Annotated in this window: 55 protein-coding genes (1 of these 55 cut by a window edge); 18 read left to right on the top strand and 37 right to left on the bottom strand. The window is 72.4% G+C overall.

The features are described from left to right. Positions 1–53: 53 nt before the first annotated feature. The 17 genes from dapF to FB462_RS06465 all read right to left on the bottom strand — a co-directional run bounded on the left by dapF (position 54) and on the right by FB462_RS06465 (position 18167). The gene (dapF, locus tag FB462_RS06545) at positions 54–944 is read right to left on the bottom strand and encodes a diaminopimelate epimerase (RefSeq protein ID WP_141860828.1); all 891 of its coding nucleotides are present in this window, start codon (positions 942–944) and stop codon (positions 54–56) included. Further along, complete coding sequence (gene miaA, locus FB462_RS06540; protein ID WP_244289132.1) at positions 941–1906, bottom strand: tRNA (adenosine(37)-N6)-dimethylallyltransferase MiaA; 966 nt, start codon at positions 1904–1906, stop codon at positions 941–943. Before miaA ends, dapF begins: the two co-directional genes overlap by 4 nt. A 7-nt stretch (positions 1907–1913) precedes the next feature. Further along, positions 1914–3413 carry a tRNA (N6-isopentenyl adenosine(37)-C2)-methylthiotransferase MiaB gene (gene miaB, locus FB462_RS06535; RefSeq protein WP_141860826.1) on the bottom strand — a complete coding sequence of 500 codons (1500 nt, stop codon included), beginning with the start codon at positions 3411–3413 and terminating at the stop codon, positions 1914–1916. A 28-nt stretch (positions 3414–3441) separates the two neighbouring features. Next, positions 3442–4410 carry a regulatory protein RecX gene (locus tag FB462_RS06530; RefSeq protein ID WP_141860824.1) on the bottom strand — a complete coding sequence of 323 codons (969 nt, stop codon included), beginning with the start codon at positions 4408–4410 and terminating at the stop codon, positions 3442–3444. Continuing rightward, the gene (gene recA, locus FB462_RS06525; RefSeq protein ID WP_114849117.1) at positions 4407–5474 is read right to left on the bottom strand and encodes a recombinase RecA; all 1068 of its coding nucleotides are present in this window, start codon (positions 5472–5474) and stop codon (positions 4407–4409) included. Before recA ends, FB462_RS06530 begins: the two co-directional genes overlap by 4 nt. 264 nt (positions 5475–5738) lie before the next feature. Beyond that, positions 5739–5963, bottom strand: coding sequence for a DUF3046 domain-containing protein (locus tag FB462_RS06520; RefSeq protein ID WP_114849116.1), 225 nt, complete (start codon positions 5961–5963; stop codon positions 5739–5741). A 79-nt stretch (positions 5964–6042) separates the two neighbouring features. Continuing rightward, the gene (locus tag FB462_RS06515; protein WP_058742950.1) at positions 6043–6351 is read right to left on the bottom strand and encodes a helix-turn-helix domain-containing protein; all 309 of its coding nucleotides are present in this window, start codon (positions 6349–6351) and stop codon (positions 6043–6045) included. A 154-nt stretch (positions 6352–6505) separates the two neighbouring features. Continuing rightward, complete coding sequence (locus FB462_RS06510; protein WP_114849115.1) at positions 6506–6994, bottom strand: CinA family protein; 489 nt, start codon at positions 6992–6994, stop codon at positions 6506–6508. Continuing rightward, positions 6991–7629 carry a CDP-diacylglycerol--glycerol-3-phosphate 3-phosphatidyltransferase gene (gene pgsA / locus FB462_RS06505; protein WP_114849114.1) on the bottom strand — a complete coding sequence of 213 codons (639 nt, stop codon included), beginning with the start codon at positions 7627–7629 and terminating at the stop codon, positions 6991–6993. Before pgsA ends, FB462_RS06510 begins: the two co-directional genes overlap by 4 nt. 4 nt (positions 7630–7633) lie before the next feature. Next, positions 7634–10612, bottom strand: coding sequence for an FtsK/SpoIIIE family DNA translocase (locus FB462_RS06500; RefSeq protein WP_141860822.1), 2979 nt, complete (start codon positions 10610–10612; stop codon positions 7634–7636). 48 nt (positions 10613–10660) lie between these two features. Beyond that, positions 10661–11914 (bottom strand): ABC transporter permease, encoded by a 1254-nt coding sequence (locus FB462_RS06495; RefSeq protein WP_141860820.1) that lies wholly within the window; start codon positions 11912–11914, stop codon positions 10661–10663. Continuing rightward, positions 11911–12684 (bottom strand): ABC transporter ATP-binding protein, encoded by a 774-nt coding sequence (locus FB462_RS06490; RefSeq protein WP_141860818.1) that lies wholly within the window; start codon positions 12682–12684, stop codon positions 11911–11913. Before FB462_RS06490 ends, FB462_RS06495 begins: the two co-directional genes overlap by 4 nt. Further along, entirely contained in the window at positions 12681–13721 is a 1041-nt protein-coding gene (locus tag FB462_RS06485; RefSeq protein WP_114849110.1) for a permuted SH3 domain-containing protein, read from the bottom strand. Before FB462_RS06485 ends, FB462_RS06490 begins: the two co-directional genes overlap by 4 nt. Positions 13722–13930: 209 nt before the next feature. Further along, the gene (locus tag FB462_RS06480) at positions 13931–15607 is read right to left on the bottom strand and encodes a ribonuclease J (protein ID WP_141860816.1); all 1677 of its coding nucleotides are present in this window, start codon (positions 15605–15607) and stop codon (positions 13931–13933) included. A 47-nt stretch (positions 15608–15654) separates the two neighbouring features. After that, a complete protein-coding gene (dapA, locus tag FB462_RS06475; protein WP_141860814.1) occupies positions 15655–16632 on the bottom strand; it encodes a 4-hydroxy-tetrahydrodipicolinate synthase in 978 nt (325 codons plus the stop codon). Positions 16633–16830: 198 nt separating this feature from the next. Beyond that, entirely contained in the window at positions 16831–17343 is a 513-nt protein-coding gene (locus FB462_RS06470; RefSeq protein WP_114849108.1) for a dihydrofolate reductase, read from the bottom strand. Then, positions 17343–18167, bottom strand: coding sequence for a thymidylate synthase (locus tag FB462_RS06465; RefSeq protein WP_114849107.1), 825 nt, complete (start codon positions 18165–18167; stop codon positions 17343–17345). Before FB462_RS06465 ends, FB462_RS06470 begins: the two co-directional genes overlap by 1 nt. A gap of 59 nt (positions 18168–18226) precedes the next feature. Between FB462_RS06465 and FB462_RS06460 the strand changes: the two genes are divergently transcribed. Beyond that, on the top strand, positions 18227–19138 hold the full coding sequence (locus tag FB462_RS06460; RefSeq protein ID WP_229666831.1) for a TIGR01777 family oxidoreductase: 912 nt from the start codon (positions 18227–18229) through the stop codon (positions 19136–19138). Positions 19139–19225: 87 nt separating this feature from the next. On the opposite strand, the gene FB462_RS06455 is transcribed toward FB462_RS06460, so the two are convergent. Continuing rightward, on the bottom strand, positions 19226–19651 hold the full coding sequence (locus tag FB462_RS06455; RefSeq protein WP_141863277.1) for a tetratricopeptide repeat protein: 426 nt from the start codon (positions 19649–19651) through the stop codon (positions 19226–19228). A 52-nt stretch (positions 19652–19703) separates the two neighbouring features. Next, the gene (locus tag FB462_RS06450; RefSeq protein WP_141860810.1) at positions 19704–20450 is read right to left on the bottom strand and encodes a 4-hydroxy-tetrahydrodipicolinate reductase; all 747 of its coding nucleotides are present in this window, start codon (positions 20448–20450) and stop codon (positions 19704–19706) included. Between the two features lie 23 nt (positions 20451–20473). Between FB462_RS06450 and FB462_RS06445 the strand changes: the two genes are divergently transcribed. Further along, the gene (locus FB462_RS06445; RefSeq protein ID WP_141860808.1) at positions 20474–20950 is read left to right on the top strand and encodes a GNAT family N-acetyltransferase; all 477 of its coding nucleotides are present in this window, start codon (positions 20474–20476) and stop codon (positions 20948–20950) included. Between the two features lie 53 nt (positions 20951–21003). Here FB462_RS06445 and FB462_RS06440 read toward each other — a convergent pair whose 3' ends face one another. Together FB462_RS06440 and FB462_RS06435 are read right to left on the bottom strand one after the other, a co-directional pair. Beyond that, positions 21004–21606, bottom strand: a complete 603-nt coding sequence (locus FB462_RS06440) for a histidine phosphatase family protein (RefSeq protein ID WP_114849207.1) — start codon at positions 21604–21606, stop codon at positions 21004–21006. Between the two features lie 5 nt (positions 21607–21611). Next, entirely contained in the window at positions 21612–22946 is a 1335-nt protein-coding gene (locus tag FB462_RS06435; protein ID WP_114849103.1) for a M16 family metallopeptidase, read from the bottom strand. 246 nt (positions 22947–23192) lie between these two features. On the opposite strand from FB462_RS06435, the gene FB462_RS06430 reads away from it, so the two are divergent. Then, positions 23193–23840, top strand: a complete 648-nt coding sequence (locus FB462_RS06430) for a TetR/AcrR family transcriptional regulator (protein WP_181819166.1) — start codon at positions 23193–23195, stop codon at positions 23838–23840. Between the two features lie 112 nt (positions 23841–23952). Further along, a complete protein-coding gene (locus FB462_RS06425; RefSeq protein WP_114849101.1) occupies positions 23953–24480 on the top strand; it encodes a YbhB/YbcL family Raf kinase inhibitor-like protein in 528 nt (175 codons plus the stop codon). Positions 24481–24552: 72 nt separating this feature from the next. Here FB462_RS06425 and FB462_RS06420 read toward each other — a convergent pair whose 3' ends face one another. Further along, positions 24553–26826 (bottom strand): polyribonucleotide nucleotidyltransferase, encoded by a 2274-nt coding sequence (locus FB462_RS06420; protein WP_114849100.1) that lies wholly within the window; start codon positions 26824–26826, stop codon positions 24553–24555. 290 nt (positions 26827–27116) lie between these two features. Here FB462_RS06420 and FB462_RS06415 point away from each other — a divergent pair, with 290 nt between their 5' ends. Further along, entirely contained in the window at positions 27117–28313 is a 1197-nt protein-coding gene (locus FB462_RS06415) for a coiled-coil domain-containing protein (RefSeq protein WP_114849099.1), read from the top strand. Between the two features lie 42 nt (positions 28314–28355). On the opposite strand, the gene FB462_RS06410 is transcribed toward FB462_RS06415, so the two are convergent. The 5 genes from FB462_RS06410 to FB462_RS17250 all read right to left on the bottom strand — a co-directional run bounded on the left by FB462_RS06410 (position 28356) and on the right by FB462_RS17250 (position 31346). Continuing rightward, a complete protein-coding gene (locus FB462_RS06410) occupies positions 28356–29306 on the bottom strand; it encodes an FAD:protein FMN transferase (RefSeq protein WP_208738896.1) in 951 nt (316 codons plus the stop codon). Continuing rightward, entirely contained in the window at positions 29303–29647 is a 345-nt protein-coding gene (locus tag FB462_RS17255) for a hypothetical protein (RefSeq protein ID WP_167509946.1), read from the bottom strand. The genes FB462_RS06410 and FB462_RS17255 overlap by 4 nt, the downstream gene beginning before the upstream one ends. Positions 29648–29752: 105 nt before the next feature. Then, positions 29753–30376, bottom strand: coding sequence for a CE1759 family FMN reductase (locus tag FB462_RS06405; protein ID WP_114849098.1), 624 nt, complete (start codon positions 30374–30376; stop codon positions 29753–29755). A 153-nt stretch (positions 30377–30529) separates the two neighbouring features. Next, positions 30530–30799, bottom strand: a complete 270-nt coding sequence (gene rpsO, locus FB462_RS06400) for a 30S ribosomal protein S15 (protein WP_058742593.1) — start codon at positions 30797–30799, stop codon at positions 30530–30532. Positions 30800–30899: 100 nt separating this feature from the next. Beyond that, positions 30900–31346 carry a VanZ family protein gene (locus FB462_RS17250; RefSeq protein WP_167510032.1) on the bottom strand — a complete coding sequence of 149 codons (447 nt, stop codon included), beginning with the start codon at positions 31344–31346 and terminating at the stop codon, positions 30900–30902. Positions 31347–31449: 103 nt separating this feature from the next. On the opposite strand from FB462_RS17250, the gene FB462_RS06390 reads away from it, so the two are divergent. Genes FB462_RS06390 through FB462_RS06380 form a run of 3 tightly spaced genes read left to right on the top strand, consistent with a single transcriptional unit; the run spans position 31450 to position 33882 of the window. Continuing rightward, entirely contained in the window at positions 31450–32493 is a 1044-nt protein-coding gene (locus FB462_RS06390) for a glycoside hydrolase family 6 protein (RefSeq protein WP_141860804.1), read from the top strand. Positions 32494–32536: 43 nt separating this feature from the next. After that, positions 32537–33592 carry a M4 family metallopeptidase gene (locus tag FB462_RS06385; protein WP_141860802.1) on the top strand — a complete coding sequence of 352 codons (1056 nt, stop codon included), beginning with the start codon at positions 32537–32539 and terminating at the stop codon, positions 33590–33592. Between the two features lie 17 nt (positions 33593–33609). Next, the gene (locus tag FB462_RS06380) at positions 33610–33882 is read left to right on the top strand and encodes a protealysin inhibitor emfourin (RefSeq protein ID WP_141860800.1); all 273 of its coding nucleotides are present in this window, start codon (positions 33610–33612) and stop codon (positions 33880–33882) included. A gap of 60 nt (positions 33883–33942) precedes the next feature. On the opposite strand, the gene FB462_RS06375 is transcribed toward FB462_RS06380, so the two are convergent. From FB462_RS06375 to FB462_RS06365, 3 genes are all read right to left on the bottom strand, one after another. Further along, complete coding sequence (locus tag FB462_RS06375) at positions 33943–36189, bottom strand: HelD family protein (protein WP_141860798.1); 2247 nt, start codon at positions 36187–36189, stop codon at positions 33943–33945. A gap of 144 nt (positions 36190–36333) precedes the next feature. Then, a complete protein-coding gene (locus FB462_RS06370; RefSeq protein WP_114849092.1) occupies positions 36334–37170 on the bottom strand; it encodes an aldo/keto reductase in 837 nt (278 codons plus the stop codon). Next, positions 37170–37541 (bottom strand): FKBP-type peptidyl-prolyl cis-trans isomerase, encoded by a 372-nt coding sequence (locus FB462_RS06365; RefSeq protein WP_175326216.1) that lies wholly within the window; start codon positions 37539–37541, stop codon positions 37170–37172. The genes FB462_RS06370 and FB462_RS06365 overlap by 1 nt, the downstream gene beginning before the upstream one ends. 68 nt (positions 37542–37609) lie before the next feature. Between FB462_RS06365 and FB462_RS06360 the strand changes: the two genes are divergently transcribed. Continuing rightward, positions 37610–38926, top strand: coding sequence for an MFS transporter (locus FB462_RS06360; RefSeq protein ID WP_141860796.1), 1317 nt, complete (start codon positions 37610–37612; stop codon positions 38924–38926). Between the two features lie 98 nt (positions 38927–39024). Beyond that, the gene (locus FB462_RS06355) at positions 39025–40110 is read left to right on the top strand and encodes a YihY/virulence factor BrkB family protein (protein WP_141860794.1); all 1086 of its coding nucleotides are present in this window, start codon (positions 39025–39027) and stop codon (positions 40108–40110) included. Positions 40111–40268: 158 nt separating this feature from the next. Here the strand turns inward: FB462_RS06355 and FB462_RS06350 are convergent, their stop codons facing one another. The 3 genes from FB462_RS06350 to FB462_RS06340 form a co-directional block, all read right to left on the bottom strand. After that, positions 40269–41753 (bottom strand): aspartate ammonia-lyase, encoded by a 1485-nt coding sequence (locus FB462_RS06350; protein ID WP_141860792.1) that lies wholly within the window; start codon positions 41751–41753, stop codon positions 40269–40271. Positions 41754–41978: 225 nt separating this feature from the next. After that, positions 41979–42275 carry a hypothetical protein gene (locus FB462_RS06345; protein WP_058742585.1) on the bottom strand — a complete coding sequence of 99 codons (297 nt, stop codon included), beginning with the start codon at positions 42273–42275 and terminating at the stop codon, positions 41979–41981. Further along, entirely contained in the window at positions 42275–43444 is a 1170-nt protein-coding gene (locus FB462_RS06340) for an inorganic phosphate transporter (protein ID WP_229666832.1), read from the bottom strand. Before FB462_RS06340 ends, FB462_RS06345 begins: the two co-directional genes overlap by 1 nt. Before the next feature lie 116 nt (positions 43445–43560). On the opposite strand from FB462_RS06340, the gene FB462_RS06335 reads away from it, so the two are divergent. The 3 genes from FB462_RS06335 to FB462_RS06325 all read left to right on the top strand — a co-directional run bounded on the left by FB462_RS06335 (position 43561) and on the right by FB462_RS06325 (position 47248). After that, positions 43561–45249, top strand: a complete 1689-nt coding sequence (locus FB462_RS06335) for a cation:proton antiporter (RefSeq protein WP_141860790.1) — start codon at positions 43561–43563, stop codon at positions 45247–45249. 124 nt (positions 45250–45373) lie between these two features. Beyond that, positions 45374–46930 carry an ABC transporter permease gene (locus FB462_RS06330; RefSeq protein WP_141860777.1) on the top strand — a complete coding sequence of 519 codons (1557 nt, stop codon included), beginning with the start codon at positions 45374–45376 and terminating at the stop codon, positions 46928–46930. 30 nt (positions 46931–46960) lie between these two features. Further along, entirely contained in the window at positions 46961–47248 is a 288-nt protein-coding gene (locus tag FB462_RS06325; protein ID WP_058742582.1) for a hypothetical protein, read from the top strand. Between the two features lie 21 nt (positions 47249–47269). Here FB462_RS06325 and FB462_RS06320 read toward each other — a convergent pair whose 3' ends face one another. Then, complete coding sequence (locus tag FB462_RS06320) at positions 47270–47776, bottom strand: 8-oxo-dGTP diphosphatase (protein ID WP_058742581.1); 507 nt, start codon at positions 47774–47776, stop codon at positions 47270–47272. Positions 47777–47840: 64 nt separating this feature from the next. Here FB462_RS06320 and FB462_RS06315 point away from each other — a divergent pair, with 64 nt between their 5' ends. Both FB462_RS06315 and FB462_RS06310 read left to right on the top strand, forming a co-directional pair. After that, a complete protein-coding gene (locus FB462_RS06315) occupies positions 47841–48191 on the top strand; it encodes a tryptophan synthase subunit alpha (RefSeq protein ID WP_141860772.1) in 351 nt (116 codons plus the stop codon). 40 nt (positions 48192–48231) lie between these two features. Further along, positions 48232–49122, top strand: coding sequence for an aminodeoxychorismate lyase (locus FB462_RS06310; RefSeq protein ID WP_058742579.1), 891 nt, complete (start codon positions 48232–48234; stop codon positions 49120–49122). A gap of 162 nt (positions 49123–49284) precedes the next feature. Here the strand turns inward: FB462_RS06310 and FB462_RS06305 are convergent, their stop codons facing one another. Beyond that, positions 49285–50484: an amidohydrolase gene (locus FB462_RS06305; RefSeq protein ID WP_141860770.1), complete on the bottom strand. Its 1200-nt coding sequence runs from the start codon at positions 50482–50484 to the stop codon at positions 49285–49287. Between the two features lie 276 nt (positions 50485–50760). On the opposite strand from FB462_RS06305, the gene FB462_RS06300 reads away from it, so the two are divergent. Beyond that, the gene (locus tag FB462_RS06300) at positions 50761–51891 is read left to right on the top strand and encodes a Fic family protein (protein WP_141860768.1); all 1131 of its coding nucleotides are present in this window, start codon (positions 50761–50763) and stop codon (positions 51889–51891) included. Between the two features lie 9 nt (positions 51892–51900). Beyond that, positions 51901–54075 carry a S9 family peptidase gene (locus FB462_RS06295; RefSeq protein ID WP_141860766.1) on the top strand — a complete coding sequence of 725 codons (2175 nt, stop codon included), beginning with the start codon at positions 51901–51903 and terminating at the stop codon, positions 54073–54075. Between the two features lie 93 nt (positions 54076–54168). Here FB462_RS06295 and FB462_RS06290 read toward each other — a convergent pair whose 3' ends face one another. Further along, the gene (locus FB462_RS06290; protein WP_167510031.1) at positions 54169–55701 is read right to left on the bottom strand and encodes a CYTH domain-containing protein; all 1533 of its coding nucleotides are present in this window, start codon (positions 55699–55701) and stop codon (positions 54169–54171) included. 59 nt (positions 55702–55760) lie between these two features. On the opposite strand from FB462_RS06290, the gene FB462_RS06285 reads away from it, so the two are divergent. Next, complete coding sequence (locus FB462_RS06285; protein ID WP_141860762.1) at positions 55761–56033, top strand: mycoredoxin; 273 nt, start codon at positions 55761–55763, stop codon at positions 56031–56033. 99 nt (positions 56034–56132) lie between these two features. Here the strand turns inward: FB462_RS06285 and FB462_RS06280 are convergent, their stop codons facing one another. Next, positions 56133–56273, bottom strand: partial view of a DEAD/DEAH box helicase gene (locus tag FB462_RS06280; RefSeq protein ID WP_167510030.1) — the end only. Its footprint extends 1977 nt past the window's final position; the window shows 141 of its 2118 coding nt (coding positions 1978–2118); the start codon falls outside the window, past its right edge; its stop codon occupies positions 56133–56135.

The following is a 56273-nucleotide window of genomic DNA, read 5'->3' as shown; positions in this document are numbered from 1 at the left end:
CGAGCCCCAGCCCGCCCCGCGCCGCGCCGCGCCCGACCACGGCGCCGACAGCCTCAGACCGTCAAGTCCCCCGAGAACACCAGTTCCGCCGGCCCCGCGAGCGCCACGTGCTCCCCGTCCTCGGCCGCGAACATCCGCACCGTGACGATCCCGCCCGGGACCCGTACGCGCCACGTGTCCGGCGCCGAGGGCCCCGCCCAGTACCGGGTCGCCAGCGCTGCCGCGACCGCACCGGTCCCGCACGACAGCGTCTCGCCGCTCCCGCGCTCGTGCACCCGCATCGTGATCTCGCCGACGCCGTCCTTGACCAGCGGGTCGCCGGGCAGCACGAACTCGACGTTCGCCCCGGCCGCCGGTGCCGGGTCGAGCACGGGGATCCAGGTCAGGTCGAGTCCGGCGAGCTCGTCCTCGGTCGCGACCGCGACGACGACGTGCGGGTTCCCCACGTCGATGCCGAGGCCGGGTCGTGCGCCGTCGAGCTCCCGCGCCCGGACCATGACGTCGTTCGCGCCGCCGCCCTCGATGCCGAGCCCCCACCGGCCCAGGTCCGCCGAGAACCCGTTCGTGGTCCGCTGGATGTCGACCAGGCCCTTGCGGCTGCCGACGGTCAGCGTCTCCCCCGGTGCGAGGTCGACGAGCCCCGACTCGGTCAGGTACCGCGCGAACACCCGGATGCCGTTGCCGCACATCTCCGCGACCGAGCCGTCGGCGTTGTGGTAGTCCATGAACCAGGTCGCCTCGGGCGCGACCGCGACGAGCGCCCGTCCCTCCGGCAGCGCCTCGGACCGGACGGCCCGGATCACGCCGTCGCCGCCGACGCCGAACCGACGGTCCGCGATGGCCCGGATCCGCTCGGGGGTCAGGTCGACCGTCGCGTCGGGGTCGGCGAACAGGACGAAGTCGTTGCCGGTGCCCTGGCCCTTGGTGAAGTGCAGTTCGGTCACGGGACGATCCTACGGGCCGCCTCCCGCAGGCCCGCGAGGTCCGTCCCGGTCACGTCGAGCACCTCGGCGTCGGCGTACCGCTTGAACCACGAGACCTGCCGCCGGGCGTACTTGCGGGTCGCCACCGCGGTTGCCTCGACGGCGTCGTCCCGAGTCGCCCGCCCGTGCAGCACGTCGAGCGCCTGCGCGTACCCGATCGCGGCGCGGGCGGTCTTCCCCTGCTCCAACCCGTGGTCGCGGAGCGCCGCGACCTCGTCGACGAGCCCCCGGTCGAACATCCGCGCGGCACGCTCGTGCAGTGACGCGACGAGTCCGGTGCGTTCGCGGTGCAGGTGTAGGATCCGGGCGGGTCGCCAGGCGCGGGGCGCGGACGGGAGGCTCGGGGTCACGACCTCGGATCGGCTCGCGATCTCGAGTGCGCGGATCAGGCGCCGCGGGTTGCGTTGGTCGACGCCGGCTGCAGCGGCGGGGTCGAGCGCCCGGAGCCGCTCGACGAGGACACCGGGTCCGAGTTCGGCGTGCTCGCGCTCGAGCCGTGCGCGCAGTTCGGGGTCCGTGCCCGGGAACGCGAGGTCGAAGAGCACCGACGACACGTAGAGCCCGCTGCCGCCGACGAGGAGCGCGACGGCACCGGAGCCCGTGATCCGTTCGACGTCGACACGCGCGTCGCCCTGGTACGTCGCGACGCTCGCCTCGTCGGTCACGTCGAGCACGTCGAGCTGGTGGTGCGGGACCCCTCGGCGTTCCGCGACGCTGAGCTTCGCCGTGCCGATGTCCATGCCGCGGTAGAGCTGCATCGCGTCGGCGTTGACGATCTCCGCCGCACGACCCGAACGGGCGAGCTGTTCGGCGATCGCCAGGGCGAACTCGGACTTGCCGGTCCCCGTCGCGCCGACGACCGCGATCAGGTCGACCGCGGCAGGGTCTGACGACCGGTCGTCGATCGCCAGGCCCTCGGGCAAGAGGGGATCAGCGCCCGACACGGAGCGACGGCAGACCGAGCGAGACCGGACGCGGTCCCGCGGCCGCACCTGCGGGCGCCGGGGTCGGGACGCCGCAGCTCTCCGCCTGCGCGCGGTCCCAGGCGTCGCCCGCGCGGGTGCGACGGATCTGCAGGGGTCCGTCGTTGTCGGCGATCAGGAAGTGCGGGGCCGCACGCGTGACCTCGACCGTGACCACGTCACCGGGACGCGGCACGGCGGAGTCGGCCGGGACCGAGAAGTGCACGAGCCGCGAGTCCTCCGCGCGCCCGGACAGCCGGTGGGTGGCGTCGTCCTTCTTGCCCTCACCCGTGGCGACGAGCACCTGCACGGTGCGACCGACCTGCTTCGCGTGTTCCTCGGCGGTGATCCGGTCCTGCAGCGCGATCAGCCGCTCGTAGCGTTCCTGCACGACCGCCTTCGGCAGCTGGTCCGGCATCGTCGCCGCCGGGGTACCGGGACGGATCGAGTACTGGAAGGTGAAGGCCGATGCGAACCGGGACTGCTCGACCACGCGCAGGGTGTCCGCGAAGTCCTCCTCGGTCTCGCCCGGGAACCCGACGATGATGTCCGTGGAGATCGCCGCGTTCGGGATCTTCACCCGGACGCGGTCCAGGATCCCGAGGAAGCGCTCGCTCCGGTAGCTCCGACGCATCGCCTTGAGCACGCGGTCGGAACCGGACTGCAGCGGCATGTGCAGCTGCGGCATGACGTTCGGCGTCTCGGCCATCGCGTCGATGACGTCGTCGGTGAACGCCGCCGGGTGCGGGCTCGTGAAGCGGATCCGCTCGAGCTCCTCGATCGCACCGGCGGCACGGAGGAGCTTGCTGAACGCCTGGCGGTCCCCGAACTCGACGCCGTACGAGTTGACGTTCTGCCCGAGGAGCGTGACCTCGATCGCGCCGTCGTCGACCAGCGCCTGGATCTCGGCGAGGACGTCCCCGGGTCGACGGTCCTTCTCCTTGCCGCGGAGCGAGGGCACGATGCAGAACGTGCAGGTGTTGTTGCAGCCGACGGAGATCGACACCCACCCGCTGTAGGTCGAGTCGCGCTTCGTCGGCAGCGTCGACGGGAACACGTCGAGCGACTCGAGGATCTCGATCTGCGCCTCGTCGTTGTGCCGTGCGCGCTCGAGCAGGGTCGGGAGCGACCCCATGTTGTGCGTCCCGAACACGACGTCGACCCACGGCGCCTTCTCGAGGATGACGTTCTTGTCCTTCTGCGCCAGGCACCCGCCGACGGCGATCTGCATGCCGGGGTGCTCACGCTTCACACCCGCCAGGTGCCCGAGGTTGCCGTAGAGCCGATTGTCCGCGTTCTCGCGCACCGCGCAGGTGTTGATCACGACGACGTCGGCCTGCTCGCCGTCGGCGGCGACGTACCCGGCCGACTGCAGCGAACCGCTGAGGCGCTCGGAGTCGTGCACGTTCATCTGGCACCCGTAGGTGCGGACTTCGTAGGTGCGGGGGCGGGCGTCGACGGTGGCCATGATCGTCCCAGTGTAGGTCGGTGCGGGACTACTCGAAACGGACGGACCCGCCCCCGGAGGGTGGTCGCCGTCCGCCGCCGTCGAGGGCGCGCTCGACCGCGATCCGCACCACGCCGGAGCCGTAGCCCTTGCGCATGAGGAACCCGCTGAGACGTCGCTCGGCGGTCGCGCGGTCGAGCCCACGGAGCTGCCCGGCCCGCTTCTGAGCGAGCTCGATCGCGCGGACGAACTCGTCGTCCGCGTCGTCCGCCGCCGCCTCGAGCGCAGCGTCGATCGCCGTCTGGTCGATCCCGCGCCGACGGAGCTCCGCGACGACCCCCTGGCGCCCGAGGCCCTTCCGCTCGTGGAGCCGGTCGACCAGGTCCGTCGCCAGTGCCACGTCGTCGAGCAGTCCGACCCGGACGAGCCGTGCGACCTCGTGTTCGACGACGTCCGGGTCGAGGTCCTGCTTGGTCAGCACCTGACGCATCTCGGACTCGCTGACGCCCTTGCGCCCGAGCGCCCGCATGCTCACCCGTTCGGCATCAGCACGCTGCTCGTCGAGCGGTCGCGGAACCTCGTCGGGTTCGAGCTCCTGTCCCCCGCGGATCGAGAACACCAACGCCGCCGCAGCGTCCGCGGTCTCGGTGTCGTACCCGCGCTGAGCCTCGTACCCGGTCCGCTCCGACCGTGCACTCCGGCCGCTGCCGTCTCCGACGACGGGTGACAGCCACTCCGCCTGCGGACGAGCACCGTGCAGCGGCACCGGCGCATCGACGTCTGCCGCACCCGGGAACGCCGTCTCGGACGCCGTCTCCGCGCCGACCCCGGTCTCGTGCTCAGGTTCGGACTCGGGTTCGGGCTCGTACCAGCGCTCGTCGTCACCGGACGGCGCACCGGCGCGCGGGAGACCGTCGTGCCGCCCGACCGGCGGAACCGAGCGACCACGACGCGACCGCGCACCGAACAGGTCGGTCACCGGCGCGAGGTCTGCGTCGTGGTCGTGGTCGTCCGTCACGCGCCCTTGCGCTCCGCGATCTTCGGCGCGATGGACTCGACCTTGGCGTCGTCGGCGTCGGCCTTGGCGCCACCGACACCGAGCTTCGCGAGGATCTTGCCCTCGATCTCGGCGGCGATGTCGGCGTTCTGGATCAGGAACGAACGCGAGTTCTCCTTGCCCTGCCCCAGCTGGTCGCCGTCGTAGGTGTACCAGGCGCCCGACTTCTTGACGATGCCGTGGTCGACACCGAAGTCGAGCAGCGAGCCCTCGCGCGAGATGCCCGTGCCGTACAGGATGTCGAACTCCGCCTGCTTGAAGGGCGGCGCCATCTTGTTCTTGACGACCTTGACGCGCGTGCGGTTGCCGACCGCGTCCGTGCCGCTCTTCAGGGTCTCGATGCGACGGATGTCGAGACGGACCGACGCGTAGAACTTGAGCGCCTTGCCACCCGCGGTGGTCTCGGGGCTGCCGAAGAACACACCGATCTTCTCGCGCAGCTGGTTGATGAAGATCATCGTCGTCTGCGTCTGGTTCAGCCCACCCGCGAGCTTGCGGAGCGCCTGCGACATGAGGCGTGCCTGCAGACCCACGTGCGAGTCACCCATCTCGCCCTCGATCTCGGCGCGGGGCACGAGCGCCGCGACGGAGTCCACCACGATCAGGTCGATCGAACCCGAACGGACGAGCATGTCGGCGATCTCGAGCGCCTGCTCACCGGTGTCGGGCTGGGACACGAGCAGCGCGTCGATGTCGACGCCGAGCTTCTTCGCGTACTCCGGGTCGAGCGCGTGCTCCGCGTCGATGAAGGCCGCGATGCCGCCGGCACGCTGCGCGTTCGCGATGGCGTGCAGCGTCAGGGTCGTCTTACCGGAGGACTCCGGGCCGTAGATCTCGATGATGCGGCCGCGCGGCAGTCCACCGATGCCGAGTGCGACGTCGAGCGCGACCGAACCGGTCGGGATGATGGCGACCGGAGCGCGGTCGTCCGACCCGAGGCGCATCACGGTGCCCTTGCCGAACTGGCGGTCGATCTGGGCGAGTGCGGTTTCGAGGGCCTTCTCGCGGTCTGCGGGTGATGGCATGGTGGTGCTCCTTCGTGCTCAGTGTCGGCCGCCTGTAGGCTGTCGCGTCCACCCCGGCCGGTGCTGCAGGGCCGGGACTTGAGCGACAAGGCTTCGGGCTGTTCCCGATGACTCGAACCTAGGGCCGGCCACCGACATCACTGCCGGTCGACGCGCCACCTGTGGACGGACATCCGGAGCAACTCCGATGTGGAGGAACGTAGCACCGATCGAACACGCGTTCGAGCAACACGCCGAACACAGTTTCGGGTCGTGCGGACCGGGTCAGTCCCGCGGTTCCGCGAGCCCCTTGCCGTGCCGCTTGTCGAGCGGCACGTCCTGCGAGTCGCACAGCGCCTCCCACACACGACGCGCATCGATCCCGGCGTCGAGCGCGTCCGCCGCGGACCGCCCGCCCAGCTCCTCGAGCACGACGTCCCGCGTCACCACTGCGCCGTAGGCCGACCCGAACACCTGGTCGACGGCACGCCAGAACTCACTCACCCGCATCCGACCAGCGTAACGAGCGCCCCGGACAGCAGAACGCCCCCGCCTGCATCGGCGGGGGCGTCCGTGGAGCGGTACGGGGTCAGCGCACCGCGAGGTCGTTGTCGAACTCGGCGACGAGGTCGTCGGGCAGGGTGTCCGGGACCGGGGTGAGTCCCTCGACGACCGCGAGCCGGTCGCCGACCTCGCGCATGATGGTCGAGATGGGCGTGTCGAGCGCGTCGGCCACGGAGGCGAGGATCTCGGAGCTGGCCTCCTTCTGACCGCGCTCCACCTCGCTCAGGTACCCGAGAGCAACGCTGGCCTTGGACGCGACCTGACGGAGGGTCCGGCCCTTCTGCAAGCGGAAGTCCCGCAGCACGTCGCCGATCTCCTGACGAACGAGAACCATGAGAACTCCTCCTCTCTGTCGTCTCCGCGCCCGCCTGGTCCCGGTGACCGTGGTCGGGTTCAGCAACGGTGACGTTGCCGGTTGCAGCATGCTAGCGACGCCGGCTGCCGTCCTGCTGGAGATTGCGTGGGATGTAACCCAGCGGTAACGGGGCCTATTCCCCGCTGCGCACCGTCGCCGACATCCGTGCCAGGAGTTCGGAGACCGTGCCCTGTCGGATTGCCTCGCGGTCGCCCTCCAGGTGGAGTTCGTACGCCTCGGCGCCCGACGCGGACGCGATGCCGACGAACACCGTGCCCACGGGCTTGCCGTCCTGCGGGTCCGGGCCGGCGACACCGGTGGTGCTGATCCCCCACGTGGCGGGCTCGCCGTCGACCGCGAGTGCGGTGCGGACGCCGCTCGCCATCTGCCGGGCGACCTCGGGGTCGACCGCCCCGTGCTCGGCGAGGAGGTCCGCCGAGACGCCGAGCACGGTGTGCTTGACGGGCGTCGCGTACGCCACGACACCACCGCGGACGACGACGCTGGCCCCGGGGACCCCGACGAGGGTCGCCACGACGAGGCCGCCCGTGAGCGACTCGGCCACAGCCACGGTCTCGCCACGGGCGGTCAGCACGGCGACGAGCGCTGCGACGTCGGTCACGCGGCGGTCCGGTTGTGCTTCCAGGCCTGCCAGAGGTAGTCGGCCCCGCTGATCACGGTGGCGAGGAGCGCGGCGGTCATCAGGATGCCGTTCACCCAGTGCGCGAGGTCGCCGACGACGTTCCACCACGGGAACAGCGCGAGCGTGATCGCGACGGCCTGCAGCACGGTCTTGACCTTGCCGCCGCGGCTCGCCGGGATCACCCGGTCCGACAGGACGGCGAACCGGAAGACGGTGATGCCGATCTCGCGGAGCATGATCAGCACGGTCACGATCCAGGGCAGCTCACCGAGGATCGACAGCGCGACCAGGGCGCCCCCGATGAGCACCTTGTCGGCGATCGGGTCGACGAGCTTCCCGAAGTCCGTGACCAGGTTCTGGCGGCGGGCGATGATGCCGTCCGCGCTGTCGGTGACGATCGCCACGACGAAGACGACCGCGGCCCACACCCGCAGCGACGTGTCCTGCCCGCCGTCGGCGAGCAGCATCACGAAGAACAACGGCGCCATCAGGATGCGCACGACGGTGATGACGTTGGCGACGTTCGCGGTCGACGCCGGTCCCTCGCCCTTGCGGAGCAACCGGCCCCGCCACGGGAACCGGGCCGCCGAGCGGGTGTGCTGCGAGCTGGTCACGTCGTCACTCCCTGCCCGTCAGTCCCCAGGCGTCCTCGTCCGGACCGTCCTCTTCCTCAGGGTACCCGCGCGTCATGTCGGCGACCGGGTCGGTACCGTAGCGGTCCTCGTCCGGCGGCGTCGACGTCGGCGCGGATGCGACCGGTGCCGCCGGGCCCGGTGCGGGAGCCGCTGCCGGCTCGGCGGGCGGCTCCTCACCGCGGAGCTTCGCGAGGACGGCGGGCAGCTGGTCCGGCGTGACGAGCACGTCGCGGGCCTTCGACCCCTCGGACGGGCCGACGATGTCCCGCGACTCCATGAGGTCCATCAGGCGACCGGCCTTCGCGAACCCGACGCGGAGCTTGCGCTGGAGCATCGACGTCGAGCCGAACTGCGTCGACACGACCTGCTCGACCGCGGCGAGCAGCAGCTCGAGGTCGTCGCCGATGTCCGCGTCGATCTCCTTGCGCTCGACCACGGCGGCGACGTCCTGCCGGTACTCGGGCTGGGCCTGCCGGGTGACGTGCTGGACGACCTCGGCGACCTCGCTCTCCTGGACCCAGGCGCCCTGCACGCGGACGGCCTTCGAGGACCCCATCGGCAGGAACAGCGCGTCGCCCTGACCGATGAGCTTGTCGGCGCCGGGCTGGTCGAGGATGACGCGCGAGTCGGTGACGCTCGTCACCGCGAACGCGATGCGCGACGGCACGTTCGCCTTGATCAGACCGGTGATGACGTCGACCGACGGGCGCTGCGTCGCGAGCACGAGGTGGATGCCGGCAGCGCGGGCGAGCTGGGTGATACGGACGATCGACTCCTCGACGTCGCGGGGCGCGACGAGCATGAGGTCGGCGAGCTCGTCGACGACGACGAGCAGGTACGGGTAGGGCTTGAGCTTCCGCTCGCTCCCGGCCGGCAGGACGATCTCGTTGTTCTCGATGGCCTTGTTGAAGTCGTCGACGTGGCGGAAGCCGAACGACGCCAGGTCGTCGTACCGCATGTCCATCTCCTTCACGACCCACTGCAGCGCCTCGGCCGCCTTCTTGGGGTTCGTGATGATGGGCGTGATGAGGTGCGGGACCCCCGCGTAGATCGACAGCTCGACGCGCTTCGGGTCGACGAGGACCATCCGGACCTCGGACGGCTTCGCGCGCATGAGGAGCGACGTGATCATCGAGTTGATGAACACCGACTTGCCGGAGCCCGTCGAGCCCGCGACGAGCATGTGCGGCATCTTCGCGAGGTTCGCGACGACGAAGCCTCCCTCGACGTCCTTGCCGACGCCGATCGTCATCGGGTGCTTGGACTTCCGCGCCGCGTTCGAGCGCAGGACGTCGCCGAGCGAGACGACCTCGCGGTCGGTGTTCGGGATCTCGACGCCGATCGCGCTCTTGCCGGGGATGGGCGAGAGGATGCGGACCTCGTTCGACGCGACCGCGTACGACAGGTTCTTCGACAGCGCCGTGACCCGCTCGACCTTGACGCCCGGACCGAGCTCGATCTCGTAGCGCGTGACCGTCGGGCCCCGGGAGAAGCCGGTGACCTTCGCGTCGACCTTGAACTCCGTGAGGACGCCCGTGATCGCGGCGACGATGTCGTCGTTCGCCTGGCTGCGGGCGACCGACGGCGTCCCGGCGCTCAGTGTCGTCGCTGCGGGCAGTCGGTACGGCGCGGACGGGTCCTCGTCCGCTGCGCCCGCGGCGGGGAGCCCCTGCAGGTCGTCCTCGGCCGGTTCGGCGTCCGGCACCGACGCGGGTGCCGAGGCGGACACGACCGGCGAGACGCCGGCGTTCGGGCGCGCGACCGGTGCGACGGCCGGCGTGGCAGCCGGAGCCGCGACCGACGCAGCCTCCGTGTGGTCGGGCACCGCCACCCCGGCGTCACGGAGCACGCGCTCGGCGACCTCGAGGTCCTGTTCGATGGAGTCGTTGAGGTTCACCGACCCGGGCTCGGTCGGCGTGTGGTCGACCAGGCTGGCCGCGGCACCCGCGTTCGGGCGCTCCGACGTCGGCGCGGGCGCGGCCGCGGGCAGCACCGGGGTGTCGTACGCCGGGTCTTCCTCGCGACCGGAGCCGTTGCGCCGCCACCACGGGACGGTGCCGCCCTCGGGCTGGTCGCCGCCGGACTGCTGGTCGCCGCCGGACTGCTGGTCGCCCTCGAAGCCGAGGTCGTCGAAGAGCTGGAAGTCGCCCTCGCCGCCCTGCTGGCGCTTGCGACCGCGGGGCCGCGGAGCAGGAGCGTCGGCGTCGGCGGCCGGGTCGGCCTCGGCCTCGGGCGCCGGGGCGCCGAACAGGTAGGCGTAGAGCTCGTGCAGCCGTCGACCGGTCTTGTTCGGCGGCGTCTTGGTGATGATGAAGAGGGAGAGCACGAGCAGCAGCACGGCGACGGGTACCGCAACCCAGACCGTGGCGACCGCGACGAGCCAGCTGATGACGACCCAGCCGAGCACGCCGCCCGCCGCTGCGAGGGCGACCATGCCGTCCGCGGCGCTCGGCTGTCCGCCGAACACGTGGCAGAGCGAGGCGATCGACACGAGCATCAGCCCGAGCCCGATCCCGATCCGGGTGTTGTCGTGCACCGAAGCGGGGTGCCGGAACAGCCACCCGGCGAAGACGATCATGATCACCGGGAGCGCGACTGCCAGCCGGCCGAAGAGCCCGCCGAACGTGTACGCGTCGAGCGCGACCGACACCGGGTTCGTCGGGTTGAGCCACTCGACCACGCCGCCCGCGATCGCGAGCACGAACAGCAGGAACGGGAAGCCGTCGCGGCGCTGGTCCTTCTCGAGGGACTCCTTGCCGAGCAGCCGGAAGAGCGCGCCGACCCCGTGGGCCATGCCGAGCCAGGCGCTCACGATCGGGTTCTGCTCGCGGAACACCGGCGTCGGTGCGGCCTGCGGCAGCTTCTTCGTGGTCGCTCGCGTGCGCGACGTCCCACGCGACCCGCTCCCGCGGGACGACGATGACGCGCGCGAACGCGTGGTCGACTTGGTGCCTCCGGCCATGGGGACGACCCTAATCCCCGCTCGGGACATTCCGCGGTCGCCCCGCCATCAGTACCGGATCGCGTCGATGACCTTGACGCGGACCGCGACGATGGCCGGCAGGAACCCGGCGAGCGCGCCGACGAGCACGGCCGACCCGACCCCGACGAGCGCGGCCTCGACCGGGAACGGTGCCCCGCCCACGTCGACGCCCTGCGTGATGAGGCCGCGGACGGTGTCGTTCCCGAGCAGCGCGGCACCGACCATGACGCCGACGCCGCCCGCGACGAGCGTGCCGAGCACGTTCTCGAGCAGGACCGCGACGAAGATCCGTCCGGCGGTCGCACCGACGCCCCGTCGCACCCCGATCTCGCGGATGCGCTGGCGGACGCTGACGAGCGACACGTTGAGCAGGCCGAGCCCACCGAGCACCAGGACCAGGACCGCGACGCCCGCGATCACCCAGCGGAGCGGGCCGAGCGGGTCGCCGTCCACCTGACCGGCCGCGTCGGACCGGTCCGCGGAGACGGTCCACCCGGGGCCGAGGGCACGCTCGGCGTCGGCGGCGATGCGTTCGGCGACGGCCTTGCCGGAGGCCGCCGGGACCCACGCCTGGAAGGTCCGGCCCGCCCCGAGGTCCGGCGACACCGCGGCGTTCGCGGTCGCGACGGAGTTCGCCAGCTGGTAGAAGGACGGATCGGTGTCGTACTCCGACGACACCACCTGGCCGATCACGACGGCGGTGACGTCGGGCGTCCCCGGCAGTCGCACGACCGGGTGGGTCACGATGTCCGGGCTGCCGATCCGCTCGAGGAACGCCCGGTTGACGACGATCGCGGGGGCCAGGCGGTCCCGGTCCCGCTCGGTGAACCACGCCCCCGACGCGAGCCGCACGCGGTGCATCTCGGCGTACGCGGGGTCGACCGTCGTGCCCTGCACGAGCGCGACCCCGTCCGGGAACTGCACGTCGCGCTGCACGAACGTCGCCTCGGACGTGTACCGGACGTCGTAGCGCTCGGCTCCGGCGCGCAGCTCGCGGTCGAGCGCAGCGGCGTCCGCGACGGCCGCCGTCCCCGCGGGGTCCGCGGACCCGGAGCCGGTGGTGGAACCGTTGAACGAGTACGTCGCGGGTCGGCCGCCGTACTGCTCGTTGAACGCGGCGGTGACCCGTTCGGCGAGCGACCCGAAGCCGACGACGACCGCGAGGGACGCCACGGCGATCGTCACGCCGACCAGGCTGAGGACGACGCGGCCGCGGTGCACGCGGAGCTCCTGCCACGACTCGACGAACGTGCCGACGACCGTGGTGAGCAGCCGGTTCACGCGACGCCCCCGACGATCGCGGACGCAGCAGCACCGGACAGATCAGCACCGGACGGATCAGCACCGGACGGATCAGCACGGACGAGCGCATCGCCCTCTTCCACGATCCCGTGGTCGATCCGGTGCACCACGTCCGCCCGGGCGGCGACCGCGGGGTCGTGCGTGATCGTCACCAGGGCCGCACGCGTCTCGGCCGCGACGGTCTCGAGCAGCTCCATCACGACCCGTCCGGTGTCGACGTCGAGCGCCCCGGTCGGCTCGTCGGCCAGGATCAGGCGCGGGGCGCGGACGAGCGCGCGGGCGATCGCCACGCGCTGTTGCTCGCCACCCGAGAGCCGGTGCGGCTGCGTGTCCGCCTTGTCGGCGAGCCCCACCCGGTCGAGCATCTCGAGCGCGAGCCGACGGCGCGACCAGAACGCGCGGCCGCTCGCGTAGAGCAGGGGCACCTCGACGTTCTCGACCGCGGTGCGGCCCTGCAGCAGGTTGAACTGCTGGAAGACGAAGCCGACGTCGGCGCCGCGGATCCGGTCGCGGCGGACGGACCCGGCGCGGCCGACGTCGCGTCCGTCGAACTCGTGCAGCCCGTCGGTCGGGGTGTCGAGCAGCCCGAGGACGTTGAGGAGCGTCGACTTGCCCGATCCGGACCGTCCGACGATGGCGACCCGGCTGTCCGCCTCGACGTCGAGGTCGACCCCGCGCAGGATCTCGAGCGTCGACCCGTCCGGCAGCGGCACGGACTTCCGGAGGTCCCGGACGTGCACCAGGCTCATCCGACGAACACCCCGCCCTCGTCCGTGCCCTCGTCGGACTGCTCCTGCTTGCCGGGGACGAACTGCAGGACCGTGTCGCCCTCGGCGAGCCCGGCCTTGACCTCGACGGTCTCGCCGTCGTTCAGGCCGAGCTCGACGGTCTTCTCGGAGCGCCCGCCGTCGCTGTCGACCACGGTCACGACGCCCTTCTGGGCGGTGCCCTCGACCGCGGTGGTCGGGAGCGTCAGGACCCCCTGCGCCGACCCGGCGGACACGGCGAGGGTGACCTCGAGCCCGGGGAACACGGTCACGCCGCCGGGGACGTCGCACCGGAGCTGGGTGCCGCCGGTGCCACCTCCGGCACCGTCCGCGCCGGTGCCGTCCGAGCCGTCGGAGCCCGTGCCGGACGAGCCGGCCGCGGACGAGCCGGCCCCGGAGCCGTCGGCCCCGGCGCTCGTGAGCGACAGGTTCGTGCACGTGAACGGGGCCGGGCCGTCGGTGATGGTGACGGTGGCCTCGGACGGCCGCGAGGTCAGCCGGTACAGCTGCGCGGCACCGAGCGTCGCGGTCGCCCGGTAGGCCTCCGGCGCGACGCGGGCCACCACGTCGCCGATCGCGACGGGCTGCTTCGCGACGAGGTCCAGCCCCGAGACCACCCCGGCTGCGGGCGCGACGACGGTGGCGAAGGTCACCTTCGCGGGCAGCGGCTGCCCGTCCTCCGTCGTGCCGGTCGACGGGGTCTCGACACGGACGTCGACGATCGGGGCGCCCTGCTCGACCGCGGTGCCGTTCCCGACGAACACCTTGTTGATCGTGCCCTCGGCGGTGGCGCGGACCGGGGTCGCGGCGACCGACTCGATGGTCCCCTTCGCCTCGACGTCGTTGACGACGTCCCCGGTGGTGACGGTGACGGTCGGGTCTTCGAGCTGCGCCGTCGGCGTGGTCTCCTGCCCCTCGGGCTGCGCGGCGAAGAACGCGAGACGGACGAGGGACACCGCGATGACGGCGAACACGAGGAACTTCAGGCCGGGCCACACCCAGCGACGCAGGACGGTCACGCTCCGGACGGTAGCGACTGGTATTCCAGATGCGCGTCATCCTGTGGGATGAAACAGGTTGGCCGCCGGGCCGGGACCGCTCCGACCCCGCCGGCCCGTCCCCGACTGCCCGCCACGGGGTGCGGAACGGCCTGGAGGCACGGGGCAGGGTCCGTGACGGACCCGCACCGTGCCTCCAGGCCGGTTCTCGCAGCAGCGCTGCGCGCTGCCTACGCCTCGATGACCACCGGGACGATCATCGGACGGCGGCGGTGCTTGGTGTTGACCCAGCGGCCCACCGTGCGCCGCACCACCTGGCTGAAGGCGTGCGAGTCGCGCGTGCCGTTGGCGGCCGCCTCGGCGAGTGCCTTGGTGATCTGCGGGCGGACGCTGTCGAAGACCGAGTCGTCCTCGGCGAAGCCGCGCGACTGGATCTCGGGGCCGACGACGCACTGACCGGTCGTGAAGTCGACCGCGCAGAAGACGGAGATGAAGCCCTCCTCCGCGAGGACCCGGCGGTCCTTGAGGTCGGCGTCGGTGATCTCGCCGACGGTGGAGCCGTCGACGTAGACGTAGCCGATGTCCAGCTGGCCGGCGACCGTGACGCTTCCGTCCTTGAGGTCGACGACGATGCCGTCCTGGCCGAGGATGACGTTCCGCGGCGGGACACCCGTCTGGATCGCCAGGTCGGCGTTCGCGTACAGGTGCCGGTGCTCGCCGTGCACGGGGAGCACGTTCTTCGGGCGCAGGATGTTGTAGCAGTACAGGAGCTCGCCGGCCGAGGCGTGCCCGGAGACGTGCACCTTCGCGTTGCCCTTGTGGACGACCTTCGCGCCGAGCTTCGTCAGGCCGTCGATCACGCGGTAGACGGCGTTCTCGTTGCCGGGGATCAGGCTCGACGCCAGGATCACCGTGTCGCCCTCGCCGATCTCGATCTGGTGCTCGAGGTTCGCCATGCGCGCGAGGACGGCCATCGGCTCGCCCTGGGACCCGGTCGACATGTAGACGATCTGGTCGTCCGGGACGTTCTTCGCCTTCTTCGTGTCGATCAGCACGTCCTCCGGCACACGCAGGTACCCGAGCTCGGCGGCGATCGTCATGTTGCGGATCATCGAGCGGCCCATGAACGCGACCTTGCGGTTCGCGGCCGCGGCGGCGTCGAGGACCTGCTGCACGCGGTGCACGTGCGACGAGAAGCTCGCGACGACGACCTTCTTGCGGGCGCGCGTGATGACGTTCTCGAGCACGGGTCCGATGTCGCGCTCGGGCGCGGTGAAGCCCGGGACGTCGGCGTTCGTGGAGTCCGGCAGGAACAGGTCGACGCCCGCTTCGCCGAGGCGGGCGAACGCGCGGAGGTCGGTGATCCGGTCGTCGAGCGGCAGCTGGTCCATCTTGAAGTCGCCGGTGTGGAGCACACGGCCGGCGCCGGTCGTGATCGCGACGGCGAGCGCGTCCGGGATGGAGTGGTTCACGGCGACGAACTCGAGGTGGAACGGGCCGAGCTGCTCGGTCTGGTCCTCGGCCACGACGAGCGTGTACGGCTTGATCCGGTGCTCCTTGAGCTTCGCCTCGACGAGCGCGAGGGTCAGCGTGGAACCGATCAGGGGGATGTCGGCCTTGAGCTTGAGCAGGTACGGCACGGCGCCGATGTGGTCCTCGTGCCCGTGCGTCAGCACGACACCGAGGACGTCGTCGAGGCGGTCCCGGATCGGCCCGAAGTCCGGCAGGATGAGGTCGACGCCGGGCTGGTGCTCCTCGGGGAAGAGCACGCCGGCGTCGACGACGAGCAGCTTGCCGTCGAACTCGTACACGGTCATGTTGCGACCGATCTCGCCGAGACCCCCGACGGGGATCACGCGGAGGGTGCCGGGTTCGAGCGGCTGCGGTGTGGAGATCTGGGTGGGCATTCGGTCCTGACTGTCGTGCGACGCGCTGGTGCTGCGCCGCGGTCTTCCTAACGTGTGGTGCCTGGCACCTTCGGCAGTGCGCCGCCCGCCGCTGCGTTGCGGTCCGGGCGGAAGTTCGAGAAGTCGGCACCCGGGATGTCCCGGACCGCTTCGAGGGAGGTCTCGATGGCGTAGGCCTCGGTGTCCTCGGGTCCGACGAGCGGCAGCCGGACGCGCGGGCTGCCGATGCGGCCGAGTCCGTGCAGCACGTACTTCGCCGCGACGGTCCCGGGGACGTGGGTCATGATCGCACGCACCAGGGGTTCGACGCGCTTGTGCTCGGCGGTCGCGGTCGCCAGGTCGCCACGGTTCACGGCGTCGACGATGGTGCGGTACGGCGTGCTCGTGATGTTCGCGGTGACGCCGATCAGCCCGGTCGCGCCGATCGACAGGTGCGGCAGGACGTTCGTGTCGTCGCCCGAGAAGTACATGAGGTCGGTGTTGTTGAGCACGCGGGACACCTCGGCGAAGTCGCCCTTGGCGTCCTTCACCGCGAGGATGTTGGGGTGGTGCGAGGCGCGCACGATGGTCTCGTAGGTGATCGGGATGCCCGTGCGGCCGGGGATGTCGTACAGGATGACCGGCAGGTCGGTCGCGTCGGCGATCATCCGGAAGTGCGTGAGGACACCGGCCTGCGTCGGCTTGTTGTAGTACGGCGTGACGATCATCACGCCGTCGGCGCCGGCCTTCTCGCTCTGCTTGTACAGGTGGATGGCGTGCGCGGTCTCGTTCGAGCCACCACCGGTGATGATCTTCGCGCGGCCGGCGGCGACGGACTTGCCGACCTCGACCAGGCGGAGCTTCTCCGGGTCGGTCAGCGTCGACGTCTCGCCGGTCGTCCCGGTGACGACGACGCCGTCGGCGCCGGCGGTGATGCAGTCGTCGATGTGCTGCTCGACGCCGGGCCAGTCGACCTCGCCGTCGGTCGTGAACGGCGTCACGAGGGCGACGAGGACCTGACCGAAGGGATTCTCACGCGGGGACACGCGGACCAGCGTACCGGCCCGGTGCGTCCGGCCGGCAGTCCGCCCGGACGGTGCGCGGCGGACGGACGTCGCCCGGTCTCGCGCACGTCGCACCCCGGTACGGACGTGGCACCCGGGCACAGCGGGTTGCGGTGCCGGCAGCGGGGTGCGACGCGAGGGTCGCTCGGCGCAGCCCGGCGGGTCCGAGCGCGGCGGCCGTCAGGCCCGCTCGGCGCGGCGCCACTCCCGGAAGCGGTAGCGGGTGGCGTCCACGCGGGACTCCTGCCACGGTCCGTCCTCGACGAGGGTCCACCCGTCGCCGAGCTCCGGCGCCCGGGTGTCACCCGGGACGTCCAGGTCGACGATCGTCTCCGACACCCGGTCGGCGAACGGCAGCGCCTCGGCGTACACGGCACCCCCGCCCATCACCCACACGGGCTCGTCGGTGTCGAGGGCGGCCCCCAGGTCGTGCGCCACCTCGGCACCCTCGGCCGTCCACGTCGGCTCGCGCGTCAACACGACGTTCCGGCGTCCCGGCAGCGGCCGGAAGCGCGGCGGCAGCGACTCCCACGTCCGTCGGCCCATCACCACGACACCGTCGCCGGTGACCTGCCGGAAGTGCGCGAGGTCCTCCGGCACGTGCCACGGGATGCCACCGTCGGCGCCGATCACCCCTGAGGCGGTCCGCGCCCACACCATGCCGACGCCGCGGACGGGCTCGGTCCACGCCATCAGACGGCGACCGCGGCCTTGATCGCCGGGTGGTGCTCGTACCCGACGACCGTGAAGTCCTCGTACTCGTAGTCGTCGATCGAGTCACGCGGGGCGAGCTCGAGCGTCGGGTAGGGGTAGGCCGTGCGGGACAGCTGCTCACGCACCTGGTCGACGTGGTTGTCGTAGACGTGGCAGTCACCGCCGGTCCACACGAAGTCGCCGACCTCGAGCCCGGTCTGCGCCGCGATCATGTGCGTGAGCAGCGCGTAGGACGCGATGTTGAAGGGGACGCCGAGGAACATGTCCGCGCTGCGCTGGTAGAGCTGGCACGACAGTTTGCCGTCGTTGACGAAGAACTGGAAGAACGCGTGGCACGGCGCGAGCGCCATGTCCGGCACGTCCGCGACGTTCCAGGCCGACACGATCAGCCGGCGGGAGTCCGGGTTCGTGCGGATCTGCTCGATGACCTGGGCGATCTGGTCGACGTGCTCCCCCGACGGCGTCGGCCACGAGCGCCACTGCACGCCGTACACCGGGCCGAGGTCGCCGTCCTCGTCGGCCCACTCGTTCCAGATGCGGACGCCGTGCTCCTGCAGCCACCGTGCGTTGCCGTCGCCGCGCAGGAACCAGAGCAGCTCGTACGCGACGGACTTGAAGTGCACGCGCTTCGTCGTGACGAGCGGGAAGCCCTGCGACAGGTCGTAGCGCAGCTGCGCCCCGAAGATGCTGCGCGTGCCGGTGCCGGTGCGGTCGCCCTTCGGCGTGCCTTCCTCGAGCACCCGGCGCAGCAGATCCTCGTAAGGGGTCGGGACGGTGGGGTCGGGCTGCACGGTCTCGCTCACACGGAGACTCTACGACCCCACGCGGCGAAGCCCGAAGCGCGCTGAGTACCGTGGCCCCCATGTCGACCCAGCCGCTCTCGATCCTCGTCGCCGGTGCGTCCGGCTTCATCGGGACCCCCCTCGTCCACGCCCTGCGCAAGGCCGGGCACCACGTCACCACGCTCACCCGCAGCGAACCCCGCACCGCGACCGCGTTCCGCTGGTCCCCGGGCACCCGCCCGCTCGACCCGGCGGTGCTCGACGGTGCCGACGTCGTGATCAACCTCGCCGGTGCGAACATCGGCAAGCTCCCGTGGACCGACTCCTACAAGCAGCAGATCCTCGACTCGCGGGTGCAGGCGACGGACACCCTGGTCGAGGCCATGCGCCGGGCTGCGAACCCCCCGGCGCTCTTCCTGTCCGGGTCGGCCTCCGGCGTCTACGGGGACCGCCCGACGGACGTGCTCGACGACGACGCCGCGGCCGGCAGCGGGTTCCTCGCCGACGTCTGCACGAAGTGGGAGGCCGCCGCGACCGCCGCCCCCGAGGGCGTCCGGGTCGTGCTGCTCCGCACCGGCATCGTCGTCGGCCAGGGCGGCGGTGCGCTCGCGCCCCTCGTCCCGCTGACGAAGGCCGGCCTCGGCAGCAAGCTCGGCACGGGCGGTCAGTTCTGGCCGTGGATCGCGCTCGAGGACGAGGTCGGCGCGATCGTCCACCTCGCCACGAGCCCGGACGCCGCGCAGGTGTCCGGCCCGGTGAACCTCGCGGGTCCGGAGCCGTCGGTCGCGGACCGGATCACGAAGCGCGTCGCGCAGGACCTGCACCGTCCGTACCTGCTCGGCGTGCCGGCCTTCGCGCTGCGGCTGGTGCTGCGCCAGGCGGCCGACGAGATGCTCCTGTCGAACCAGCAGATGGTGCCGCGGAAGCTCGAGGAGTCCGGCTACACGTTCCGCCACCGGTACGCCGAGAGCGCGGTCGACGCCGCCTTCTGATCCGCACGGACGTCGCGGCGGTCGCGACGGTCGACCGGACGGGAGGCTCGTGGCGGGCCCGCCACGAGCCTCCCGTCCGTCAAGCCGTCAGTCCACCCGTCGGTCGGTGGGCGCGGTGGCGAGCGCCGTCCGCATCGCGGCCCGCGCGCGCTTGCGGTCACCCGCGGCGTCGTAGACGACACCGAGCCGGAACCAGGCCCGCCAGTCGTCGGGGTCGGCCTCGACCGCGTCCTTGTAGCGCGGGAAGACCTCGTCGGCCGCCGCACGGTCGGGGCGGCCGCTCGGCATGAGCGGCACGACGTCCTGCGGGGTGCCGCCCTCGCGCTCGAGGCGACGGCCGAGCCGGGTGATGCGGATCCCGAAGCGGAACTCGAGCACGAGCAGGAGCGCGCCGATCAGGGCGACCACGACGAGCGCGACGCCGATCCCGATGCCGATCGGCTGCCCCGTCGCCATGAACGCGACGGCGCGCTGCCCCACGACGACGATGTAGAGCAGGAGCAGGGCGGCCATCAGGGCGGCGGGCCAGAACGGCGAGCGGAACGAGCGGAGCACGGCGTGCCGCTCAGCCGACGCCGAGGACGCTGCCGAGCCCGACCGTCAGGCCACGGGCGTCGACCACGTGGGCGAGCGCTGCCCGGATGCCGGCGACGTACGCGACGTCGTCGTTCGTGTCGTGGCGGATCGTGACGGTCTCGCCGGGGCCGCTCAGGTGCACGTCCTGGACGGCCTTGACCCCGGGGAGCCGGAGCGAGTGGATCGGGACGCTCGCGACCTGCTGCCCGCGGGCGCGCTGGTCGACGTGCGGGGCGTCGACGGGGCCGACCTCGCGCCGGGCGTCCGCGATGAGCTCCGCGGTCCGCACGGCGGTCCCCGACGGCGAGTCGACCTTGCCGGCGTGGTGCGTCTCGACGATCTCGACCGCGGGGAACCACGGCGCCGCGATCGTGGCGAGGTGCGTCGCGAGTACCGAGCCGATCGAGAAGTTCGGCACGACGAGGACCCCCTGGTCTGGTCGTGCCTCGAGCCCGGCGCGGAGCGTCGCGAGCCGGTCGGACGACCAGCCGGAGGTGCCCACGAGCACGTTCGCGCCGCTCGCGAGGGCGTTGTCGACGATCGCCGGGCTGAGCGCCGGGACGGTCACGTCGACGACGAGTGCGGCGCCGCCGAACACCGACGGCGGTGCCTCGTGTGCGCCGTCCCGCGACGACAGGGAGGCGACGAGCTCGAAGCCGTCGAGGGACTCGACCACGGAGGCCACGAGGCCCCCGAGACGACCGGTGGCGCCGACGACGGCGACGGGAGTGACCATGGCTCCCATTCTAGGATCGGACCATGCCGCTCCAGGTCAGGTCCGTGCCCGCCGACGCGCCCGAGGTCGACGCCCTGCTCGACGCGTACCTCGACGAGCGCGAGGCCACGTTCCCGAGCGCGCAGGGGTCGTACTCGCGCAAGCGCACCCCGGCGGCGGAGTTCGTGCCGCCGAACGGCACCTTCGTCGTGGCGTACGACGGCGACCGGCCCGTCGGGTGCGGTGGGCTCCGCCGGATCGCCGACGACGGGGACGACGTCCGCTTCGAGGTCAAGCACGTGTACGTCACGCCGGCCGGTCGCGGACGGGGCGTGGCGACCGCGGTGATGGACGCGCTCGAGGACGCTGCTCGCGGCTTCGGGGCGACGAGCGTCGTCCTCGACACGAACGACTCGCTCGTCGCAGCCGGCGCGATGTACCGCGGCCGCGGCTACGAGCGGGTCGCGCCGTTCAACGAGAACCCGAACGCGACCGCCTGGTACCGGCGACCGGTCGGGTGAGCCCTGCGCGGTGTCCTCGGTGCGGGACGGTCGGTGCGGGACGGTCGGTGCGCCTAGACCGGCTGGTCGACCGGCAGCCCCGTGCGGAGCTCGACCGGCAGGTGCGCGAGGTCGTTCAGGGTGACGACCTCGGCCGGCTTGGCGGAGCGGATCCGGATGATCGTCAACGCCGTGTGCGCGACGTTCGTCCCCATCCACCGCCACTCCGGCGCCTGGAACGCCTCGCGCACGAACCACCCGATGACGGCGTTGTGCGTGATGAGCAGGTCGTGGCGGTCCTCGCGCGCCGGCGTGAACCACTCCGCGACGGCATCGCCCATCTGCGCCTGGCCCGCGACGATCTCCTCTTCCGTGACGCCGCCGTACCAGCCGTGGTAGGCGTGCGGCATGTCCGGGGTCGGACCGGAGGGGATGCAGTCGAAGAGCAGGGTCGAGGGCTCCGGCTGGATCGACGGCAGGCGCTGCGCGAGGAACGCCGCGGTCTCGCTCGGGGCGTCGAGCGGCGAGTGGTACACGCCGTCGAACGGGACCCCGCCGAGCCGGTCGGCGACGAGCATCGCCTGGCGCTTCCCACGCTCCGAGAGCTTGCCGTCCCGCAGGCCGTGCTCGGCGTCCTGGTGCTCACCGTGCCGGACGAGGTACAGGTAGTGCGACACGTCGGTCACCCCTCGGCGCCGATGGCGGCCGCGAGCTCGTCGCGCTGGACGGCCCCCACGACCGAGGTGATGGTCGGGCGGGTGAGCAGGTCGCGGGCGAGGTCGAGGACGTCCGCCGGGGTCACCCGGTCGACCCGCTGCAGGGCGGTGCCGAGGTCGGTGAACTCGCCGGTGCCGAGCTCGGACCGGCCCAGCCGGGTCATCCGTGCGTCGCTGTCCTCGAGCGAGAGCGTCAGCGCGCCCTCGATCTGGCCCTTCGCGCGACGGAGCTCGTCGTCGGTGATGCCGTCGTCGACCATGCGCCGGAACTCGGCGTCGATGATCTCGACGACCCCGGCGACGTTGTCGGGGGCGCAGCCCGCGTAGACCCCGAAGGCCCCGTTGTCCAGGTACGCCGGCGCGAACGACGACACCGCGTAGGCGAGGCCCCGGCGCTCACGGACCTCTTGGAACAGCCGCGAGCTCATCCCGCCGCCGAGGACGGCGTTCAGGACGCTGAGCACCGGACGGCGCTCGTCACGGAGGTCGAGACCCTGCGATCCGCGGAGCATGCTGACCTGCTCGGTCGGACGGTGCGCGACGGCGAGCTTCGGCACGGCCGGGTCCGCCACGGGCTGCGGCGTCCGCCGGGCCAGCGGCGACGCGTGCGGGGCGTCCCGGAAGACGTGCTCGACCAGTTCGCGGAAGCGGTCGTGGTCCACGGCACCGGCGGCGGTCACCACGATGCCGTTCGGTGCGTAGTGCTCGCGGTAGTGGTCCAGGACCTCGGCGCGCCCGACCGCGCGGATGCTCTCGGGCGTCCCGCCGATCGGCCGACCGAGCGGGTGCCCGTCGAAGGCCGCGGCGAAGAACGCCTCGCCCGCGACGTCGGCCGGGTCGTCCGCGGCCATCGCGAGCTCCTCGAGGATCACGCCGCGTTCGACGTCGAACGCCTCGGCCTCGAGCACCGAACCGGTGACCATGTCCCCGATCACCTCGACCGCCATCGGGACGTCGGTGTCCCGGACGCGGGCGTAGTAGCAGGTGTACTCCTTCGCGGTCGCGGCGTTGTGCTCGCCGCCGACCGAGTCGAAGGAGATCGCGATGTCGAGCGCACTGCGGCGCTCGGTGCCCTTGAAGAGCAGGTGTTCGAGGAAGTGCGTGGAGCCGAACTGGCCCTCGCGTTCGTCGCGGGACCCGACGCCGACCCAGAAGCCGAGGCTCGTGGAACTGGCTCCGGGGACCGACTCGGTGAGGACCCGGACTCCGGAGGGCAGCACGGTCCGACGGACGAAGGCACCACCGGACGTCAGGAAGGACGTGTCCGGGGCCTCGAGCGGCAACGGTACTGGCTGGTTCATCGCAGACGAGCCTACTGACCCGCGGGCGCCGACCGCCCAGTTTCCCCAGGCCCACAGCACGTGCCTCGAACTGGGGTACATCGGATGAGGATAGAAAGACTCGTCTGTCTGTCCTCCACGTGGTACAGTTCTTGCATCGGGTCGGAAGCCCCCCTAGATTCCGACCCGATGGCTCGGGACATCAGTCCTCGCGCGGCGGAGTCCCCCCACTCCCCCGCGGAGCCGATGAGTCCGAGGAGCAACGCTGTGACGGTCGATTCCCCCCAACCGGCCGTCCAGCGTCTCCTCGGCCCGAGCACGAACCTCGCGTCGCCGGACGGGTCGAGCGTCCCCCCGGCTCCCCGTTCCGGCGGCGCGAAGGTCCGGATCCTCGAGACCGCGACACGCCTGTTCTACGAAGAGGGCATCCGCGGGGTCGGCGTCGACCGGCTCATCTCGGAGGCGAGCGTGACGAAGGCCACCTTCTACAAGCACTACGGCTCGAAGGACAACCTGATCCTCGCCTACGTGCGCACCCAGCACGAGCGCGTCCGCGCCGGCTTCGAGCAGCTCGTCTCCGACGCCGCCAGCCCCGAGGCCGCGGTGCGCGCCTGGGTCGCCGCCGTCTCGGACGAGGTCGGTCGTGCCGAGTTCCGCGGCTGCGCGTTCCTCAACGCCGCCGCCGAGTACCACGACCCGCGCGACCCCGTGCGCGAGGTCGTCGCCACCCACCGCGACTGGTACACGGACCAGCTCGCCTCGCTCCTGCAGCGCGCCGGGCACCCGCTGCCCGGCGACGGGGCCGACGAGCTCATGCTCGCGCGCGACGGCGCGATGGCCGGCGCGTACGCCGGCGACGCGATCGCCGCGACCGCGGCGCTCGGCCGCGTGGTCGACCGCGTCATCGCGGCCTGACGCCTCGCCTCCGACCCGACCGGCGGACGGGAGGCGCGTGGCGGGGCCCGCCACGATCCTCCGGGCCGACCCGTCCCACCTGTGCGACAGGAGCAGGGTGTTTGCTGGCGGCATGGCCAACGACCCCAACTGGAACCTCCCCGAGGTCCCCACGTTCACCCTGACGAGCCCCGACTTCTCCGACGGCGACGCGCTGCCCGACTGGGCGCGCGGCGCCGACGCCGGTGGCGAGGACCGCTCCCCCGCGCTCGAGTGGTCCGGGGCGCCCGAGGGCACGCAGAGCTACGTCCTCACCGTGTACGACCCCGACGCCCCGACCGGCTCGGGCTTCTGGCACTGGAGCCTGACCGACCTGCCGGCGTCGACGACCTCGCTGCCCCAGGGTGCCGGGACCGACGACGCGCTGCTCCCCGCCGAGGCGCTCCGCCGCCGCAACGAGTACGGGACCGACACCTTCCTGGGTGCCGCACCGCCCGCCGGCCACGGCCCGCACCGGTACGTGTTCACGCTGAGCGCGCTCGACGTGCCCGTGCTCGAGGCACCCGCCGACGCCACCCCCGCCGTGGTCGGCTTCCTGCTCCGCGAGCACCTGCTCGGGCGCGCGCAGCTCACCGGCACGCAGGAGACCCCGGCGTCCTGACGCCCCGCGCCACGAAGACGACGACGGCCGTCACTCCCGCGGGAGTGACGGCCGTCGTGGGTCAGCCGGGGATCAACCCTCGGCGTTGTCCTCGGTGTGCTTCTCGTGGCCCTCGCGGCCCTCGGTGTCCACCTCGTCGGCGACGACCGGCGCGAGCGACAGCTTGCCGCGGTCGTCCACCTTGGTGACCTCGACCAGGATCTTCTGGCCGACGCCCAGGACGTCCTCGACGTTCTCCACGCGCTTGCCACCGGCGAGCTTGCGGACCTCGGAGACGTGCAGCAGCCCGTCGCGGCCCGGGAGCAGCGACACGAAGGCACCGAAGGTCGCGATCTTGACGACCGTGCCGAGGAACTGGTCGCCGATCTCCGGGTTCGTCGGGTTCGCGATCGCGTTGACCTGCGCACGGGCGGCCTCGGCCGAGGGACCGTCGACGGCGCCGATGTAGACGGTGCCGTCGTCCTCGATCGAGATGTCGGCACCGGTCTCGTCCTGGATGCCGTTGATCGTCTTGCCCTTCGGGCCGATCAGCTCGCCGATCTTGTCGACGGGGATCTGCACCGAGATGACGCGCGGGGCGGTGTCGGCCATCTCGTCGGGGGCGTCGATCGCCTCGGTCAGCACGCCGAGGATGGCGGAGCGCGCTTCCTTTGCCTGCTTGAGCGCGGCGTCGAGGACCGACGAGGGGATGCCGTCGAGCTTCGTGTCGAGCTGGATCGCCGTGACGAAGTCGGACGTGCCGGCGACCTTGAAGTCCATGTCGCCGAGGGCGTCCTCGGCACCGAGGATGTCGGTCAGCGCCGCGTAGCGGGTCTGGCCGTCGACGGTGTCGGAGACGAGGCCCATCGCGATGCCCGCGACCGGCGCCTTGAGGGGCACACCGGCGTTGAGGAGCGACAGGGTCGAGGCGCAGACGGAGCCCATCGACGTCGAACCGTTGGAGCCGAGGGCCTCGGACACCTGACGGATGGCGTAGGGGAACTCCTCGCGCGACGGCAGCACCGGCACGAGGGCGCGCTCGGCGAGGAAGCCGTGCCCGATCTCGCGACGCTTGGGCGAGCCCACGCGGCCGGTCTCACCGGTCGAGTAGGGCGGGAAGTTGTAGTGGTGCAGGTAGCGCTTCTTCGTGACGGGCGACAGCGAGTCGATCTGCTGCTCCATCTTGAGCATGTTCAGCGTGGTGACGCCGAGGATCTGCGTCTCGCCGCGCTGGAAGATCGCGGAACCGTGGACGCGCGGGATCACGGCGACCTCGGCGTCGAGCGGACGGATGTCGGCGAGGCCGCGACCGTCCATGCGGACCTGCTCGGTCAGGATGCGGCCGCGGACGACCTTCTTCGTGACCGACTTGTAGGCGCCGCTGACCTGGCCGTTGGCGGACTCGGGGAGTTCCCCGGCCTCGACCTTGGCCGCGATGGCCTCCTTGACCTTCGCCTTGAGGGCGTCGTCCTTGTCCTGGCGCTCGAGCTTGCCGGCGATCTGGTAGACGTCCCCCAGCTCGTCGAGCGCGAGGGCCTCGACCGCGTCGTAGACCTCGGGGGCGTAGGGCGGGAAGACCGGGTAGTCCTGGATCTCCTTGGCCGACTGGGCGGCCATCTTCGCCTGCGCCTCGACGAGGACCTTGAGGAACGGCTTGGCCGCCTCGAGGCCCTGCGCGACGACGGCCTCGTCCGGCTTGGTCGCGCCGCCCTGGATGAGGTCCCAGCTGTGCTCGGTGGCCTCGGCCTCGACCATCATGATCGCGACGTCCTCGTTGCCCTGGTCGTCGGTGACGACGCGGCCGGCGACCGTGAGGTCGAAGACGGCCTCGGCGAGCTGCGACGCCTTCGGGAACGCGACCCACTGGTCGCCGATGAGGGCGAGGCGCACACCGGCGATCGGGCCGGAGAACGGCAGACCGGAGATCTGCGTCGAGGCGGACGCGGCGTTGATCGCCAGTGCGTCGTAGAACTCGTCCGGCGCGATGCTCAGGACGGTGATGACGATCTGGACCTCGTTGCGGAGGCCGTCGACGAACGACGGGCGCAGCGGCCGGTCGATGAGGCGGCAGACGAGGATCGCCTCGGTGCTGGGACGGCCTTCACGACGGAAGAACGAACCGGGGATCTTGCCGGCGGCGTACGAGCGCTCCTCGACGTCGACGGTCAGCGGGAAGAAGTCGAAGCCCTCCCGCGGGTGCTTGCCGGCGCTGGTGGCCGAGAGGAGCATGGTCTCCTCGTCGAGGTACGCGGCGACCGCGCCCTGCGCCTGCTGTGCGAGGCGGCCGGTCTCGAACCGGACGACGCGCTTGCCGAACTTGCCGTTGTCGATGACGGCTTCGGCGAACTTGATCTCGGGACCCTCCAAAAGGGTGCCTCCTTGACGTGTTCGGCAGACCGGGGCGACGGCACCCGTGGTGCGTGCACGCCGAGGGGTCGGGGCGCATGTCTGGCCAGCAGTAGAAGCACTCGGGACTCCGAACGGCCCGCGAGCCACCACCGATGACCAGCTCCGTGCCGGGTCTGCGCAGTGTTTTGGTGTCACAGCGAGTGTGACGTCCGGGGAACGGTCCCCGCACGGTGAGGACTTTACCAGCCCTCAGGCATCACGGCGGCGAGGCGCCGGGGACGCGGGCGTGTCCCCGCTAGCCTGCCGACATGCGTCTCTCTCCGTCCCGGAGCGTGCTCGTCGCGGCCGCCGTGGTCGTCGGCGCGCTCGTCGTGCCCGCTCTGACCGCCGCGCCCGCGAGCGCCACCGACTACCCCACGTGGGCGGACGTGCAGGCCGCGAAGGGCAACGAGCAGGCCAAGCAGGCCGAGATCGGCACCGTGCAGGACGCCCTGCACGCCGCCCAGGCCGACGCCGCCGCCAAGTCGCAGACCGCGCTCGACGCGTCGGCCGCCGCGGACGCCGCCGAGGCGGACCTCAGCGCCGCCACGCAGGCCGCCACGAGCCTCCAGGCCCAGGCCGACGACGCCCAGCGGACGGCCGACCGTGCTCAGGCCCGGGCCGGTCAGCTCGCCGCGAGCCTGTACCGGGACGGCAGCGAGAACGCGATGGCCACCCGGATCGCGACCGCCGAGGACCCGGACGACCTGCTCTACCAACTCGGCGCGCTCGACCAGCTGACGGGCACGTGGACGGACGTCCTGGACGACGCCTCGGTCGCCGCCCACACCGCGTCGTCGCTGCACGAGCAGGCGACCCGCGCCGAGGACGAGCGGGCGTCCCTCGCGTCGGCTGCCGAGCGGAAGTCCGACGCGGCGACGGCGGCGGCGAAGACCGCGGCGCAGGCGGTCGCGAGCACCCAGCAGCACAGCGACGAGCTGTACGCGCAGCTCGCCTCGTTGAAGGACACGACCGCGGCGACCGAGCAGCAGTACGCCGTCGGGCAGGCGGTGGCCGCGCAGGCGGCGGCGCAGGCACGCGCGGCGCAGGCTGCGGCGCAGGCAGCGGCAGCGGCGAAGGCCCAGGCCACGCCGGGGAGCTCGAGTGCGGCGTCCTCCGGCAACGCGTACCCGAGCACCGACGGCGTCGTGGTCGACCCGGCCGGCGCACAGGCCTACGCCCGCGGCGCCATCGGTGCGTACGGCTGGGGCTCCGACCAGTTCTCGTGCCTCGTGTCGCTCTGGACGCAGGAGTCCGGCTGGCGTGCGAACGCCCTGAACGTGTCGAGCGGGGCGTACGGGATCCCGCAGTCCCTGCCGGCGAGCAAGATGGGCGTGGCAGGAGCGGACTGGCGGACGAACGCGGCGACGCAGATCAACTGGGGCCTGGCGTACATCCACGACGCGTACGGCTCGCCCTGTGCCGCGTGGAACCACGAGATGAGCGAGAACCCGCACTGGTACTGAGCGGGTGCGCGTCCGGGTGACGGCGGGACGCCCCCGGCCCGGTCAGGCGGCGACCGCGTCCTCTGCCGGCCAGCCGCCGAGGCGCACGACCGAGCCGTCCGCTGCGACCAGCCGCGCCGCCCGCCCGCTCTGCCGCAGCCAGTCGACGGCGGCGTGCCCCCGCACCACAGCGGCGGTCGTCATCGTGTTCGCCGTGACACACGACGGCGCCACGACCGTCACGGAGCGCCAGACCGGGTCGACCGGCAGGCCCCACCGGGGGTCGAGGATGTGGTGCCGCGCGTGGCCGTCCTGCTCCCAGCGTCGCTTCTGCGTGCTCGACGTCGCGACGGACCAGCCGGAGGCGATCCGCACGTGGTCCGCGGGATCGTCGTCGAGGTCCTGCACGCGCACCTGCCAGCCGCCGGACGGGTCCGGGCCGGCGGTCGCGACGTCGCCGCCGAGCGAGACCAGCGCACCGATGCCCAGGCGGGCGGTGATGCTCGCCGCGGCCATGTCGGCCGCGGCGGCCTTCGCGGTCGCGCCGAGGTCGAGCGTGACGCCCTCGGGGACGCGCAGGAAGGTGCCGGAGAGCAGGATCCGCTGCCACGCCGGACGGACGTCGAACGCCCGGGCGAGCAGGTCCGGCGACACCTCGGGGCCGGGCCCCGCGGTCACGAGGGCACCGTCGACGAACGCAGCGTCGTAGCCCAGGCGCACCATGCGGCGGCCGAGCGTCGGGTCGACGTCGCCGTCCGTCAGGCGCGCGGCGTCGACGGCCTGGTGCACGAGCGACGCGAGGAGCGGGGAGACCTCGGTGCCGCGGACGAGTGCGTCGGCGCGGGCGAGGAGCTCGGAGTCGGCGCGGAACCGACTGCACGCGGCGTCGACCGCCGCGGTCACCTCGCGCACGCAGGCCTCGGCTGCGGGGAGGTGCCGACGGTCCCGGCGGTCGAGGACGACCCGGGCGGTGGTGGTCCAGAGGTCCCACTCGGCGGCGGCGCGCACGGTCACGATCCCGTCGTCGTCGCGTCGGTGGCGCCGGAACCACCGGTGGTCCCCTGCGAGACGCCCTGGTCCGAGGTGCCGCTGTCGCTCGAGCTGCCCGAGCTGGTGCCGCCCGAGCTGGTGCTGCCCGAGCTGGTGCTGCCCGAGCTGGTGCCGCCCGAGCCCGTCGTGCTCGAGCCGGACGTGCTCGTGCCCGTCGTGCTGGAGTCCGTCGCGCTCGTGCCGGTCGCGGTCGTGACCTCGTGCCCGATCCACACCCCGGCGCCGGCGAGGCCGGCGACCACCAGTCCCGCCGTGCTCACGATCGCGCTGGTGGTGCGTCGCCCGTTCCTGCGGTTGCCGTCCATGGGTCCTCCTCGTCGTCAGGACGAGGCTCGCGGACGGCCCCGGGTGTCCCCGGAGCGTGCGCTGCGCTCGCGCCCCGCGGATCCGATGAGGACTGTAAGAAGGGATCAGTGACCGAGTCCGCCGAGCAGGGACGCGAAGTCCACCGTCTCGGGGAGGGCGTCGGTCCGCTGCGGGGTCCGCCGGGAGGATCGGATCGCCCATGCCAGGTCGACCCCGGCCCGGCGGATGCGTGCGTCCAGGGCGGCCGCGTCCTCCGGGCTCCCCCAATCGTCGGTCGCGGCGAAGACACCCGTCGGCACGACCGCGGCGCGGAGGTACGCGAAGACCGGACGGAGCGCGTGGTCGATCGCGAGCGAGTGGCGCGCCGTGCCGCCCGTGGCGGCGAGCAGCACCGGCACGTCGGTCATCGCGTCCTTGTCGAGCACGTCGAGGAAGGACTTCGCGAGCCCGCTCACCCCGGCGGTGAAGACCGGTGTGACGAACACGACGGCGTCGGCCTCGAGGACCGTCGCCTGCGCGGCCGCGAGCCCGGGCGCCGCGAACCCCGTGAGCATCGCGTCGACGATCTCGTGGGCGATCGGACGCAACTCGACGTGGCGGACGTCCACCGAGCCTCCCGGCTGGTCCGCCGTGATCGCGGCGACGGCCGACCCGGCGAGGCGATCCGCGAGCAGGCGAGTGGAGCTGGGCTCGGAGAGCCCGGCGGAGACGACGGCGATGGTGGTCATGGCGATTCCCGACTTTCGATGCGTTTGCATGAACATCGTACCGAACCGGCGGACGGGCGCAACCATTCCCCGCCGTCGTGCGCGGGAACGGAGAAGGCCCCGGTCCTCACGAGGAGGACCGGGGCCTTCGGTCGAGCAGTGTCTGCGAGACGACTAGCGACGCAGGCCGAGGCGCTCGATGAGCGCACGGTAGCGGCTGATGTCGACGTCGGAGAGGTACCCGAGGAGGCGGCGACGCTGGCCGACCATGAGCAGCAGACCACGACGCGAGTGGTGGTCGTGCTTGTGCTCCTTGAGGTGCTCGTTCAGGTCGTTGATGCGACGCGTCAGAACAGCGACCTGGACCTCCGGGGATCCGGTGTCGCCCGGGTGGGTCGCGTACTCTTCGATGATCTCCTGCTTGACCTTCGCGTCAAGTGCCATGGATGATCCCCTTTCTGTCCGTTGCGCGGTGCCCGTGCCTGATGCACGAGCGCTCTTCGTCCGCGGCCGTTCGACGGCAACCGGTCGAGACTACCAGAGATCAGACCGTGCGGGCACGCAGGCGGCGGCGTCGCGGGGCCGGCAGCAGGCTCCGGACGAGTCCGACGAGCGTCGCGCCGAGCAGGCCACCGAGGCCGTTCGACAGGACGTCCCGCGGGTCCGCGACGCGGTAGGGCAGCCAGGCGGCCTGCGCTGCCTCGATGCCGACGGACAGGCCGACGCCGACGACGGCGCCGAGGAACCACCAGCGGCGGGGCAACCACAGCGCCGCGAGCATCCCGACCGGCACGAACATCGCGATGTTCGCGAGGAACTCGACGCGGTCGTAGCCGAACCAGGCGCCGTGCGGCAGCTGCTGGAGCCAGGCGATGGCGTGCAGGACGAGCTCGCTCTGGGCGTGCGTGAAGACCTGCGGGGTGAGGGTCATCCGCCAGATCACCCAGGCGTAGCCGACGGTGACGGCGAGGAGCAGGGTCTTCCGGAACATCCGGTCAGTATCGGTGCACGCGGCTGGCAGATCCCGGCGGGCCGGCTGGGCGGACGCCGGGTCGCGGTTCCCCGGAGCGGGCCGGACCTGCCAGCATGGGCGCATGCCGGAGCAGGGGAACCGCAGTCGCCGGGGTGCCGGTCGGCGCCAGTGGGCGTGGATCGGGGGTGCCGCCGTCGTGGTCGCGGCCCTCGTCACGACGCTCCTCCTCGTTCTGCCCGCGGGCGACCACCCGGACGGTCGGGACGTGACCGACCGACGCACGGCGGCGCAGGCGTTCCCGGGTGGCCTCGCCCAGCAGCCCGCGACCGACAACCAGGCGCTGCGCCGGGAGTCGGACGCCCGGGCCGCCGGTGACACCACCACCGCGTCCCGGCTCGACGTCATCGCGGACCAGCCCGTCGCGACCTGGCTGACCGACCCGTCGCAGGACGCCACCCGCCAGGTCGTCCGTCGTGTCGTGCGGGACGCCGAGCAGCAGGACCGCACACCGGTGTTCGTCCTGTACGCGATCCCCGACCGCGACTGCGGCAGCTACTCCGCCGGCGGGACGACCGAGCGCGACTACCTGCCGTGGGTGCGCTCGGCCACGCGGGCGATGGCCGGGTCGCACGCCGTGGTGCTCGTCGAACCCGACTCGATCGCGCAGATCCACGTGTGCAAGCGACTCGGCGAGGACCGGCTGCACCTGCTGCGGAAGGCCGTCGGCGAGCTGACCGGACACGGCCTGACGGTGTACCTGGACGGCGGCAACGAGAACCGCGTCCCCGTCACGACGATGGCGGGGTGGCTCCGGCAGGCCGGCGTGGACCGGGTGCAGGGGTTCGCCACGAACGTCTCGAACTTCTACCGCGTCGACCAGGAACGCGCGTACGCGGATCGGCTCGCCGACGCGATCGGGGACGACCCGCACTTCGTCATCGACGTCTCGCGCAACGGTCAGGGCTGGAAGGGCACGTGGTGCAACCCGCCGGGCGCCGGACTCGGGCAGGCACCGCACGTCACCGGTGGCACGACGCGGCTCGACGCCCTGCTCTGGGTGAAGACCCCCGGGCTGAGCGACGGCACCTGCCACGGCGGACCACCGGCCGGGCAGTGGTGGGAGTCGTACGCGCTCGCGCTGGTCGAGAACCGCAAGCAGGACTGAGTTCCGTCGGCCACCGGTCGGGGGTCGGTGGTTGCATGACGCCATGACCGCGCCCGACCGCATCCGCTCCGTCGTCCCGCCCTACCTGCTCCGCGCCGTCGCCGACGCCGCCGAGCACCCCCGCGCCGCCGCGGCCGCCCGGACGGCCCTGGGCGAGATGACCGCGGTCGCGGCGCCGAAGCGGGAGCACCGCATCCGTCCCCAGGGCGTCGTCGGCACCGTCGACCGCTCCCCGCAGCGGACGATCGCCGACGCGGCCGGCGGCACGACCCTGCCCGGGCGGGTGGTCCGCCGCGAGGGCGAGCCGGACACCGACGACGCCGCGACGGACGAGGCGTACGCGGGCCTCGGCGCGACGCACGCCTTCTGGCTCGACGTGTTCGGGCGGGCCTCGGTCGACGGCGCGGGACTCCCCCTCGACGCCACGGTGCACTACGGGCAGGACTACGACAACGCGTACTGGGACGGGCAGCGGATGGTCTTCGGCGACGGTGACGGCGAGGTGTTCAACCGCTTCACGATCGCCCTCGACGTGATCGGCCACGAGCTCGCGCACGGCGTCACGCAGCACACCGCCGACCTGACGTACGAGGGGCAGTCCGGCGCGCTCAACGAGTCGGTGTCGGACGTCTTCGGCTCGCTCGTCGCGCAGTACACCGCCGGGCAGACCGTCGACCAGGCGAGCTGGCTCATCGGCGAGGGGCTCTTCACGGACGCGGTGCACGGGGTCGCGCTCCGCTCGATGCGGGCGCCGGGGACCGCGTACGACGACCCGGTGCTCGGCAAGGACCCGCAGCCGGCGACGATGGCCGGGTACGTGCAGACCACCGAGGACTCCGGCGGCGTGCACGTCAACTCGGGCATCCCGAACCACGCCTTCTTCCTCGCCGCCACGGCCATCGGGGGTCGGGCGTGGGAGGGTGCCGGCGCGGTCTGGTGGGACGCGCTGGTCTCGCCGTCGACCACCGCGGGGATCGACTTCGCGGGCTTCGCGGGCGTCACGCTCGACGCCGCGTCGGCCCGCTTCGGTGCCGGGTCGACCGAGTGGACGGCGGTCCGCGACGCCTGGCGGACGGTGGGCGTCCACACCGCGTCGTGACGGCGTACAACCGGGGCATGCAGATCGTCGTCCGTCGCAGCGGTGGACTCGCCGGCCTGACGCGGGGCTGGCGGGTCGACACGGAGTCGTGTGCCGACCCGGACGCCTGGCACGAGCTCGTCGGCGCGCTCCCCCACGAGTCGCCCGGCGCGCGTCGCCGCACGGTGCCGGACGACTTCACGTGGACCGTCACGGTCGCGCGGACGACCGTCGAGATCCCGGGCAGCCAGCTCGACGGACCATGGGCCGCGCTCGTCTCACGGGTGCGGAACGAAGGCGACCCCGCCTGACCGCGTCCCGCCTGACCGCGTCCCGCCCGTCCGGTCGGTCGACCCGGACGGGCGCGGTCGTCAGTCGGTGACGTCGACGACCACGAGCCGCCGGGTCGGCCGGGTCATCGCGACGTAGACGGCCGCGGCCGCACGTGCCGCGTCGGCCCCGACCCGCTCGGGGTCGACGAGCAGCACGCCGTCGAACTCCAGGCCCTTCGCGTCGGCACCCGTGAGCACCGTGACCGACCCCGGACGCGGCGAGCCGAGCCCCCGGACGTCGGCCTGCGTCGCCGCGAGCCGTTCCCGGACCGCAGACACCGACGCCTCGGGCACGATCACGCCGACGGTGCCGGAGCCGATCCGGTCGCGCTCGGACAGCACGAGTTCTGCGACCCTGTCGAGCAGCGCCTCCCGGGACACCGAAACGCGGTCCACCGGGTCGCCGTCCCGCACGGCCTCGGTCCGGGTGACGGCGAGCCCGGCGGCGTCCGCGAACGCGCCGGCGGCCTGGACGATCGACCGCGGCGTGCGGTAGTTCACGGTGAGCTCCGCGATGCGGTGCTCGATCGGCACGAGCGGCGCACGACCCCGGCGACGACGGGCGAGCGCGCCGACGACGTCGTCCCACGAGCGGGCCGCGGCCGGCGACGACCCCTGCGCCATGTCGCCGACGATCGTGAACGACCGGAGCGGGTTGCGGCGGGCGAGGACGCGCCACTGCATCGGCGAGAGCTCCTGCGCCTCGTCGACCACGATGTGCCCGTAGGTCCACTCGCGGTCCTCGGCGGCGCGCTCTGCCGTGGTGCGGGGGTCCCCGCCCTCGGCGAAGGAGCCGGCGACCTGCTCCGCGGTGACGATGCCCTCGACGCCCATGTTCTCGATCGCCTGCCGCGCGTTCTCGACGTCGCGGGCGTGGCTCGCCTTCGCACGGCGCTTCGCGGCCCCGCCCGTCGGGTCGAACGGGCCGAGGAGCTCTGCCGCCTCGTCGAGGAGCGGAACGTCCTCGACCGTGAAGCCCGAGCCGCGCGGGCGTTCGAGCAGTGCGCGCTTCGCCGGGGTCCAGTCCGGCGTGAGCGACGCGAGCCAGTTCGGCCGGGCGTAGAGGTCCTCGAGGAACTTCTCCGGCGGCAGCGGCAGCCACGCGGTGTTGAGCAGCACGCGGGCGTCGTACGAGCTGCGGATGTCCTCGCGGAGGACCTTCTCGTCGGCTTCGTCGACCGTGGTGCCCCGCTCCCGGAGCTGGTCGGCGAGCAGGCGGGTCATCGCGTCGAGGGCGATCTTGTTGAACGTCACCCGGGCGACGTTGTGCGGCTTCCCCCGGTCCTGCGCGCGCTTCATGGCGTCGGCCACGAGCTGCGGCGGGACGGTGAGCCGCTCGCCCTCGACGTCGAGCGTCACGGACGCGGTCGGCACGACCTGGCGCGAGCGCACCGCCCGGCGGAGCAGGGCGGCCATCTGCGCCGAGCCCTTCACCGCGGCGACGTCGCCGTGGTCGTGCGTGGTCGCGTGCAGGCCCGGGTACAGCGACCCGAGCGACGCCATCACGACGCCCGTCTCGCCGAGCGACGGGAGCACCTGCTCGATGTACGTGAGGAACGCCGACGACGGCCCGACCATGAGCACCCCGGAGCCGCGCAGGCGCTCGCGGTGCGAGTAGAGCAGGTACGCCGCACGGTGCAGCGCCACGGCGGTCTTGCCCGTGCCGGGGCCGCCCTGCACGATGAGGACGCCCTCGAGCGGGGAGCGGATGATCCGGTCCTGCTCGCCCTGGATCGTCGCGACGATGTCGGTCATCCGGCCGGTGCGCTCCGCCGTGACCGCCGCGAGCAGCGCGCCCTCGCCCTGCAGGTGCGTGCGCTCGTCGTCGTAGAGCGTCGCGTCGAAGACCTCGTCCTCGACGCCGACGACGGTGCGGCCGTCGAGGGTCAGGTGCCGGCGGGCGCGCATGCCCATCGGGTGCGCCGCGGTCGCCTGGTAGAAGGCGCTCGCCCCGGGGACGCGCCAGTCGAGCAGGAGCGGGCGGTGCTCGTCGTCCCGCAGGCCGACACGGCCGATGTAGCGGAAGGTGTCCTCGTCGTCGTCCGGCTCGGAGACCTCGAGCCGACCGAACACCAGGCGGTCGCCGACCCGGTCGAGCGTCGCGATGGTGTCCTCGTACAGCCGCGCGTACGCGTCACGCTCGCTGCGGCTCTGGTGGTTGCCACCGACCGTCTGTCGACGGGTCTCGGCGAGCCGCTGCTCGGCCTCCGCCGTCAGCTCGTCGAGCCGCGCGAACAGCCCGTCCACGTAGCCGCGCTCGCGGTCGATCTCGGTCGGTTCGGACACACGCCACCCTTCGGGAAACAGGGGTGTCCAGTGTAGTCCCGCCGGACCGACACTCCGTGCCGCGCAGCAGCGGTCCGGACCGCGACGGACGGGAGGCACGTGGCGGACCCGCCACGTGCCTCCCGTCCGCTGGGGCGTCAGCCCCTACATCTCCTCGTGCGTGTCCGGGTCGCCGTCCCACAGGCGCCCGCGCTCGAGGGCGGAGATCGCGGCGACCTCGTCGTCGGTCAGCGCGAAGCCGAAGACGTCGAGGTTCTCGCGCTGCCGGTCGGCGTCGCCCGACTTCGGCACCGGCACCGCGCCGAGCTGGACGTGCCAGCGGAGCACGACCTGACCAGGGGTGACCCCGTGCGCCGCGGCCGCGTCGGTGACCGGGCGCTCGGTGAGCAGCTCGGAGCGCTTCGCGAGCGGGCTCCAGCTCTCCGTGACGATCCCGTGGTCGGCGTGCACCTTCCGGAGCGCTGCCTGCGGGAAGTACGGGTGCAGCTCGACCTGGTTGACGGCCGGGGCGACACCCGTGGCGTCGATGATCCGCGTCAGGTGCTCGGGCGTGAAGTTCGAGACACCGATCGAACGGACCTTGCCGCTGTCCCGCAGGTCGACGAACGCCTTCCACGTCTCGACGAACTTGTCGACGGACGGGTTCGGCCAGTGGATCAGGTACAGGTCCACCCGCTCGAGGCCCAGGTTCGCGAGCGTCTCGTCCACCGAGCGGTGCGCCTCGTCGTAGCCGTGGTGCCGGCCGGGGAGCTTCGAGGTGACCACGATGTCCTCGCGGTCCACCTCGGCGTCCCGGACGGCGCGGCCGACGGCGTCCTCGTTGCCGTAGTTCAGCGCGGTGTCGAGCAGCCGGTAGCCGCCCGCGATCGCCGCGCCGACCGCGGCGGCGCCCTCGTCGCCGTTCAGTCCGTACGTGCCGAGACCGAGCTCCGGGAGACGGTGGCCGTCGTTCAGCTCGATCGTCGGGGCGCCGACCTGCATCAGCGGACCCCGAGCAGGTCGATCACGAAGATCAGGGTCTTGCCGGACAGGAAGTGGCCGCCACCGGCGGGGCCGTAGGCGAGCTCCGGCGGGACGACGAGCTTCCGGCGACCGCCGACCTTCATGCCGGGGATGCCCTCCTGCCAGCCGCGCACGAGCGCCGCGAGCGGGAAGTCGATGGGCTCGCCACGGTTCCAGGAGCTGTCGAACTCCTCGCCGGTCTCGTACTCGACGCCGGCGTAGTGCACCTTGACGGTCGAGCCGGCGGTGGCCTCGTCGCCGGAGCCCTCGACGATGTCGGTGATCACGAGCTCGGTGGGGGCCGGACCCTCGGGGGCGTCGAACTCGGGCTTGCTGTTCAGGTCAGTCATGCCCGCCAGTCAACCAGTTCGCGCGGGCAACGCCGTCCAGCCCGCCGAGGCCCCAGAATGGTTCCACCGTGACACGATCCGACACCGCCCCGCGCCGCCGCCTGCTCGCCGACCTCACCCCGCTCCGCCGCTCCCCCGCGTTCGCGCGGCTGTGGACCGGCACGGCGATCGCCGGCATCGGCACGCAGATGACCACCGTCGCGGTCGGGCTCGAGGTCTACGAGATCACCCACTCCACCTTCGCGGTGGCCCTCGTCGGCGTCATCGCCCTCGTCCCGATGATCGTCGCGGGACTCTACGGCGGCATGCTCGCGGACGCGTTCGACCGGCGGCTCGTCGCCCTGGTGTCCGCGATCGTCGCGTGGGCCGCGGTCGCCCTCATCGCGACGCACGCCTGGCTCGGACTGCACAGCGTCGCGCTCCTCTACGTCCTCGCGACCGTGAACGCCGTCGCGGCCACGGTCAGCAACGCGTCCCGGTCCGCGATCGTCCCGCGGCTCGTCGGCACCGACCTGCTCCCCGCGGCGAGCGCCCTCGGCGGCATCGCGTCCGGCTTCCAGGTCACCGTCGGGCCAGCGATCGCCGGCGTCCTCATCGCGAGTGTCGGGTTCGCGCCGACCTACACGATCGACGTCGTCCTGTTCACGTTCGCGTTCCTCGGGGTCTTCACGCTGCCCCGGATGGCGGCGGAGCACGGTGCCCTGAAGCCCGGGCTCGGCTCGCTGATCGAAGGTGCGCGGTTCCTCCGACGCTCCCGCAACATCACCATGACGTTCGTGCTCGACATCGTCGCGATGACGTTCGGGCAGCCCCGCGTGCTCTTCCCCGCGATCGGCGCGCTGGTCATCGGCGGCGGGTCGATCACGGTCGGCACGCTCACCGCCGCGTACGCCGTCGGCGCGTTGCTGTCGAGCGTGTTCTCCGGCCCGCTCGGGCACGTGCGCCGCCAGGGCGAGGCCGTCGGCTGGGCCATCACGGCCTACGGCGGCGCGATCGCCGCGTTCGGCGTGGTCATCGCGCTGGCGCACGTCCTCGGCGGCCGGTCGGGCGAGGCGTTCGGCGTCGAGATCCTGCCGGCGCTCGGGCTGGCCGCGCTGTTCCTGGCGCTGGCCGGCGGGGCGGACAACGTCAGCTCGGTCTTCCGCAACACGATCCTGCAGGCGGCGTCGCCGGACGGGATGCGCGGTCGTCTGCAGGGCATCTTCATCGTGGTCGTCACCGGTGGTCCGCGGCTCGGTGACCTGTACGCCGGACTGGTCGTCGCGGCAGGGATCGCGTACCCGCCGGTCATCGGCGGCGTGCTCATCATCGGCCTGGTCGCGCTGCTGCTCCGGCTCGTGCCGTCCTTCCGCCGCTACGACGCGCTGGACCCGCACGCGAACTGAGCGCGCCGCCCTCGGGCGCGACCAGGGGCGGACGGGAGGCGCGTGGCGGGGTCGCCACGATCCTCCCGGCCGGTACGGGGTCGGGTACCGTACATCGCATGCCCGACAGCGCCTCGCGCGACCTGCAGCGGACCGGGGTCCGCGCGGTCGTCCAGCGCACCTACCACTCGGTCATCCGGCACCGCGTCGTGGACGCCGCCGCCTCGCTGACGTTCTTCGCCCTGCTGACGGTGTTCCCGACCGCCCTCGCGGTGGTGTCCGCACTGTCCGTCGTGGACCGGCAGGGTGACAGCCTGACCGACGTCGTGCAGGTGCTCGGGTTCATCGTGCGTCCGGAGACCGCGCAGCACCTCGAGGGGCCGCTCCGGCAGCTGCTGACGCTCGACAACCCGTGGCTCGGCTTCTCGATCGGGGTCGTGCTGACGCTCTGGTCGCTGTCCGGGTACGCGACCGCGTTCGGCCGCGCGATGAACACCGCGTACGAGGTCGAGGAGGGGCGGCGGATCTGGAAGTTCCGGTCGATGATGCTCCTCGTCACGCTGCTCGTCATGGTCGGCGGGGCGATCGCGATCGTCATCCTGCTCGGCACCCCCACGATCTCCGCGGCGATCATCCGGCAGCTCGGGTGGGCGCCCTGGATCGACGACGTGTGGAACGTGGCGAAGTGGCCGGTCCTCGCGGTCGACCTCGTCGTGATGGTCGCGGTGCTGTACTACGCGACACCGAACGTGAGGACGCCGCGATTGCGCTGGGTGTCCTCCGGCGCCGGGTTCGCGATCGTGACGTGGGCGCTCGCGACCCTGGGCTTCTCGGTCTACGTCGAGACGATCGGCGGGGGTGGGAACCGGGCGTACGGGTGGCTCGGTGGCGCGATCCTGCTGCTCGTCTACCTGTACATCTCGAACTTCGTGCTCGTCGTCGGCGGGGAACTCGACTCCGAGGTGATCCGGATGCGCCAGCTGCTCGCCGGCATCGAGGCGGACGAGTCGATCCGGCTGCCGCTCCGGGACGTCACGCGGAACTTCACGCTCGCACGATGGCGGGACCAGGACATCCGGGCCACCCAGGACGTGCGGACCGCGGCGCTCGAGCGGGCGGCCGAGGACGACGAGCCCGACCCCGTCGCCGAGCACCTGCGGGCGATGTCCCGGCAGGTCCGGGCCGGGGAGCGTCCCCTGCCGTAGCGCGGAGCGGCGGAGACGGGCTCGGCCGGGCCGGGCGGGGTGGGGCTGCCCGCAGAACGCAACGTGGGCGGTTCCTCGCAGCGGAACGTCGCTGCGAGGAACCGCCGTCCTTGCGTTCCGCGGAACGGAGAACGCGGAACGGGGAACGGGCGAGCGGCTCAGCGCTCGCGGTGCACCCGGGCGGCCTCGGCGTCCAACATCTCCTCGGTGACGACCGGGATGGCGCCGGTCGCCAGCTCGATGCCCGACAGTCGCGCCGGGCTCAGGACGCGCTGGACCTGGTCCTCGTCCATCAGCCCCGCCGCGGTGACGAGCGTCGCGATCGGCGTCGACGTGGTCAGCGCCGTGTGCGCGATCGACGCCGCCGCCGCGTAGCCGATGTACGGCGTCAGCGCGGTGACGACGCCGACGTTCGTGTCGACCTGCGCCGCGAGCTTCGCCTCGTTCGCCTGGATCCCCGTGACGCAGTTGATCCGGAGCGTCGCGCACCCGCTCGCCATCCACTGCAGCGACTGCAGGATCGAGTGCGCGATGATCGGCTCGAAGGCGTTGAGCTGCAGCTGCCCGCCCTCGGCCGCCATCGTCACGGTGGTGTCCGCCCCGGCGACGGCGAACGCGATCTGGTTCACGACCTCGGGGATGACCGGGTTGACCTTGCCGGGCATGATCGACGACCCCGCCTGGCGTGCCGGGAGCGTGATCTCGCCCAGGCCGGCCTGCGGTCCCGAGGCGAGCAGCCGCAGGTCGTTGCAGATCTTCGAGAGCTTGGCGGCGCTGCGCTTCACGGTGCCGGACAGCGTCATGAACGCCCCGGCGTCGCTCGTCGCCTCGATGAGGTCCGGGGCCGTGACGATGTCCAGCCCGCTCGCGACCTGGAGCTGCCGGCGCACCTCGTCCCGGTACTGCGGGTCGGCGGTGATGCCCGTGCCGATCGCCGTCGCCCCGAGGTTCGTCTCCGCGAGCAGCGGCATCACGGTGCGCAGCAGGAGCACGTCCTCCTGGATGGTGTGCGCGAAGCCGGTGAACTCCTGCCCGAGGGTCATCGGCACGGCGTCCTGCAGCTGGGTGCGCCCGATCTTCAGGACGTCGGCGAACGCGTGGCCGCGCTCGGCGAAGGCGTCGGACAGCAGGGTGAGCTGCTCGACGAGCCGCTGCACGCCGAGGATCATCGCGAGCTTGATGCTCGTCGGGTAGGTGTCGTTCGTCGACTGGCTGCGGTTGACGTGGTCGATCGGGTGCAGGTACCCGTAGTCGCCCTTCTCGCGACCGAGGAGCTCGAGGGCCCGGTTCGCGAGCACCTCGTTCGTGTTCATGTTCGTCGAGGTCCCGGCACCGCCCTGGACGATGTCGACGACGAACTGGTCTCGGAGGGCACCGTCGCGGACCTCCTGCGCGGCCCGGTCGATCGCGTCGGCACGCTCCGCGTCGAGCACGCCGATCGCCTTGTTCGCCCGTGCCGCCGCCTGCTTGACGGTCGCGAGCGCCTCGACCAGGTCCGGGTACACCGCGATCGGCACCGAGGTGATCGGGAAGTTCTCCTTCGCCCGCAGGGTGTTGATGCCCCAGTAGGCGTCGGCGGGGACCTCGCGGGACCCCAGGGAGTCGGTCTCGGTGCGCGTTCGTGGTGCTTCGTTGCCGGTCACCCGTCCGAGGCTAGCCCGTCCGGCCGGTCGGGTCCGGCAGGCTGGTGTGCGCGAGTCACATCGATGGAGCAGTTCACGTCGGGTCCGATCCGCAGACCCGACGAGACCTGCTCCACGGATCTCCCGCGGGCCCAGAACGCCACCAGACGGACGGACGGGAGGCCCGTGGCGGCGTCGCCACGCGCCTCCCGTCCGTCCGTCTGGTGGTCGCGACCGCGACCCGCGTCAGTGGAACTGCGGGACGATCAGGTAGATCCCGTAGAGCACGGCGATGCCGGAGACCGCGAAGCAGGCGACGGCGAGCGCGCGGAACGCGCGGACGCCGGGCTGCACCACGCCCGGTTGGGGGAAGCCGGCGGTGGCGGGGCCGACCGTGCCGTCGTCCTTGACGGTGTACTTGCCGGCGCGGGTGTCGGCGGCGCTCCAGAGGCGCAGGCCGATCGAGTAGACGAGGACCACGAAGCACGCGGAGACGACCGCGACGATCGCGACGGTCAGGAAGGCGAACCAGTCGATGCCCATCAGCGGCGTCCTCCGTTCCGTCCCGCCATGCGGCGCAGGGTGCGCTCGCGGCTCAGTTCCGCACGGCGCTCGGCGACCCGGGCGGCGCGCTTCTTGCGCTGCATGTCGCGGAGCTCCTTGCGGGTGAACACCGCGTTCGCGGCCACGTCGACCTCGATCGCCTGCTCGTGGGGCTTCCGCAGCGACCACAGGTACAGGCCGAGGATCACGGCGGCACCGACGACCGCGTCGATGACGAGCCCGGTGACGCCGAGGAGCGCGATGCCCGAGGCGACCGCGCCGACCGCCGCGGCGGCGGGGAGCGTGATGAACCAGGCGATGACGATCTTGCCCGCGGTCGACCACTGGATCTTCGAGCCACGGCGACCGAGGCCGGCGCCGATGATCGAGCCGGACGACACCTGCGTGGTGGAGAGCGCGAAGCCGAGGTGGCTCGACGCCAGGATCGTGGCGGCGGTGGACGCCTCGGCCGCGAAGCCCTGCGTCGCGCGGATCTCGGTGATGCCGGAGCCGAGCGTGCGGATGATCCGCCAGCCGCCGGTGTACGTGCCGAGGGCGATCGCGAGCGCGCAGGCGACGATGACCCAGAACTGGACGCCGGAGTCGGCGGACTGCGCACCGGAGGCGATCAGCGTCAGCGTGATGACGCCCATCGTCTTCTGCGCATCGTTCGTGCCGTGCGCGAGCGACACCATCGAGCTCGTGAAGACCTGCCCGATCCGGAAGCCGCCGCGCTCGTTCGGGAAGACCGGACGGCGCGTGACGCGGTAGGCGATGCGGGTGGCGAGGAGCGAGACGAGCGCCGCGATCACCGGCGACAGGAACGCCGGGATGATGACGACGGTCAGGAGCGCCGCGTAGTTCACCGCCCCGAAGCCGGCACCGACGATCGCCGCGCCGATGAGCCCGGCGAAGATCATCTCCGGCGTGATGGCGACGCCGCCGGGACCCTCGTTGATCAGCCCGTGCGAGGTCGACGTCGCGACGGCGGTGCTGAGGAACGCGCCGATCAGGTTGAGCACCGCGGCGACCGTGACCGCCACCTTGGGCTTCATGGCGCCCGTGGCGATCGGCGTCGCCATCGCGTTGGCGGTGTCGTGAAAACCGTTTGTGAAGTCGAAGAACAGGGCCAACGCGATGACCAGGACGACTATGAGTGTGATGTCCACCGCGGGAAAGTGTCCCAGGCCGGACCGCTGAGCACAAACCCTGCCGTTCACCCGGTGTTCACCACGCCTGCGGGGTCGTTCAGGTTCGGTACGACCCGGATGGGAGGATGAGGGCCATGGACACCGCGGAACTCCTCATCCTGCTGATCGGTTCCCTCGCGGTGACCGGGTTCGCGCGGGCGAAGGGCCTCCCCGCGCCGCTGCTCGTGACGGCGGTCGCCCTCGCGGTCTCGTTCGTCCCCGGACTGCCGGAGATCACGATCGACTCCGAGGTGATCCTGACGGTGGTCCTGCCGCCGCTGCTGTACTCGGCGGCACTCGACGTGTCGTGGCAGAGCTTCCGGCAGTCGATCAAGCAGATCCGCCGCCTCGGGATCTTCCTCGTCATCATCACGGCCCTCGCGGTCGCGGTCGCCGCCTACCTGCTCATCCCGGACATGGACTGGCCCGCGGCGATCCTGCTCGGTGCCGTCGTCGCCCCGCCGGACGCGGTGTCCGCGGCGTCCATCGGCCGGAAGCTCGGACTCCCCCGCCGGGTGATGACGGTGCTGTCCGGCGAGAGCCTGATCAACGACGCGGCGTCGCTGACGCTCGTGCGGGTCTTCACGCTCATCGCCGCGGGCACCTCGCTGACGATCTGGCAGGACCTCGGGATCTTCGGGCTCGCGATCGGCGTCGGCTTCGCGGTCGGGATCGTGCTCGGCGTCGCGGTGCACTGGATCCGGATGCGCATCAACGACCCCGTGGTCGAGACGATCATGAGCATCCTGCTGCCCTTCGTCGCGTACGTCCTCGCCGAGCACCTGTCCGGGTCCGGGGTCATCGCGGTCGTCACGGCGGGCCTGTACATCGGCTACAACTCGCCGAAGGAGGGCTACGCCACCCGGCTGCAGGAACGTCCGCTGTGGACGAGCATCGACGTCATCCTCGAGGGGTTCGTCTTCGCGCTCATCGGCCTGCAGCTGAAGACCGTGGTGCAGGACCTCCTCGAGAGCGACCGGAGCCTGACGCAGACGCTCACCGCGGCCGCCGTCGTGCTCCTCGTCGTGATCCTGGTCCGCCCGCTGTTCGTGTTCGAGTCCTACGTGCGGAACCGCTTCAACGGACGGTGGCTCCGGCCGCTGCGCATCCGTCTGTCCCGCGGACACCCGTCGCTGCGGTGGTTGCGGGGCTCCGCGGAACCGAAGCTCAACTGGCGGGAGCTGCTCGTCATCTCGTGGACCGGTATGCGCGGTGTGGTGACGCTCGCGGCCGCGGTCGCCGTCGTGGCCGACCCCGTGCAGATCAAGGCGCAGGACACGATCTTCATCATCGCGTTCGTCGTGACCGTCGGCACGCTCCTGCTGCAGGGCCTGACGCTGCCGTTCGTGATCCGGGCGCTCCGCGTGCAGGACCCCGGCGAGGGCGAGGAGGACGTCCGCAGCGAGATGCGCCTGAACCAACGGACGACCGAGGCGGCCATCGCGCTGCTCGAGCGCCGTCGGCCGGCGTGGTCGGAGCAGTACGGGGCCGCGGCCGTCGACTCTGTGGTGAACCGCCTCAAGGCCCGGCTCGAGCGCCAGGCCGAGACCTTCCGCCGCGACGCCGAGGAAGAAGAGGACGAGGAACGCAACGCCCCGATGCGCCTCCGGGGCGCGCAGATCCAGGACATCCGGCGCGAGCTGCTCGACCGACGGCGGGAGATCGTGCTCGAGGAGCGCGAGAAGGGGAACCTCGACGAGGAGGTCATGCGCCGCGTGCTCGTGACGCTCGACGCCGAGGAACTCGCGATGGACTCGGCCCAGGCGTCCCGCAGCCGCTCCTGACGAGCGGCCGGGCACGCGGGCGGTGCACGCGCGGGCGCGGCACCGCAACCGCACGCTCTCGGCGCACGGTGAGTGCACCGGGCGTATCGTGACGCTCCGACCAGCAGAAGGAGCACAGCGCCGAGTGAGCGAGCCGCGGAACGACGTCCCCAGGAACCACGACCTCCCTGATCGAGACGGAGCGCCGCGCACCGCCGCGCCGAAGCCCCGGCAGACCCGGCCCTCCACGCGGGGCGGCTCGAAGCCCCGCCGCGGTGCCCCGGTCGCCGGGAGCCGGTCGACCGGCGCCCGCGCCACCCGGGTCCGCCAGGCGCCCGTGCCGGAGCCGCAGCGGATCAGCCGCTACCGCCGCTGGTACGGCACGCTGCACCCGTCGCTGCAGCTCATCGGCCTCCAGCTCTGGATGCCGCTGTTCTTCATCGTCGGCTTCTGCCTCTGCTACGTCTTCGCGTTCCACGCCCCGCACCCGCACGACGTGCCCGTGGCGCTCGTCGGCAGCGACCCGACGCTCGTCGCCGCCGTCGACAAGGCACTGCCGGGCGAGTACGTGTTCCACCTGTACGACTCGCTGGCCCAGGCGAAGCGCGACGTGCTCGCCGGCACGATGGCGGTGGCGTACGACCCGTCGACCAACGAGGTCTTCAAGGCCAGCGCGCACCAGTTCCAGGTGGCCTCGCTCGTCCCCGCGACGCTGACGAGCGTCCTCACCGCGACCGGCGCCGCCGCCCCGACCGTCACCGAACTGGCACCCCTGCCCGCGTACGACGAGTACGGCACCGTCGCGATGTACGTCATGCTCGCGTGGTGCATCGGCGGCTACATGGTCGCGATGTTCATCGGCATCATGGGCGGCCCGCTCCGGCACCGCACCCGGATGACGGTCATCGTCGTCGGCGGCCTCGTCATCTCGCTCATCACGAACACGCTCGCCGGGCCGGTCGTCGGCGCGATCCAGGGCCACTGGATCGAACTCGTCCTGATCGCCTGGGGCTGGATCGTCGCGATCGGCCTGGCCGTGAACGGCCTGAGCTACTTCGTCGGACGGTTCATCGCCGCCCCCGCGATGATCTGCTTCGTCTTCCTGTCGATGCCGTCCTCCGGCGGTGCGTACCCGAAGTGGTTCATGCCGGAGCCGTTCGCGTGGCTGAACAACGTCGTCGTCGGCTCGAGCATGGTCGACATGATCAAGCACGAGATCTACGGCGTCGGCCCGGGCTTCGGCCGCGGCCTGCTCACGATGGCCTGCTACGCCGCGGCCGGGCTCGTGCTGATGTTCTTCGGCAAGAAGCTCTGGGAACGGCGGCGGATCGCGGCGATCGTGAACGGCCGCACGACGATGTTCCAGGACACCCAGAACGCCAACCGCGAGTTCCTGGGCAAGCAGCGCGACGCCGAGCTCGAGCGGCACGGGCTGACCTCGACCGAGACCGGCACGCTGAGCGTCCTGCGCGACGACGACTGGGAGGACGACCGCGTCGGCGGCGACGTCTTCACGGGTGGCCGGGACGGGCTCGAGGGGCAGGCACCGCAGACGGGCCGGATCCCCGTGGTGCGTCCGGCGGACCGGACCGGTCCAGGGCGGCCGGGAGGCGCGGGGAACGGTCCGCGCACGCGTCCCGTCCCGCGGACGGACGCGTCACGCACCCCGGAGCCGCAGCACGGGCGGCACGCGGAGCGCTGAGTGACGCCTGCTCCGGCGTATCCTGGCGCGATGGACTCCCGCACCGTCTGGCACCGCACGCTCGTCACCGCCGTCGTCGTGTTCCTCGTGCTCGCCGCAGGGCTCTGGGTCACGAGCGTGGTCCTCGCTCCCGCCGACGGGCGGAACGTCGCCGGGCTGTTCGTCGGCTGGGCGATGTTCGCCGTGCTCGCCGCGATCGCGGTCGGCATCGTGGACTTCTTCGTGCGCCCGCTCGGCGGCCGGAGCGGTGACGCCGAGGTCATCGCCGCCGCGGAAGAGGCGCGGACCGGCAGCACCCGCACGCAGGCGCAGCGCTGACGTCGCCGACGGGTCCCGCCGTCAGACCCCGGTGCCGCTGAAGCCGGACACCGTCGCGTTGTCCTCGGCGAAGGTGAAGCGCGCGTCCACCGCTCCCCCGGCGAGCACGGCCGGCAGCCAGTAGCGCGCGTCGTCCCACATCGCGTCGTACGGGACGGCGTCGACCGGGATCCACCGCGGCTCGAGCTCGTCGCTGCCCGACGGGCTGCCGTGCCAACGGCGGCAGACGAACACGTCCGAGACCTGAGACCAGGACGGACGGTACGGGAACCGGTAGTCCAACGTGCCACGAGCCTCCAGGTCGGCGGGGTCGAGCCGCAGGCCGACCTCCTCCTGCACCTCGCGCACGGCGGCCGCCACCGGCGGCTCGCCGGTCTCGCGCTTGCCGCCCGGACCGACCAGGCGGCCCGTCCCGAGCCCGCGCCGCTTCTCGCCGAGCAGGACCTCCGGGCCGGCGTCGCCGTCGCGGAGCAGGTACACGACGACCACCGGGGCGTGCTGGGACTTGCTCTCGTCGCGCTCGGTCACGCGTCCAGTCTGTCGGACGATCTGCCGTACGCTGATTCCATGGCAGGCGTGCTGCGGGGGCACCATGGCTGAGCCCCGCAGGACCGGGCGCAGCCTCGAAGTGCTGCGCGCCGAGGCCGCCGAGGAGATCGCGATGCTCGTCGAGCACCGCAGCCGCGCGGGCGAGGACCCGTGGGAGTTCATGCCGCTCCTGCCCACTGTCGACGAGCAGGTCGTGCTGATCCTGCGGACCGAGTCCGTCGAGCTCGACGCCGCGATCGGGCAGCGGAGCGCGCACTGGGCGGTGCACCCGGCCTCCGGGCACGGCACCGAGCTCGGCGAGGAGTACCACCGGCTGCGCCGCATCGCCCTGCTGCACCCCGAGCTGACCCCCGCGGTGTGGAAGCTCATGGGCGCGCTCCCCGGCGACCACTGACCTGCGCTCCGGGCCGACCGACCTGCGGTTGGATGGGGGCATGACCGACACCGTCCTCGCCGTCCTCAACCAGCCATCGCGGCACGCCGACCCCCACGACCCGTCGGCCGACGCGTACACGTGGGCGAAGCCGCTCGAGGAGCACCTGCAGGTCCAGGACCTCGGGGCGATCCGCGGCGACGGGGTCTTCGAGACGATCACGGTCGTCGACGGCCGCCCGCAGGCGCTCGAGCCGCACCTGGCGCGGTTCGTCCGGAGCGCCGCCATGCTCGACCTGCCGGAGCCGGACGTCGACGCCTGGCGGCAGGCGATCGAGGCCGTGTGCGCCCGCCTCGACCCGGTGCACGAGGCGTTCGCGAAGACCGTCATGACCCGGGGCGTCGAGGGCTCCGGCCGCCCGACCGGCTGGGTCTACGCGGCGCCGTCCGGCGACCAGAGCGTCGCACGCACCGAGGGCATCGCGGTCGTCACGCTCGACCGCGGCTACCGGCACGACGTCGAGCGCACCTCGCCGTGGCTGCTGCAGGGCGCGAAGACGCTGTCGTACGCGGTGAACATGGCCGCCCTGCGCGAGGCCGAGCGACGCGGGGCGGACGACGCGCTCTTCGTCTCGACGGACGGCTACGTGCTCGAGGGCACGCGCGCCAACCTCGTGATGGCCGTCGACGGGCGTTTCGTGACGCCCCGGACGGACATCGGCATCCTCGCCGGCACCACGCAGGCCGACGTCTTCCGCTTCGCCGAGGGCGAGGGGATCGCCACGTCGTACGAACTGGTCACGCTCGCGGACCTCGAGGCGGCGGACGCCCTGTGGCTGCTCTCGAGCGTCCGACAGGCGGCCCCGGTCCGGTCCGTCAACGGGGTCACCCGGGCGATGGACCTGGCGATGACCGAGCGCATCAACGACTTCCTGCTGTCCCGCGAGCAGTAGCCCCCACTGCTTTCCCCCGGTCGGTTTCGCAGAACGCAACGTGGGCGGTTCTCCGCAGCGTCACAGCGCTGCGAGGAACCGCTGACGTCGCGTCTTGCGGGTGGAGGGAGGCAGACGGGAGGATCGTGGCGGGGTCGCCACGTCCTTCCGTCCGCCGTCCGGTCACCAGCGCGGGGTGGTGACGCCCGTCCCGTCGGCCCACTCGAAGACGGACGCGCCCTCGATCCAGACGCGCGTCGCGCGGCTGGTCGAGGCGAGCGGGTCGCCGTCCCACAGGACGAGGTCGGCGTCGAAGCCGGTCTCGATGCGACCGACGCGGTCCCCGAAGCCGAGGAAGTCGGCCGGGTTGACCGTGAGCGCCTCGAGCGCGGTCTGCCAGGGCAGCCCCTCCTTGACGGCCGCGGTGGCCTGGTCGACGAGCATGTTGATCGGCACGACGGGTGCGTCGGTCGTGATCGCCACCCGGACACCCGCGGCTGCGAGGACCGCGAGGTTCGGGATGCCGCGGTCGCGGAGCTCGACCTTCGAGCGGCTCGTGAAGAGCGGGCCGTAGATCACCGGGACGTCCCGCTCGGCGAGCAGGTCGGCGATCTTGTGCGCCTCGGTCCCGTGGTTCACGACGAGCCGGTAGCCGAACTCGTCGGCCAGGCGCAGCGCGGTCGCGATGTCGTCGTGCCGGTGCACGTGCTGGTCCCAGGCGAGCTCGCCGTCGAGCACGCGGACCAGGGTCTCCTTCGTCAGGTCGCGGGTGAAGGGCTCCCCCTTCGCCGCCGCGGCGTCCCGTGCGGCGCGGTAGTCCTGCGCGGCGACGAACGCCTCGCGGATGACCTTCGCGACGCCGAGGCGTGTCGACGGGGTCTTCCCCTTCTCGCCGTACACGCGCTTGGGGTTCTCGCCGAGGGCGCTCTTCACGCTCACGGCGTCGGAGATGAGCTGCTCGTCGATCGTGCGGCCGCCCCAGGTCTTGATCGCGACGGTCTGGCCGCCGATCGGGTTGCCGGAGCCGGGCTTCACGACGATGCTCGTGATCCCGCCGGACAGGGCGTCGCGGAAGCCCTCGTCGTCGATGTCCACGGCGTCGATCGCCCGGACGGCCGCGGTGTTCGGGTCGGTCATCTCGTTCGTGTCGTTGCCGGCCCAGCCGTTGGCCTCCTCGTGGATGCCGACGTGGCCGTGCGCCTCGACGAAGCCGGGGACGAGCCAGGCGCCGGCGGCGTCCACGACGGGCAGGCCGGGTGGCGGGGTGACGTCCGGGCCGACCGCGGTGATGCGGCCGTCCTGGACGACGACGGCGCCGCCGTCGAACTGCGGAGCGGTGACGGGGACGACGTGCGCCCCGGTGACGACGAAGGAGTTGCGCATGTCACCACGGTACGACCGTCCGTGCATGCGACATGTGGATTGCTGGCCGTGGAGCGGCGGCGGGTCCTAGCGTCGTCGGTCCCGGGTGCGTGGGGCACCCGGTCGGACGAGCCCGGAGGAGCCCTCGTGACCCTGCCTGATCCTGCTCCCGGTGCTGCCGCTGGCCCTGTCCCGGACGACCGGCGATGGCCGTCGCACCGGCGCGAGGAGCGTCCGTGGCGGAGCACCGGACGCGGTTCCCGCGCCGACCGTGAGCTCCGCACCGTCACCGTCTCCGTGCCACCACGGATCGCCGACCTCGACTGGGCACCGGACGACGGCACGGCCGCGCTGCTCGCCCGGACCGCCCTCGCGCTCCGCGCCCTCGACGACGCGGACGGCACCGGGCCGCTCCGGAGCATGCTCCTCCGCACGGACGTCGTCGCCTCGTCCCGCATCGAGCACGAGAGCGCGGGGCTCGAGGACGTCGCCCGGGCGCTCGTCGGGATCCGGGCGAACACGAGCGCCACCGTGATGGTGCACGCCGCTGCGGCCCTCGAGGGCTTCGTCGACGCCGCCCGGTCGGGGCGGATCGACGAGGACGCCCTGCTCGCGGCACACCGCAGGCTGCTGCGCGACGACCCGGTGGACGGCCCGGTCGCCGGACGGTACCGGACGGTGCAGAACTGGATCGGCGGCGGGGCCACGCCCCGACTCGCCACCCACGTGCCGCCGCCGCCGGACCTCGTGCCCGGACTGATGGCGGACCTGTTCGCGTTCCTCGACCGGGACGACCTGCACCCGGTCGCGCAGGCAGCGCTCGCGCACGCACAGTTCGAATCGATCCACCCCTTCACCGACGGCAACGGACGGATCGGCCGGGCGCTCGTCGCCGCGGTGCTCCGGCGGCGCGGGGTGACCCGGACCGTCAGCGCACCGGTGTCGGCCGCGCTCGTCGCCGACCGGGACCGCTACTTCGCGCACCTCGACCGGTACCGGGACGGCGCCGTGGACGAGTGGGTCCGCGACCTCGCGATCGCCCTCGGGGCCGCCGCCGACGAAGCCCTCGTCACGGGGCTCCTGCTCGCCGAGGCCGCGTCCGACCGGGCGGCGACGGTGTGCGCGACGGGACTGCACGCCGTGGTCGGACGCGGGCTCGACACCGACGGCGTGCTGACCGAGGACGCTGCCGAACGGCTCCTCACCGTGGTGGACCCGGTCGCCGGGCCGGAGGCGCTCGACGCCGTGGTCGAGGACCTGTGCGCCGCCGGTGCGCTCCGCCCGGTCACCACGCGGCGGCGACGGCGGGCGTGGGTCGCGCCCGCCGTCGTCCGGGAGCTCGACGCCTTCACGGAGCGAGTGCGCGACGGGGTCGAGGCACGGGCGCGCCGACTCGAGCACGAGCGGCGCTCCGGGGGCGACGCATAGGCTGGGTCGGTGAGCAGCGAGCACGCCCAGGCCACCACCCCTCCGTCCGCCGCGAAGCGGCCCGTCACCCGGAGCCACCACGGCATCGACTTCGTCGACGACTACGAGTGGTTGCGCGACAAGGAGTCTCCGGACACGCTCGCGTACCTCGAAGCCGAGAACACCCACACCGACGCGGCGACCGAGCACCTCGGACCGCTGCGCGATCGGATCTTCGCCGAGGTCAAGAACCGCGTGCAGGAGACCGACCTCTCCGTGCCCGTGCGCATGGGCGGCTGGTGGTACTTCACGCGGACGGCCGAGGGCAGCCAGTACGGGGTGCACTGCCGAGCCCCGATCGCCGGCCCGGACGACTGGACGCCCCCGAGCGTCGGCGACGGAGACGGCACCCTGCCCGGGGAAGAAGTCGTCCTGGACGGCAACGCCCTGGCCGAGGGGCACGACTTCTTCTCGCTCGGCAGCTACGACCTGAGCGACGACGGCACCCGGCTCGTCTACGGCGTCGACGTCGAGGGCGACGAGCGGTACACGCTGCACGTCCGAGACCTGACCACCGGGCAGGACCTCGGCGACGAGATCCCGAACACCGGCGGCGGCGCCACGTTCGACCCGTCCGGCCGCTACGTCTTCTACCCCACCGTCGACGAGTCCTGGCGACCCGACCGCATCTGGCGGCACGCCGTCGGCTCGGCGGCTGCGGACGACGTCGTGGTCTTCGAGGAGCCGGACGACCGCTACTGGGTCGGTGTCGGGGTCACCCGGTCGTCGCAGTACATCGTCATCGAGCTCGGGTCGAAGATCACGTCCGAGGCACTCGTCCTCGACGCGGCGGACCCGACCGGGGAGTTCCAGGTCGTGTGGCCGCGCCGCGAGGGCGTCGAGTACGAGATCGAGCACGCGATCGTCGGCGGCAGCGACCGGTTCCTCGTCCTGCACAACGACGGCGCCGAGAACTTCGAGCTCGTCGACGTCCCGGCCGACGACCCGACGTCCGAGCAGGACCGCCGTGTCGTCGTCGCGCACCACCCCGAGCGGCGCATCGAGTCGGTCGACGCCTTCGCCGGCCACCTGGCGCTCGAGTACCGGTCCGAGGCGCTCCCGCGCGTCGCGGTCATCCCCATCGAGGGCGACGGCTACGGCGACGCGCACGAGGTCCCCTTCGACGAGGCCCTGTTCTCCGCGGGGCTCGGCGGCAACCCCGAGTGGGACCAGCCGACGCTGCGGATCGGGTACACGTCCTTCGTCACGCCGTCCGAGGTGAGCGACCTGGACCTGGCGACCGGCGAGGTCACGGTGCTCAAGCGGCAGCCGGTGCTCGGCGGCTACGACCCCGACGACTACGTGCAGGAGCGCGACTGGGCGACCGCGGCGGACGGCACGAAGGTCCCGGTCTCGCTCGTCTGGCGCCGTGACGCCGTCGACCCGGACCGTCCGGCCCCGCTGCACCTGTACGGCTACGGCTCCTACGAGCACTCCATCGACCCGGGCTTCAGCGTCATGCGGCTCTCGATGCTCGACCGCGGCGTCGTGTTCGCCGTGGCGCACGTGCGCGGCGGCGGCGAGATGGGCCGGCACTGGTACGAGGACGGCAAGACCCTCACGAAGAAGAACACCTTCACCGACTTCGTCGCGGTCGCCGAGCACCTCATCGACACCGGGCGCACGAGCGCCGACCGGCTCGTCGCCGAGGGCGGCAGCGCGGGCGGACTCCTGATGGGCGCCGTCGCGAACCTGGCGCCGGAGCGCTTCGCCGGGATCCTCGCCGCGGTGCCCTTCGTCGACGCCCTGACGAGCATCCTCGACCCGGACCTGCCCCTGACCGTGATCGAGTGGGACGAGTGGGGCGACCCGCTGCACGACCCCGAGGTCTACCGGTACATGAGCGAGTACACGCCGTACGAGAACGTCCGCGACGACGTGCAGTACCCGCGGATCCTCGCCGTGACGTCGATCAACGACACCCGGGTGCTCTACGTCGAGCCCGCGAAGTGGACCGCCAAGCTGCGGGAGGTCGGTGCGCCGGTGCTCCTGAAGACCGAGATGGCCGCGGGCCACGGCGGGGTGAGCGGCCGGTACGACTCGTGGAAGGAGCGGGCATTCGAGCTCGCCTGGCTGCTCGACGTCCTCGGGCTCGCCGAGGTGAACCCGGCCGCCGCGTCCGCTGAGCCGATCGCCGCCGGCTGAGTCCGTCGATCGCACACGCTCAGCGACACCTCACGGGCTGACCGCCGCGTGGAGTGTCGCTGAGCGCATGGAGTCGTGCCCCCGCGCCGGGCGTCACACGCGGTTGAGCGCGTGCACCGCCTGGTCGTAGGACTCCTCCGCCAGGCGCACGCGGTCCCCCGCGAGCACGCCGTAGCCGAAGGTGCCCTCGCCTCCGCGCTCGGCGATGCCCGAGTGCACCCGCAGCACGTCGAGGGCGTGGAGCGACCGCACGCGCTCGGTGAGCACGTCCGCCGCGTCGCCGATCCGCTTCCACAGCGCGTGCGGGAACGCGTCGTCGCCGAGGACGTCCATGGCCGCGCGAGCCCGGGTGGCCGCGCGCCAGGCGTCCTCGGTCGCAGCTCGCTCGGAGGCCTCGCGGTCGACCAGGCCCACGCTCTCGTCGTCGTCGGACACCGCGCGCTGCACGAGTTCCCGCACCCGCGGCTTCTCGATCGCCGAGACGTCCTGCGCGACGTGCTTCGGCGACCGGAGTGCCCAGTCCGTCGGCGCCGGCCGTTCCACCGCGTCGTCGAGGGCGTCGAGCAGTTCGAGGTACGGCTCGCCGTGCAGGAACGCGACGACCTCGCGCACGGCGACGGCCCGACGCTCCCGGGTGGCCGCGAGCACGCGCTCCCGGGTCATCGCGTCGACGAGCAGGTCCTGCGCCGGGGACGACGCGTACGGCAGCCGCTCCAGCAGGTAGTCGGCGAGGGCGGCCCGCGCCGTCACGGCCGCCAGGCCGTCCGCCGCCTCGGCCGCGTGGTCGGCCGCCTCGGTCGCGGCGAACGCCGGCCGGTACGAGCCGAGCACCGCGGCGACGCCGAGGGCGGTCCGGGCCGTCTCGCGGAGGTCCGCCTGCCCGCCGGAGCGGAGCCGCGCCTCCTGTTCGAGCCAGCTGCTGCGCAGCTTCTTGAGCCGCTTCGTCAGCGCGCGGGCGGCGGTCCCCTTCTCCGGCTTGTCCGCGGTCTGGAGGCGCGGTGCCGGTGCACCTGCCAGCCCACGTGCCAGCTTGGACGCGACGGCGGCCGGGGCGGCGCCGACGGCCGCGAAGCGCGCGTCGAGGGCCGCGAACAGCTCGTGCGCGACCTGCTCGTCCACGCCGTCGACGGTCTCGACCTCGACCTCGCGCCAGGTGCGCGGCGTGGTCGGCGCGTCGTCGTCCAGGCGCTGCGCGGCGACGCGGTCGTCCGCGAGCTCGGCGACCTGCTCACCGTCCTCGTCGAGGAGGCGGGTGATCGTGCGCGCCGTCGTGATGCGGACGACCGGGCGGAGTCCGCGCCCGCGACGCTCGGTGAAGAGCGCGGCGAGGACGGCGTCCGGGACGGCGTCGGCGTCCTCGGTCAGGGGGAAGTGCTGCTCGTGCCGGACGGTGTCGGACGCCGCGCGCTTGATGTGCCAGCCGGCGTCAGCCCCGCCGGTGCGTCGGCGGACGGTGACGCGGGCGGCGACGAGGTCGTAGCGCTCGGTGTCCCAGTAGGTGGCGTCGAGGGCGATCGGCGCCTGGTGGTCGGTCGCCAGGATGCTGCCGACGCCGATGAGGTCCGGCAGGTCCCCGCCCTCGGGCAGGTCGTAGGTGCGCTCGATCTCGAGGTGCGTGTCCGTCACGCGCTCCTGTCTACCAGGAGCCACCGGGTTCCCCGAACCGGCCGGGTTAGCCTGTGGACATGAGCGAGACGATCACCCGCGACGCGTTCGTGCCGAAGGCCGGCGGCGTCACGATGTTCACCACGACCTGGTGCGGCTACTGCGCCCGGTTGAAGAGCCAGATGACGAAGGCCGGCGTGCCCTTCCGCGAGGTCGACATCGAGCACACGCCCGGGACGGCCGAGCTCGTCGCCGAGGTCAACGGCGGCAACCAGACCGTGCCGACGCTGGTCTTCCCGGACGGCAGCACGGCGACGAACCCCTCGCTCGCCGAGGTCCAGTCCCGCATCTGACACGTCGCACCCCGAGACGAACAACGCGCCCCACTGTGACGGGGCGCGTTGTGCGTTCCGGGGTGCGATCGGCGGGGCCGCGCCGCCGCCGCGAAGGGCTCAGCGCGAGAGCGCCTCCGTGAGCAGCGCCGCCATCGCGTCGAGCTGGATGTCGCCGGAGTCGACGAGCTCCTCGTCCGAGCCGTCCAGCGCGCGAGCGGCCAGGGACGCCTTCGAGTCGATGAGCTCGGCGATCTTGGT

The sequence above is a fragment of the Curtobacterium citreum genome (genome assembly GCF_006715175.1).
In the GTDB taxonomy this organism is placed as follows: Bacteria; Actinomycetota; Actinomycetes; order Actinomycetales; family Microbacteriaceae; genus Curtobacterium; species Curtobacterium citreum.
This window is presented reverse-complemented; position numbering and strand designations above follow the sequence as displayed.

Bases quoted from the DNA above. Each gene is read 5' to 3' on its own strand.
- miaB (WP_141860826.1), bottom strand. From the start codon at position 3,413: ATGGCCACCGTCGACGCCCGCCCCCGCACCTACGAAGTCCGCACCTAC.
- recA (WP_114849117.1), bottom strand. From the start codon at position 5,474: ATGCCATCACCCGCAGACCGCGAGAAGGCCCTCGAAACCGCACTCGCC.
- FB462_RS06520 (WP_114849116.1), bottom strand. From the start codon at position 5,963: ATGCGGGTGAGTGAGTTCTGGCGTGCCGTCGACCAGGTGTTCGGGTCG.
- FB462_RS06515 (WP_058742950.1), bottom strand. From the start codon at position 6,351: ATGGTTCTCGTTCGTCAGGAGATCGGCGACGTGCTGCGGGACTTCCGC.
- FB462_RS06500 (WP_141860822.1), bottom strand. From the start codon at position 10,612: ATGGCCGGAGGCACCAAGTCGACCACGCGTTCGCGCGCGTCATCGTCG.
- FB462_RS06490 (WP_141860818.1), bottom strand. From the start codon at position 12,684: ATGAGCCTGGTGCACGTCCGGGACCTCCGGAAGTCCGTGCCGCTGCCG.
- FB462_RS06480 (WP_141860816.1), bottom strand. From the start codon at position 15,607: ATGCCCACCCAGATCTCCACACCGCAGCCGCTCGAACCCGGCACCCTC.
- FB462_RS06470 (WP_114849108.1), bottom strand. From the start codon at position 17,343: ATGGCGTGGACCGAGCCCGTCCGCGGCGTCGGCATGGTGTGGGCGCGG.
- FB462_RS06460 (WP_229666831.1), top strand. From the start codon at position 18,227: ATGTCGACCCAGCCGCTCTCGATCCTCGTCGCCGGTGCGTCCGGCTTC.
- FB462_RS06455 (WP_141863277.1), bottom strand. From the start codon at position 19,651: ATGGCCGCCCTGCTCCTGCTCTACATCGTCGTCGTGGGGCAGCGCGCC.
- FB462_RS06450 (WP_141860810.1), bottom strand. From the start codon at position 20,450: ATGGTCACTCCCGTCGCCGTCGTCGGCGCCACCGGTCGTCTCGGGGGC.
- FB462_RS06445 (WP_141860808.1), top strand. From the start codon at position 20,474: ATGCCGCTCCAGGTCAGGTCCGTGCCCGCCGACGCGCCCGAGGTCGAC.
- FB462_RS06435 (WP_114849103.1), bottom strand. From the start codon at position 22,946: ATGAACCAGCCAGTACCGTTGCCGCTCGAGGCCCCGGACACGTCCTTC.
- FB462_RS06425 (WP_114849101.1), top strand. From the start codon at position 23,953: ATGGCCAACGACCCCAACTGGAACCTCCCCGAGGTCCCCACGTTCACC.
- FB462_RS06415 (WP_114849099.1), top strand. From the start codon at position 27,117: ATGCGTCTCTCTCCGTCCCGGAGCGTGCTCGTCGCGGCCGCCGTGGTC.
- FB462_RS17255 (WP_167509946.1), bottom strand. From the start codon at position 29,647: ATGGACGGCAACCGCAGGAACGGGCGACGCACCACCAGCGCGATCGTG.
- FB462_RS06405 (WP_114849098.1), bottom strand. From the start codon at position 30,376: ATGACCACCATCGCCGTCGTCTCCGCCGGGCTCTCCGAGCCCAGCTCC.
- rpsO (WP_058742593.1), bottom strand. From the start codon at position 30,799: ATGGCACTTGACGCGAAGGTCAAGCAGGAGATCATCGAAGAGTACGCG.
- FB462_RS17250 (WP_167510032.1), bottom strand. From the start codon at position 31,346: ATGTTCCGGAAGACCCTGCTCCTCGCCGTCACCGTCGGCTACGCCTGG.
- FB462_RS06390 (WP_141860804.1), top strand. From the start codon at position 31,450: ATGCCGGAGCAGGGGAACCGCAGTCGCCGGGGTGCCGGTCGGCGCCAG.
- FB462_RS06385 (WP_141860802.1), top strand. From the start codon at position 32,537: ATGACCGCGCCCGACCGCATCCGCTCCGTCGTCCCGCCCTACCTGCTC.
- FB462_RS06380 (WP_141860800.1), top strand. From the start codon at position 33,610: ATGCAGATCGTCGTCCGTCGCAGCGGTGGACTCGCCGGCCTGACGCGG.
- FB462_RS06370 (WP_114849092.1), bottom strand. From the start codon at position 37,170: ATGCAGGTCGGCGCCCCGACGATCGAGCTGAACGACGGCCACCGTCTC.
- FB462_RS06365 (WP_175326216.1), bottom strand. From the start codon at position 37,541: ATGACTGACCTGAACAGCAAGCCCGAGTTCGACGCCCCCGAGGGTCCG.
- FB462_RS06355 (WP_141860794.1), top strand. From the start codon at position 39,025: ATGCCCGACAGCGCCTCGCGCGACCTGCAGCGGACCGGGGTCCGCGCG.
- FB462_RS06345 (WP_058742585.1), bottom strand. From the start codon at position 42,275: ATGGGCATCGACTGGTTCGCCTTCCTGACCGTCGCGATCGTCGCGGTC.
- FB462_RS06335 (WP_141860790.1), top strand. From the start codon at position 43,561: ATGGACACCGCGGAACTCCTCATCCTGCTGATCGGTTCCCTCGCGGTG.
- FB462_RS06325 (WP_058742582.1), top strand. From the start codon at position 46,961: ATGGACTCCCGCACCGTCTGGCACCGCACGCTCGTCACCGCCGTCGTC.
- FB462_RS06315 (WP_141860772.1), top strand. From the start codon at position 47,841: ATGGCTGAGCCCCGCAGGACCGGGCGCAGCCTCGAAGTGCTGCGCGCC.
- FB462_RS06310 (WP_058742579.1), top strand. From the start codon at position 48,232: ATGACCGACACCGTCCTCGCCGTCCTCAACCAGCCATCGCGGCACGCC.
- FB462_RS06305 (WP_141860770.1), bottom strand. From the start codon at position 50,484: ATGCGCAACTCCTTCGTCGTCACCGGGGCGCACGTCGTCCCCGTCACC.
- FB462_RS06285 (WP_141860762.1), top strand. From the start codon at position 55,761: ATGAGCGAGACGATCACCCGCGACGCGTTCGTGCCGAAGGCCGGCGGC.